Genomic DNA, 57,671 nt, shown 5'->3' with positions numbered 1-57,671 from the left:
CTGCAAGGCTGCGAAATTGCTAACACCTGCGACGAAATGGGTGTACCGGCGGTTACCTATTTTAGAGATTATAAGGCGATAAACCATTTCTGCGACTATCTGATAGAAGCCTATAATGATGGCCCGATAAATGATGAAATTGAACTGCTATATCAACCTTTTGCAGCTGATCCTGAACTGTTTGGTGGGATCTCGGACATGGTTTTGTTTCATCTTTATTTCCAGCATCATCCCGAAGGAAAAATAAAAATCGACCTCATAAATAACCAGATAGCTGTAGATGCCTGCATAAGCCGTGCAGATGGCTATGAGACAGATAAAAATGGGGTAAAGAGAATCTATTGGCAAAATCAATTGCCCTATTGTAAACATCTTGAAAGTGGTGTTTTAATAAGATTTGCCACACTACATTTCCAGGGTGATATGAAGAATGAAATGCGGAGAAACTACACCGGCGGCGGATATCATTTCGCCAAAATAGCAGATGAATTATCGCTTAAAAACAAGCAACTCAGAAAGGCGATGAAGACGATGTTTAAGAAGCCTTAATTACCAACTAATTTCTTTAAAGGAGAGTTGCTTATTAACAATACCATACCTAATGTTAATGAATATATAAATACAAAAATCGCCAGTTTAAACAATATAAACTGAAGTATTGAGAAGCTATATATATCATAATTAATGTGTATCAGGATCTGCGGCAGCAAAAACACCAGCAGGATATAATGGATCAGATATATACCGTAGGTGGTTTGCCTTGGTTTTAGATACTCAACAAATTTAAAGGTCTTTATCTTCAACAACAAAGCAAAAAATACCAGCGAAAAAAAGATGTTGCTTATACGCAAAGTATTAAAAGGATCTACGCTATGGCCGGTTAGTTTAGCTACCTCATAAATACATGATCCAAAAGTTAAAACCAGTAAAAATATCAATGTAGGGTATGCTATTTTAGTAACCCAGCCCTCAACATGATGCCAGTGCTTGCGCAACTGCGCGCCCAACCATAAAAAGAATACAAAACCCAATATCGCGCTTGTGTGCCTGGGCTCAATCCATTCATAATAAATGTTGAACGCGTAAAATATATAGAACAGCAATAGCACACCCCCTAAATAAAGTGAGTACAGATATCGCCTGAATATTAATAATACCGTTATGCTAACCAGGAAGTTAACAATGAACCAATAATTGGTATACAGGTAAACAATTTTTATTTCGTTTAAAATATGGGCAAGGTTTAACCTGTCGTCATGATACATCCGGGCTTGTACGGCAATGGTAATAATATCGGCCAAACAATAAATTAACGACCAGAATACCCATGGGCCAAACGTTGTTGAAATACGCCTTTTAAGATATTGCGAAGGTGTGTAGTCTGCAAATTTTTCGCCGATCAAAAATCCGGCAAGTAAGAAGAAGGTAACGGTGCCAAACTTATTAAACTGCATTAAGCATAGCTGGGTCCAATAATTGGCTGCGGTAACCGGGAAATTATAATCGCCAACGGCCGAACAATGCTCGCCTACAATGCTCATCATAGCAATGCCACGTATGGTATCAATAAAATCGTAATTTTTTTTAGCAGGAACCTCGTTAACTAAATTTTGCATAGCTGCGGCAAATATACTATTTGCGTTAATTAACGTCCGTCACAATTCTATAGTACTTAATAAGTACAGTAAAGAAAGAGAATCATGTAAGCAAAAAGGCCATCCGGTCTGGATGGTTTTTTTTGTTATAATTTGATGAGGTTATTATCAAAGCTAAATCCAAGCCCAATTTGCCAGGCCTGGCTGCGGTATGATGGAAGAACGCTGTTGCCATTAGTGCTTGTACCCAGCAAATCAAAAGCATAGCGTGCAAGTATGTTCATGTGTTTTGTAACATCAACCCCCACGCCAACCACACCCTGATAGCGAAACTTACTGCCGGTATATTGATAGTTTTCTCGGCCTGTGGTTGCAAAAGTTTCGCTGTATTTATTAGTTGTTGACACTAAATAAGATAGTTGAGGGCCTAAATAAAAATTGAATACGCTGCCAGAATGAAATTTAGCTAACACCGGAAGATCAATAGATTGAGAGCGTTGCGTAAATTCGCCGGCTGCGGTATTAGCAATATATCCTTTTTGAGCATACATTAATCCGGGTTGTAGTGATACCGGATAAACAATGGGTAGATCAAGATTAACACCTGCAGTAATACCTGTTACGGTACGCGTGCTAAAATCTGTACCGAGTGAAGCCTTTGAGATATTGCCTGCAATAATAAAACCAAATTTTGGTTGGTAGTAACCTTCATAATCAGCACGTTCTCCGTTAAAGTATTTTTGGGCGCTTACAGTTCCGGTAATTAATAGTATAGTTGTTAAAAGGATGATTTTTTTCACCGGATTATAAATTAGGTATTGTTTGGACCTATTAAAAGGTCATAAACTAATTTATTTACAACCACACAGCATGTAAACGGTTATATGTTGATAAAGGTTCCATTTTTTTACCATTTTAATTTACTTTTGATTTATGACCAGGATCAAACTTTTTGCCTTCAATGCCTTCGTTCTGTTAACCCTTGTATTTTCGGAAACTTTCGCCCAACGTAATAACTATATCCAATTATTGAGTCAGGAAAATAAATGGGTGGATTCTGTATACAATAAGCTGAGCCGCAGGCAAAAAATAGCCCAGCTTTTCTTTGTAAGGGCACACACTAATCTAAGCAGGCGCTATGAAGATTCTGTAGCAAAAGTAATTGAGAATGAGCAAGTCGGAGGTGTCGTTTTCTTTCAGGGAGGGCCGGGCAGGCAGGCAGCTTTAACAAACCAATACCAGCATCTGGCGCGGGTACCATTATTAATTGCCATGGATGGTGAGTGGGGGCTTGGGATGAGATTAGATTCGACACTTTCGTATCCCTACCAGATGACATTGGGTGCAATACAAGACAACGCGCTGATTTACAATATGGGGCAGCAGGTGGCTTATGATTTTAAACGCCTGGGTATGCAAATTAATTTTGGGCCGGATATGGATGTAAATAACAACCCTGATAACCCGGTTATTAACTACCGCAGCTTTGGCGACAATAAATATAATGTTGCCAAAAAAGGTATAGCCTATTTTAAAGGCATGCAGGATGCAGGCTTACTCACCACAGCTAAACACTTCCCCGGGCATGGCGATACCAACGTCGATTCGCACTTAGAGCTGCCTTTATTGCCATTTACCCGCCAGCGCCTTGATTCGTTAGAAGAATACCCGTTCAGGGAGGCCATAGCAGCCGGTATAAACGGTATAATGATAGCACACATGAGTATCCCCGCGTTAGATAGCACTAAAAACAGGCCATCGACACTATCAAAGAAAATTATAACCGGCATTTTAAAAGACTCATTAGGTTTTAAAGGACTGGTGGTGTCTGACGCGATGGAGATGAAAGCAGTAACGAAATATTATCCAGGCGGCGAAGCCGAATTACAAGCCTTTTTAGCCGGTAATGATATTATAGAACTTTCTATGAATCTGGATAAATCTATCCAGAAAATACGGAGGGCAGTACGCAAGGGGCAAATATCAATGGCAGATTTCGAAGCAAAAGTAAAAAAGGTATTGGCCGCCAAATATTGGGCCGGGTTAAATAGTCGGAAAGATGTTGATCCGGCAAACCTGTTTGCCGACCTTAACCGCCAACCGGCACAGCAATTAATACAGCAATTGAGTGATGCGGCTGTAACTTTATTAAAAGGGGATGAACAAACGGTAAGGTTAAACCCACTACAAAAAACGGCCATTGTTAGCATCGGGGTTGACGGGTATACCGTTTTTCAGACCGAGCTGTCAAAATGGACAACAAACAGCCACCTGTTTACCGTAAACAAAAGCACCCCGGTTGCCGATCTCAATCGCTTACTCAACATCCTTAATCAATATAATAAAGTTTATGTAAGCATACACGATACCCGCCTGCGCCCGGCAAGTAAACTGGATTATAGCGCCGGGGTAAAAGAGTTTATCGCCGCGCTGTCTGCCCATAGTAATGTAGTAACAACTGTGTTTGCCAACCCATACACCATAGCAGGTTTACCGGGTATTGAAAAAAGCAGCGCCCTGATAGCCTGTTACCAAATGAGCGCCGAACTACAGCGGTCGGCAGTAAAAGTTATTACGGGCCAGCTAAAGCCAACGGGTAAATTGCCGGTAAGTGTTAATGTGTTTTTCCCTAATGGGGCGGGAGTAGGGTTGTAATAATTACATCCTTAACCGCAACGATACCGAGCGGCCAAGCGCCTGCACCAAATCAGGGTCAATTGATTTGCTTTGATCTTTTTGCACCCAGGTTTTTCTTTCATCCATCACCAATTCCAGCTTTTCGCCGTTAAAAATCAGCTCTAACTGGGTGGTGTCTTTATTAATCAAATTTGTGTTAAGTATCTGGTAGATATAGTCTTTATCATCAAAAGTTATTCTCATCGGTAACGCCATAGTCTCAATCCTTGTGGGTAAAGATAACGATTGAGGGTACGATTAATTGTTAATTAATGGAAATGTTTTGACAAAGGGGCCACCGCAATCAGGTAATCCTTTGCTATCTTTACTAAACAATTATGCAATCCAATCCCAATAAATACAATCAAAAATTCCAGGAAGCGCTGAACGGTTTAAACCCCGAACAACTGGCTGCAGTAAATAAAATGGATGGCCCGGTGCTTGTTATCGCCGGCCCCGGTACCGGTAAAACACAGATCCTGGCAGCACGTATCGGCAAGATATTAACCGATACCGATGCCCTGCCCGGCGAGATACTTTGCCTGACCTATACCGATGCCGGCGCGGTAGCCATGCGCAAGCGTTTGTTTGAATTTATAGGCCCCGATGCTTATCGAATCCATATCTACACCTTCCACGCTTTTTGTAACGAGGTGATCCAGGAAAACCTGGAGTATTTTGGCAAGCTAAACCTGGAGTCGTTATCAGACCTGGAATCGGCTATGCTGTTTAGGGAGTTGGTGGATGATTTCCCGAACGACCATTTATTAAAGCGTTTCACGGGGGATATTTACTACGATGTTCCCCGGCTGAAAAGCCTGTTCTCAACCATGAAGCGCGAGAACTGGAACGAACAATTTATTGAAAAAGCTATCAACGAATATTTGGAGGATCTGCCAAATCGTGAAGCGTTTATTTACAAACGTGCAAATGCGGCCAAAGGCATAGCCATTGGCGACCCTAAACAAAAAGATATTGATGCGGCGCATGACCTTATGAAGAAGCTGCTGGCCGCTGTAGCCGAGTATCAACGGTACGATACCAAGATGAAAGCCGCCAACCGCTATGATTATGATGATATGATCATTTGGGTGCTTAAAGCTTTCCGCGAGAACGAGGAGATCCTGCGCCGGTACCAGGAGCGTTATCATTATATTTTAGTGGATGAGTTTCAGGATACCAGCGGATCGCAAAACGAGCTGCTTAAATTCCTTTTAAATTACTGGGAAACCCCTAACGTATTTGTGGTAGGTGATGATGATCAGTCTATTTTCAAGTTCCAGGGAGCCAATATGAAGAATATACTGGATTTTGCTAATGATTATGTGAGCACACTATCCACCGTGGTACTTAAGCATAATTATCGCTCAAACCAGCATATTCTGGATATATCAAAAGCGCTTATTAATAATAATAACGAGCGGTTAACCAAACAGCTGCGGCTGGATAAAAGCCTGCAGGCGTCGCATTCGCGGTTTGCCGAGCTGATAGTTAAACCTGTCATCCGCGAATACGAAAATCCCGACCAGGAAATGGTTGACGTGGCCACCGGCATTAAACACCTGGTTGAAAGCGGCACCCCGCCGGGCGAGATAGCGGTAATATACCGCAACCATAACCAGGTAGAGGACCTGATACATTTTTTGGATGCCCAGAAAATAGCGGTCAATACCCGTCGTAAGATCGACGTACTGACCATTCCGTTTGGCGAGAAGATCATTAACATACTGCGATACCTGGCAATGGAGCTGGATTCGCCGTATAGTGGCGATGAATTGCTGTTCGAGATCTTACATTATGATTTTTTTAACATCCCGCCGATAGAGATAGCTAAAGCAAGCATAGCGGTATCCAAAGAAAATTTTGTTACATCAGCCAATAACGTGCCTAAAACTTCATTGCGTCGGTATATCCATGAGATAAGAATACCCACGCAACCGGGCTTATTTGATGCATCGCCTAATACCGAAATGAAATACCTGCTCAATAATATTGATGAGTTGCTGCGCGATGCGGTGAGCATTACTATGCAGCAGCTTTTTCAGCAGGTTATTGGTAAGATAGGTATCCTGCGCTACATTATGCAGCAGGAAGACAAGGGCACGTATATGCAGGTACTTACCAATTTCTTTGACTTTTTAAAGGACGAAAGCCGAAAAAAACCGGAGATAAAGCTGGCCGATTTGTTAGCTACTATTGATACCATGAAAGAGCACCATATCCGTATGGATCTGAACCAGGTTATCTTTTCAGAAAACGGGGTTAACTTCTTTACCGCGCACGGCTCAAAAGGGCAGGAGTTTGAGCATGTGTTTTTCATTGGCTGCGATAAAAAGACCTGGGATAGCAAGGGCCGTAACAGTGGTTTTAGTTATCCGGATACCTTAACACAAGCGTCAAATGATGATATAGCCCAAAAAGAGGAATCGCGCAGGTTATTTTATGTGGCGCTAACGCGTGCCAAACAATGCCTGATGATATCGTATGCCAATAAGGATAAAAAGGGTAAAGACCAGGAATCGTCTCAGTTTATAGGCGAGATACTGGCCGAGACCGATATGGTGGTGGAGCACCCTAAAGTTGCCGAATCCGCCATGCTGGATTTTTACACTACCCAGTTTAGCGAGGCTGATAAACCTAAAGTAGAGTTGATAGATCATGGCTATATTAACCAATTATTGCAAAACTATACGCTGTCGGTTACACATTTAAGCAATTACCTGGACTGCCCGCTGCGATTTTATTTTCAGTGTTTGATCAGGGTGCCATCGGGTAAGAGCCCGTCAGCCACATTTGGGCAGGCGGTGCACTGGGCCTTGAATAAAGCATTTAGATGGTTGAAGGACGATGACGATAATTTCCCGTCGACCGAGCAGTTTATGAAGGAGTTTAAATGGTACATGTTCCGTAACCGCGACTCGTTCACCAAAGAGGAGTTTAAGCTGCGAATGGATTATGGCGATAAGATCTTGCCGCCTTACTACGAACAAAATATTACCCATTGGAATAAAGTAGCCGTTACCGAACGCGGCATCAAAAATATCGAGATAGCCGGCGTACCAATTAAAGGCAACCTGGATAAAATTGAGTTTGATGGCAAGCAGGCTACCATTGTCGATTATAAAACCGGTAAATTAAAAAACGCCAAAGACAAACTACTGCGCCCAACTAATGACAAGCCCGAAGGTGGCGATTACTGGCGCCAGGCGGTATTTTATAAGATATTGATAGATAACGACCGTACTAACGATTGGGAGGCCACAACAACGATATTTGATTTTGTAGAGCCGGTAAGCGAAGGCGAGTATCACAAAGAGAAAATAGTTATAAGTCCGGAGGATATTGAGATAGTAACTGATCAGATAAAAACCGTTTACCAAAAGATACTGGCGCACGATTTTAACACCGGCTGCGGTAAAAAAGAATGCGACTGGTGCCATTTTGTACGCAGCAATTTTAAGCAGGTTGATGATATGTTGACTATTGCTGCTGATGAGGAAGAGTAACAATATCCTGTAGAGATGTAATACTTTGCGCCTCTATTTGTATCTTTTGGGTGGAATTTAAATTATCACAAATGAAATATTGCAAACTGTTATTTGCGCTGTTGGCATTTACTACGCCGGTGCTTGCCCAAACAACCATCCGCCAGGACGCCGCTATTAAGCAAATGGTTGATGAAGTATCATCCAAAAACATTGAGGCTATTGTACGCAAGCTGGTGAGCTTTAAAAGCCGTAACACCATTAGCGATACCACCAGCAAAACCGAAGGCATAGGCGCCGCCCGTAACTGGATAAAGGCCGAAATGGAGAAGTATGCCGCCGCCTCAAACGGCCGGATGAAGGTAGAATTTGACACTTTTACGCAACCCGCCGGTGGGCGCATACCAAAACCCACCATACTTAAAAATGTGCTGGCCATATTAAAAGGAACCGACCCAATTGATACCCGCGTATATGTAGTATCGGGTCATTATGATTCACGCGTAACGGATGTGCTGAATGCCAACGCCGCTGAACCCGGCGCGGTTGATGATGCATCGGGTACCGCGGTATCTATGGAGATCTGCAGGGTGATGGCATCGCGCTCGTTCCCGGCTACTATTATTTTTATGGCGGTACCGGGCGAGGAGCAGGGCCTGAACGGATCGGCACACGTAGCTAAACGCGCTAAGGACGAGCATTGGAACATTGACGCCATGCTTAACAATGACATTGTAGGCAACACCCACGGCCAGGATAATGATCTGAAGGATAATACCCATGTGCGCGTATTCAGCGAAGGCATCCCATCTATCGACGCGGTGTTACGTACAGATACTACCCGCCGGGTGGCTGCCGCGATAAGCAGCCTGATAGGCAACGGCGGCGAAAACGACAGCCCCTCGCGCCAGCTGGCACGTTATATCAAGGAAACCGGCGAACGCTATGTAGACCAGTTAGATGTTAAACTCATTTACCGCCGCGATCGTTTTTTAAGGGGCGGCGACCAAACCTCGTTCCAATTGCAAGGCTTTACTGCTGTTAGGTTTACCGAAATGAACGAGGACTTTACCCACCAGCACCAGGATCTGCGTACCGAGAAAGGTGTTGTTTATGGCGACTTACCTGAGTTTGCAGATTTTAACTATACCCAAAAAGTAGCCCGTATGAATTTATCGGTGCTGGCTAACCTGGCATCGGCGCCGGCAGCACCTGAGAGTGTTGGGGTTACCACATCAGGCCTTACCAATAATACCACGTTAAAATGGCAAAGCCCCAAGATCGGTAAGAAACCTGCAGGCTATTACATCCTGATGCGCGAAACTACCAGTCCGGTTTGGGAGAAGAAGATCTTTGTGACCGGCAATGAAACCACTTTAGACTACTCGAAGGATAATTACTTCTTCGCGGTACAATCTGTCGATGCAGAGGGGCATGAGAGCTTGCCTATCTTCCCGAAACCGGTGCGTTAGCGGGTGTTGTTTTGTTTCACGAAAATGCAAAACAAATGAAACAGGTGAAACAAGATTTTGACTTAAGTATCTGATTGCTATTTGTTTACGAAAATTATGTGAAACAAAATGAAACAACTTTTACGTCAGGGTATTTTTGTGTGATAATTGCTTAAGTAACTTTAAATCAACATATTGCAAAATGGGCGATTTTTTGCCTTTTTTGTTTCATGAAACAAGCCGGGTGAAACAAAATAGCGATGAGTTTCAAACCCAGCGCTATTTGGTATATTGTGGACATATAATTACCAAATCTTAATCAATAAACTATGGCTTTTGGTTTCACTCCAAAATTTGAACAATCTGTAGAACTCAACGGATTTGATTGTAAACATTATCTCGCAATTTCCATTGCCGTGGCAAAGCAATTAAAATGGGATATCAACTACACCAGTAAAACCGGGTTTATAGCCTATATAGGGGGTGGTGTATTTTCTACGCTTGAAGAATTTAAATTAACCATAGCAGAAGACATAGTGCACTTAAAAAGCACGCTTTTAAGCAGCGGCATGTTTGATTGGGGAAAAAATAAAAAACATGTCGAAGCGTTTTTACAGACGTTTGATGAAATACAAACATCAGCTTCCGAAGAGCGATTAAAAGAAATGGTTGCCGAACTTGACCCTGTATTTGAGTCAGAGGAAGAAGATGCTTTAGCGCTGCCGCCACCAACCGCCAAAGATAATTTAAAAGGATTCCTGTCGTTGTTTGTTCCCCGTGAAGGATACTTTATTACCCCGATTCTTATTGATATCAATATCCTGATTTTTATCATAATGGTGATGTCAGGCGTAGGTATATTATTGCCAGATGGAGAAGATGTGTTAAAATGGGGCGCTAATTTTAGGGCATCAACACTTGGCGGCGAGTGGTGGCGTTTGTTAACCAATATTTTTTTGCATTTTGGTATACTGCACTTATTACTGAATATGTATGCGCTGATGTATATCGGCGTTTTATTAGAGCCGTATTTAGGTAAAGCTAAGTTTTTGACAGCCTATTTATTTGCCGGGATTATTGCAAGTTTAACCAGTATATATTGGCACCCGTTTACTATAAGTGCAGGAGCTTCGGGGGCTATCTTTGGCATGTATGGTGTATTTCTGGCTATGCTAACTACCAACTTTATTTCTCGCGAAGCACGAAAACCTTTATTAATAAGTATAGGTGTGTTTGTTGTATTTAACCTTGCTAACGGGGTAAAAGCAGGTATTGACAACGCGGCCCATATTGGCGGTTTGTTGAGCGGTTTTATTATTGGATATGCTTATTATCCGAGTTTAAAAAAACCTTTGCAGGCTGGCTTAAACTATTTGACCCTGGGAGTTCTTACATTGAGTTTCGTTATTGCATCAATTGTTGTTTATAAGCAAATACCAGATGATATTGTGAAATATGATAAAAAAATGGCTGCATTTTCCCGCTACGAAGAGAGCGCCCTTGAGGTTTTTAAATACCCTGAAAATACACCGAAAGAGGAGTTGCTGAAGATGGTGGATGCCGGTTTAAATGACTGGAATAAAAGTTTGGTTGTATTAAGTGAGGCAAGTAAACTTGATGTGCCTACAGAGGTCTTGGTGAGAAATAATCAACTGCAACAGTATTGCCAGCTACGGATAATGAGTTTCGGTTTTATAAGAAAGGGAATTAGTGAAAATACAGAAGCGTATGCTGATTCAGTAAAAGTGTATAATGAGAAAATTGAAACTTTATTAAACGATTTAAAAGGTATACAAAAATAGCGATGGGTTTCGAACCCATCGCTATTTAATATATTTTCACTACTCACTACTCACTACTCACTACTCACTACTCACTACTCACTATTTAACGCTTTTTCGCTGCACAATAAAAAATCCGGCAACAAATACTACCGCGCCTACTGCCAGGCTCACAAAAACATCATGCGTAAAAATATCTATTACTATTTGGGTTGGCGGTACGCCGGGTTTACGTACGCCCATCATGCTTTTTAGGGCAAGCATAGGGTGCGCATAAGGTATAACATAATTGTACTGCCAATTAACACCAACGCTTATTACGCCAGCTATAAAGCATATAAAACCTATGCCCATCGGCTTTAAAAAATCCGACCAGATCAAACTCAATAAAAACTGTATAGATAAAATGCCTAAAGCCGATAAGAATAGTTTAAAATAAACCTGTAACAATGGCCACTCCATGTGGTAGTCGGCAAATTTTAGTTCGGCGGGTTTTAGTATACCTAATAAATCGCCAAAACCTATAGTAAATAATGCAAAAAGCATTAAGGTTAAAAACACCAGGAAAAGCATATATACAAACTTGGCCGAATAAACCGACCATTTTGGTATAGGCAGGCTAAATAGCGTTTTCCAGGTATCGGCCTTATGCTCAATAGCGTTTACCGAATAGGCTATAAATATGCAAAACATAGGCAATAATAAAGCGCCCATAACATTTAACGGGATGCCTGCAAAGCGCATCCAGGTAAGCAAACCCGGCGCGCCGGCTAACTTAGCGCTGTTGGTATAGGTGCCAATAGCTGCCAATAACAATAATATAAACGGCAACAATATAGCCGCCCAAAAACCTAATGTTTTGCGGCTCTTATAAAATTCTGATTTTAGAGATAAGAAGAAGCCTTTCATTTTGCAGGGGTTTGGGTAATATCTAAGAATAATTTTTCCAGGTCCTTCTGTACTTTGTGTATGCTGTAAACGGTACAACCGTTTTTTACAAGTAAGGTGTTTATTTCGGCGGTTTTATCTTTTGATTGATATGTAACCGATAAATGATCATCATTAATCTCTACGACGTGATAGCCATTTTTCTTCAGCAGGTTAGCAGCGTCAACAGTATTAGCTACTTCAATATGCACCAATGGCTGGCTGATAGCATCCAGGTCGGTTATAGGCCCCTGGAATAATAATTCGCCATTATTAATAATACCAACGTGGCTTGCCATGCGCTCAATTTCGCCCAGCAGGTGGCTTGATATAAAAACTGTTTTGTTATGTTTGGTTACCAGCTCTTTTAACAGTTCGCGGATCTCGATGATACCGTTAGGGTCAAGGCCGTTGGTGGGCTCGTCAAGCATTAATAATTTAGGATCAGAAAGCAAAGCCAGGGCAATACCCAGGCGCTGCTTCATCCCCAGCGAATAATTGCTTGCTTTTTTGTTGCCGGCTTGCGATAGACGCACAAGCTTAAGCATTTCGTCAACACGTTTTTCAGAGACTTGTAGTAGGATCGCCCTGTTTCGCAGGTTTTCCCTGCCGGTTAGGTGGCCGTAGATAGCAGGCTGCTCAATTAATGAACCTACCTGCGCTAATATTTCTGTACGATTTGCCTCAAAATCAAGGCCGAATATTTTGATGCTGCCCTCCTGCGATTGCAAAAGGTTAAGCAGTAATTTAATTGTAGTGGTTTTCCCGGCGCCGTTAGGGCCAAGAAAACCATATATACTTCCTTCCGGAACTTGTAGTGATAGTGACTTGACAACCGTTTGGCTGCCAAAATTAAAGGTTAACCCATCGGTTTGGATTACCATACTGCCTGGTTGCTAACAGTGCAAACCGCCTTAATCAGGCTTATGCCTTTAACAAACAATGATGTTGCGTGCACGGTAGATGCAGCAGCATTATCAAGGTTTTGCTTTTTTTGTTCAAACTGGTAACTAATGCCCATAATTAATGCAAACATTACCGGAGCAAGTAACAGTATAAATGGATTGGTGTTGGTGAACAGCTTTTTCATTGTGAGTGATTTTTTTTGATGCAACAAAGGAACACCCTTTTTTTAACCTGCTAAAAACATTTATACCAACCCGCTTAATTTGTAGATAAACGCCCGTTTGTAGTAAATGTCCGTTGGTCGGATATAAATGCCCGTTCATCGATAAAATACCTAACTGTATATAAATAATATAGCGCTGAAAATCAAAATATTAAATTTGAACCAATGAAAAAGAACTGGCAAATTTTCTGGCATATATTTATTTGGGTATGCATTATAGCTTTTTTCCTGTTTATTGTGCACAGCAATACTAAAATGACTACCCAGCGTATGCTGGTAATATTTGTACTGTACGGCGCTATCAACATCAGCTTATTTTATCTTAACTACCTGTTATTTATACCGCAATTTTTAAATAAAAAGCGGTACGGGTTATACATAACAGCTGTTGTAATTACCATTATAGCCTACGGTGTGGCCAAGTATGGGGTAGGCCTTTTCTTTAAGGATGATATATTAATGCGCAGCATGGGCCCTAAGGAAACCAAGCATGTGCTTATCGGTTTTTGGTCGTACTTTATAAGTACTTTTATCACCAGCATCATATTTGTATTTTTAAGTGTAGTACTTAAATTTAGTATCGATTGGTTTTTGAATGAACGGATCCAGCGTGATTTGGAGAACCAACGCCTAAGCGCCGAGCTGGCTTTCCTTAAATCGCAGATCAACCCGCATTTCCTGTTTAATTCGTTAAACAGTATTTATTCGCTGGCCTACCAGCAGTCTGAAAACACGCCCGGCGCAATCCTTAAGCTATCAGAAATTATGCGGTATATGCTGTATGAGTGTAATGATAATAAGGTAGACCTAAGCAAAGAGCTGCAATACCTGCAAAACTATATCGACCTGCAAAAAATAAGGTTTGGTGACAAAGCTTATTTTGAGTTTAAGATTGATGGACAAGTAACCGACCAGCAGATAGTGCCGTTGTTATTAATTGCCTTTATTGAAAATGCCTTTAAGCATGGTATAGCCAACGATGCGCTTTCGCCCATCCGCATGTTAATAAGCGTGGATAAGGAGCACCTGCACTTCTTTGTCCAAAACAAAAAACATAACAATAACCGCGACGCTATCGGCGGCATTGGCCTGCATAATGTTAAGCGCCGGCTTGATCTTTTATACCCCGGTAAATATAATTTAGAGGTGCGCGACGAAATTGACACCTATACTTGCGAATTATCCTTAGTTTTATAGCCATGATAAGATGCCTTATAGTTGATGATGAGCCTTTGGCCCTGCATATACTGGAAGACTATATCTCCAAAGTGCCTTTTATGGAATTGGTTAAATCAACCACCAACCCTATTGAGGCGTTAACACTGGTTCAGGATGGCAATATAGACCTGGTGTTTTTGGACGTGCAAATGCCCGAGCTTACCGGCATACAATTTCTGCGCATAGCCAATGGCAAAACAAAAGTTATATTGACAACTGCTTACCCGCAATATGCTTTAGAGGGTTATGAGCTGGATGTGGTTGATTATCTGCTTAAGCCTATCGCCTTCGACCGGTTTTTTAAGGCAGCGCAAAAGGCGCAGGGTATTTTACAGCCATCAAAAGCCGTTGCGCCCGAGCCGGTACAGGTACAGCAGCAACAAAATGATTTTTTAAGCGATTTTATATTTGTTAAAAGCGAGCACAAGATCCAGAAGGTTTACCTGCACCAGATCCTGTTTATTGAGGGGCTGAAAGATTATATATCCATCTTTACCACTACCGAGCGGATTATCACCCTGCAAAACATGAAGAAGATGGAAGACACCCTGCCCGAGAAACATTTTGTACGGGTACATAAGTCATACATCGTAGCGCTAAACAAGATTGACAGCATTGAGCGTAGCCGTATCCGCATAGGCGATAAAATTATCCCGGTAGGTGATACTTACCGCGACGATTTCTTTAAGATAATTGACGGGAAGAACGTTTAGCCCCCCTATAATAATTTTGTCATTTCGAAACGAGGTACGAGTGAGAAATCTTAAACGAGCGACCGGATGTGGAACTATAACTTCTATGTTTATATAACAACTAATCCTGAGAAGACTGTTTTGTATGTCGGTGTAACCAACGATTTAAGACGAAGGCTTTACGAACACGCTGAGAATAAAGGAAATCCTAAAACGTTTGCGGGCAAATATTTCTGTTATAACTTGGTTTATTTCGAGCATTTTAGCCATATCAACTATGCGATAGATCGTGAAAAACAACTGAAGAAATTGCGAAGAGAAAAGAAAGATAACCTGATTGATTCTTTTAATCCCGGTTGGAAATTTTTAAACGCCGAAGTAAGCGAATGATTCCAAGGCGTATAAGATTTCTCACTCGTACCTCGTTTCGAAATGACAAGCTTGGTTGAAAGATTCTTATATCTTAACCGCCTTTACCGTATAACCCTTTAATCTTAACTGATTAATTAAACCATATTGCCCTACCAGGTGTGCGGCGCCAACAGCAATAAACGTTTGTTGCTCACTTATAATTGCCGGTATTTTAATTATCCATCTAAGGTTGCGGTCCTTAAGCATTTTATCGCTCAGCTCAGGTTTTTTTTCTTTGACAAGAGCGTCATTAATCATTTTATCTATGCCATCAAGATCTTGTTTTAGGTAAAGGGCGTACAGTTTTTCGCCATCTTTTTTCGCTTCGTCCTTTTTACGTATGCTTTCCAGTAAATTCTTTTTTTGTTCATTCATAGGCGTCCCAAATATCATGTCACCTTGTTCTTTCAAGGTTTCAAAGCCCATCACTTTATCACCAAGCCTTTTACCTTCCTGCTGAAAATAGACATCAATAGCCGGGTTGGTATCAGAAAATGTTTTGGGCATTGTAAACCCAAGCAGCATTAGCTGTACTGCGGCGGGTTTAAAATGCGTAAGCATCTCCATGGTCATAGGTGAAACCCCGGTTACATAATCGCTCACTATTTTGTATTCTTCGGGGGTGTATAGTTTATCAAGTGTTGTATCATCAGGAAGTGTCATAGCGGTAAATACATTTCCCATCGCTGTGGAATCCATTATTGCTTCGCCAGCCACCATTTTACAGGCATTGAAATACTTTTTAATATCGGATAAGCTGTCAACCAGTTTCTTGCTTGCAAAATGATAAGTGCCAAATAAATAAGACGGTGCTTTTAGCCCGTTTCCGGTAACTTCCCACAACAGGCTATTGTATTTTTTAGTTTGGGCGTTTACAGTGGTTAACCCCAACGCGGCCGTTAGTATTAGCAGAATTAATTTTCTCATGATGGTTTAGGTTGGATTATTTAGGCTTGGTTTAATGCTTTCTTTATCCGGTTTTCGGCTTCTTTAACAACTTCTTCAACTGTGCCGGTGCTTGGTTCAATAGGTTCTAATACCTCCCAGGTCATATTTATAAAAGTGTTAAGCGGAAATAAACCATACCGGATCATTTGCCACGAATTATTGATGGCGATGGGTACCAGCAAAGCCTCCGGACATTTTTTAAGGATAATAGCAATGCCACCTGCCTGGAAGGGTTTTACCTGCCCGGTTTTTGAACGGGTGCCTTCCGGAAAAATAACTGCCGACCATTTATTCTCTTTCATCCTTGTCCCCAGCTTACCCATTTCCATTAGCGACTGACGCGGATCGTTACGGTCAATATTAGCACCGCCGCCATATTTCAGGTTAAAGGATATGGATGGGATACCCTTAGTAAGCTCGATTTTGGATATAAACTTTGCGTGGTATTTACGCAGGTAATAAATAAGCGGGGGGATATCCAGCAAACTCTGGTGGTTTGACAAAAATATCATGGGGCGGCCAACCGGCAGGTTTTGGTTGTTGATAAATGTAACGGTGTTACCCAGCAGGTAAACGGTTTTGGTAAGTAACAGGTCTAAAAGATCAACCACGGCCTTGTGCGCTTTATAGCCTATAAACTTATAACTTATCCATTGTATAGGCTGAAAGATCACCAGCTCCAACAAAAATACCAGTATAGCAATGGGCGATAAAATATAACCGAGAAACTTTTTCATGCTTTAGTTGATGCTGCGAAATTAAAAATATTTTAACAATTAGCCTCACCCCAAATCCTCGTCTTAAGGGAAATCGTAAAAAATAAAAAACTATTAAGGAGGCACCTCTGGAGCCTTCCGCTGTAATTTTTCTTGCTATAAACAGGTTACTCCTCCGGAGTTTCAAAAGGACAGTTCCAGCGGAACTACCTGTTTATAGTAAATATCGAACAATTTTTAACGGCTCCAGCGGAGCCTCCTATTCTTTAGCGATTTCCGACTTTCCCTCCCAACGGACTCTTATGAAGGAGTGGGTGAGGCTATTAAAGCGACAAGGTGCCTTCAAGCAACAATAATTTAACTTTTAAAACGGCAGCCACGGTAACAGAATCAAGGATCTCGCCGGCACACACCATTCGGTAAACTTCATCAAACGGCACTTTGTTCACTATTAATTGTTCGGTATCTTCGGGTTCGGCTTCAAATTGTTCCAACCCGGTAGCTACATATATCATACACAACTCATCACTTACCGAATTGCTTAGGTGCATGCGCTGAATTGCTGTCCAGTTTTTGGCAACAAGGCCGGTTTCTTCTAACAGCTCTCGTTTGGCGGCAGCTAACGGATCATCAGCTAACGGCCCGCCGCCTTCGGGGATCTCCCAGCTGTACGCATTCAATACAAAACGATATTGCCCAACCAGGTAGGTATTCATATCCGCATCTAACGGTACTATACCAATGGCCCGGTTTTTAAAATGAATTTTGCCATAAATACCCGGGTTGCCCGATGGGTTTATCACCTGGTATTCGGTCAGGCTTATCCACGGGTTATCATAAACCCGTGTTTCTGATTTAACCTGCCATGGATTTTCCTCGGGATGCTGCATGTTTATTTTTTAATAGGATCTGCCGGCAGGATCTCTTTAACCGAACCGTCTTTTGACATTTTTTTATCAGCTGCCCCGTAATAAGGGTTCTTAACTGCGGGGCTATTGCTTAACCAATAGCTATCGTTACTTGCGCTATACAGTTTATACATCGGGAAGGGGTCCATCTTCATGTCTTTTAACGTACCGTATAAAGTATTTGATAATGCCGAGAAGTGCTTGCGTTGATAAGAGATGGAATTACTCTCGCTTATTTCGCGCGCTGCACGTTGTAAGCGTGCCAGGTAATCAAACCAGGCGGCATGTTGCTGGCTGTTCATGTCTTTGGTAGGTACCGTGTTAAGGTCCCACACCATCTTACCGGCTTTATTTTGGGCAAGGCCTGCATTGTTGGCTATCAGGCCGTTTTTAATTTCTAAATAATCTTTTATAACGGTGGTTACGGCAAAATTCAGGCCGCGTTGTTGTGCTTTGGCAGGATTAAATGCTATTAAAATTACGGTTAAAAATAAGATAGCTTTTAGCAGTTTCATTAATACTAATTTAGGGGGGAATAAAAAAAGAGCGATAGATTATCTATCGCTCTAAATTAAAAAAAAATAATTTGAAAGCTGTTATAAGCCAAATGCGGCTTTAACTTTATCTACGTAGTCCAACTTTTCCCAGGTAAACAGCTCAACTTCTTTTGTTATTGTACTGCCATCATAGTGGGTAAATGTTTTGGTTACAGTTTGGCTTGGCTTGCCAAAGTGGCCATAAGCAGCGGTCTCGCTGTATATAGGGTTACGCAGTTTAAAACGGGTTTCGATAGCGTATGGGGTCATATTAAAAATGGCCTCTACTTTTTTAGCTATCTCGCCATCGTTTAAGTTAACTTTTCCGGTTCCGTAAGTATTTATGTAAATACCCATTGGCTGTGCAACACCAATAGCGTATGATACCTGTACCAATACCTCGGTGCAAACCCCGGCCGCAACCAGGTTTTTGGCAACGTGGCGGGTAGCATAAGCAGCAGAACGGTCAACTTTTGACGGATCTTTACCAGAAAACGCGCCACCACCGTGTGCACCTTTACCACCATAAGTATCCACAATAATTTTACGGCCGGTTAAGCCGGTATCGCCATGCGGGCCGCCGATAACAAATTTACCGGTTGGGTTAATATGGTATTTAATATCGCTGTTAAAGAAGTGAGCGTATTTTGGGTATTTAGCTTTAACACGTGGTATTAATATACCAATAATGTCTTTGCTTATCTTAGCCAACATAGCTTTCTCTTCGTCAAAATCATCATGTTGGGTAGAAATTACAATGGCATCAATGCGCGTTGGCACGTTGTTGTCATCATACTCCAATGTAACCTGCGATTTTGCATCAGGACGCAAATATTTAATATCAGTGCTTTCGCGGCGGATAGCAGCAAGCTCAATTAATAAAGCGTGCGCAATATCTAAAGCTAACGGCATATAGTTATCAGTTTCGATGGTTGCATAACCAAACATCATACCCTGGTCGCCGGCGCCTTGCTCTTCTTTGCTCTGGCGGTCAACACCCTGATTGATATCCGGTGATTGCTCATGTATAGCTGATAATACGCTGCAAGAGCTTCCATCAAACATATACTCGCCTTTGGTATAACCAATTTTGTTGATTACTTCGCGGGCTATTTTTTGCACATCCAGGTATGCTTGTGATTTTACTTCGCCGGCCAAAAATACCTGGCCGGTTGTTACTAATGTTTCGCAGGCAACTTTTGATTCAGGATCATGAGCTAAAAAGTTATCTATTAATGCGTCCGATATCTGATCGGCAACTTTGTCCGGGTGTCCTTCTGATACGGACTCTGATGTAAATAAATATGGCATGTTTTGTATCTGTGTTTTATGTTAAATGTTTTATATCAAAACAGGAAAGAAAAGTTTAACTGAACTTTGTAAAGAAGCAGGGTTTTAGCACTTTTTTACGTGGTTGCAATCCGACCCCGATGTATTGGGATAACTAAATCAGTCCACTATTGTGCGCCAAAAATAAAACAATTTTTGCAAAGCCGAAAATACATTTACTTTTGGCTGCTAAAAATATTTTTTTGGAACGGAAAACGCTATTTATTATAAACCCTATATCGGGCGGGAAGAAAAAGGACGGTGTGCCCGAGCTAATTGGTAAATACTTTGATGGCGATAGTACCATAATATTTACCAAAGGGGTATCGCATGCAAGCGAGGTTGCCGCCGGGGCCATTGATAATTACGATATGATTGTAGCCGTGGGCGGCGATGGTACTGTAAATGAAATAGCATCGGCGCTGGTGGGCAGTAAGGCTGTGTTGGGTATTGTGCCTTGTGGATCTGGTAACGGGTTATCGCGTTTTTTAGGTATCCCAATGGATATTAAACAAGCTATAGAAAATTTAAATAATGGTACCGAGGCGTTAATTGATTCGGCACAGGTAAACGGGAAGGCGTTTTTTAACATGGCAGGTATGGGTTTTGATGCGCATATTGCCGAGGTATTTGCAACCGGGAAAAAGCGCGGCTTTATTACCTATATTAAATCTTCGTTACAGGAAGTGCTTAATTATAAGCCGCAAACTTATCATATTGAGGTAGACGACAGCATGTATGAGCGTAAAGCCTTTATGCTAAGCTTTGCCAATTCATCACAGTATGGTAATAATGCGCACATATCACCCAAAGCGTCGGTGCAGGATGGGTTGATAGATGTTTGTGTTATAAAACCATTTCCGCTATATCGTTTTATTGAGCTGGGTATCCGGATGTTTACAAAAACCACCAATGGGTCACGGTATGTTGAAATTATTCGTGGCAAACACATAGTAGTTAAACGCGACAGCGCAGGCCCGGTACACCTTGATGGCGAGCCTGAAACAGCCGGCAAAGCGATAGAAATTAATGTTTTACCAAACTCGTTAAAAGTAATAGTAGGTAAGGAGTTTTAATTATGTCAAAAAAGAATAAGAATTTTACCGGGGTGATGTATTCTACCGACCCGGGCTTTCAATACAATGAAAACAGTACCGGCAATACAGCAACCTTACCGCCACAACAACAAAACCTGCGGATTTTTTTAGACAGAAAAGGTGGCGGCAAACTGGTAACAGCCATAGCGGGCTTTGCAGGCACCACTGCCGACCTGGAAGCAATAGGCAAAACGCTAAAAAGCAAATGCGGTGTTGGCGGCACAGTAAAAGATGGTGAGATAAAAATTCAGGGCGATTTCAGGGACAAGATTTTAGCGCTGTTATTGGCTGATGGATACAAAGCCAAAAAAGCAGGCGGGTAAATACTCCAAGTTAAAATCATGCGTTAAGTAATACAATAATTTAAAAAATGATTAGTTAAGCACATTGACTAATTTTTTAGTTATTATTGTAATTATAAAAAAAATACAGCCAGGTGCTTGTATTAGCGTATAAACCTGCTAATATTGCGCCACCAATTATAAATTTATAATAATAGTTATTGCAATTACGTTGCATTTGTGTATATTAGATGCGCCTTTGTATTGCAGGTTATTTTTTTAATGAAGAGATAACTAATTTATACAGGCTGATTTACGGACGACAAGTGATTTTTATAACAAGATAATTACAGAAGTATAACAGTATAATTACATAACTTTTATAACTTATTGCTTGCTATTATAAAAAATAATAAGTTTTATTGTAAAAAATTGTTGTAACAAGTATTGATTTTAATTGGCGCAATAATTAAAAATGTATATGTTGCAACTGAATGTTAAATAATTATTAAAGAATAACAAAAAAGTTTTTTTATTTCATTTAAATTCTATTTTTGTTATCCGCTTAAAAAACACACAATTAACTAACTAAAAATAAACAAAAACTAAAAACTAAAATTTAAAGTAATGGCAAACGCACCAACAAAACCAACTACCGTTAAAAAAGAAAGCTCAAGTGCATCTGGCATGTTTGCGACCTTGACTATCCCACTTTGTATCTTAACAACAGTATTAATTTTCTTCTTCATATTAGCAGATCCAAGCCACTACAAAGGTGGTGACGTTAACGCCGGAGAGCCGGAAGATGTATTTGGTATAGTTCACAGAGGTGGATACCTTGTACCATTGGTTATGGCTTATGTATTAATGGTAATTGTATTCTCTATAGAACGTTTTATTGTTATTGGTAAAGCATCTGGTACTGCCAGCATTGACACTTTTGTTAGAAAAGTACAAGGCTTCTTAACTGCAGGTAACATTGACGCAGCTTCTGCTGAGTGCGACAAACAAAAAGGGTCTGTAGCTAACGTTATAAAATCAGGTTTGAAAAAATACCGCGAAATGGAAGTTGACACAACTTTAGATGTTGATCAAAAAACATTAGCTATCCAAAAAGACATCGAAGAAGCAACAGCTTTAGAGATGCCTATGTTAGAGCAAAACTTAACCATCATTGCTACCCTGGTATCAATCGGTACATTAACCGGTTTGTTAGGTACGGTAATCGGTATGATCAAGGCCTTCCACGAATTAGCAGGATCTGGCGCTAACACAGCAGCGTTATCATCAGCTATCTCTGAAGCATTGGTTAACACTGCGTTAGGTATCGGTACTTCTGCTATATCAATTGTAATGTACAACGTATTTACATCAAAAATTGATGGTTTGACTTACGCTATTGACGAAACAGGTTTCAGCATCGTATCTACATTTGCTGCAACCCATAAAAACAAATAAATTTTAGTGTTAATATTCAGGCCCTGATAAGGTTGGGGCCTGAAATTAATTATTTAATAACACTATATATTTAAACAAAGTATTATGGCTAGAGTAAAAGTTCCAAGAAAGAGTACTGCAATTGACATGACCGCCATGTGCGACGTTGCCTTCTTGCTGCTAACTTTCTTTATATTATCTGCAAAACCAAAAGTTCAGGATCCGGTACACGCCGATATCCCTGCTTCAACAACTATCCAGGCGTTACCAGAGAATGATTTTTCAAGCCTGTTGGTAGCCGAGGGCAAAGTTTTCTTTAGCGTGGAAGGTGCAGAAGTGCGTATGGAAACGTTAAGAGGTATGGCCGATCAGTATAAAATTGCATTTACACCAGAAGAGATCAAACAATTTGCTACTGTTGATGCCGTAGGTGTATCTGTAACGTATTTAAAAACGTATTTGGCTATGACACCTAAAGAAAGGTCAACTGTGGCCCAACCGGGTGTGCCGGTAGATACTACTGATAATAACGAATTGTTTTGGTGGGTTAAAAACGCCCGTAAAGCCGACAAGCTTGTTCACAACAAAGAGTTGAAGATAGCTATCAAAGGCGATGCGAAAGAGGAATACCCTACAATTGCAAAAATTATTAAAACACTGCAGAAGCAGAAAGTTAACAAATTTGGTTTAATCACATCGTTAAAAACGGTGTCAAAATAAAAAATTATGGCAGAATTAGATACCTCCGGCGGGGGTAAAAAAGGCGGCGGTAAGGTTAGAAGTAAAAAGGCATCAACGCGCGTGGATTTAACCGCGATGGTGGATTTGGCCTTCTTGCTCATCACCTTCTTTATCCTTACCACAACGCTGCAAAAACCAAAAGCAATGGATTTGACCATGCCTGATAAGGATGACAACCATAACCAATTGCCGGTACCCGAAACAAGAACAATGACTGTATTGTTAGGTAAAGATAATAAGGTTGAATGGTACATGGGCTTACCTCAAAAACCACTAACAGCACCATCTGTTACCGGTTTTGGTAAAAACGGTATCCGTGAAGCTTTATTTGAAAGAGGCAAAGAAGTTTTGGCAAGATCAGGTAAATCAATGATTGTTCTGATAAAGCCAAGCGATAAGTCGACTTATGCGGATATGGTTTCAATTATGGATGAGTTAAACATAGTTGGCAATGAATCGCGGGCTATTGTTGATATCAGCCAGTTAGAAATTGATCTGCTTAAAAGAGACAATTTATATTAATAATTAACGTAAAATTTAAAGCTTCAAATAATGCTGGGATCTAAATTAGATATATTAAAGCAGGAGTGGATCGATGTTGTTTTTAGCGACCGAAACAAAGCTTATGGTGCGTATGAGTTAAGAAAGAAAAACGGGGGTAGAACCAGCCGTGCTTTCCTATACGGTGCTGCATTCTTTATCTTTGTTATATCGTTACCAACAATCATCAATAAACTTGAGGGATTTATCCCTAAGGCGCCCGTAAAAGTAAAGATCACCGACGTGGTATTAACACCGCCGCCGGTTGATGCGAAGAAATTACCGCCGCCGCCGCCACCTGAACCGCCTAAACCAAAAGTGGATCAGGTTAAATTCCCTCCTCCGATTGTAAAACCGGATAATGAGGTGAAAGAAGAACCGCCTACTCAAAAAGATTTGAAAATGGCAGACCCTGGTCAGAAAGACCAGAAAGGCGACCCTACAGCCGACATCAGGATTGATGAGCCGGTAGGTAACTCTGATACTAAAGCGGTTACTGAGGATGAAAACAAGATTTTTAGCCAGGTAGAAAAACAACCAGGTTTCCCTGGTGGTTTGGAAGCATTTGGTAAATACTTGAGTAACAACATTAAATTTCCGGCTGTTGATAGGGAAAATGGTACAAGCGGCAGGGTTATCTGCTCGTTCGTAGTTGAAAAGGACGGCAGCTTAACTGATATTAAAGCTGTACGTAGCCCAAGTCAAACCATGTCAGACGAAGCCATCCGTGTTTTGAAAAAATCACCAAGATGGACGCCTGGTATCCAGAATAACCGACCGGTTCGTGTAAATTATACCGTACCAATTGCATTCCAATTAGGAGAAGAAAACTAATTGTATGCCATCTGGGTTTCATAATAAGCAGAAATCGCTCAAAAGGCGGTTTCTGTTTATTTTAGGAGCAGCAGCATTTGTCTGCTATTTGGCTTTTGGCCTTTTGGTTATATTCTGGGATGAAATATTACCCGATTATGGCTACAAAAAAGTATTGTTTGGCTGCCTGCTTATTATATATGGGATATATAGATTTGCACGATTATTTAAAAAAGAAGAGGGTGATGAAGAATAACGCCGGTTATTTACTGGCAGGCATTTTGCTATTGATAAGCTTTATAGCTTGTAAGCAAAAGCCAACAACGTTAGTACCGGAAGAAACGGTTAACTCAGGCACAGTAAAAATTGCCGTAGATGAATCACTTCAACCAATAGTTGATGAAGAGGCTTATGTATTTAAGCAATTAAATACCAACGCGAATGTGGGTATTACCTACGGGACAGAAAATAGGGTGTTGCGTTTATTACTCAATGATAGTGTACGGTTTGTCATATTATCGCGCGAGCTGAATGCAGAAGAAGTAAAAATATTAAAGGATAGAACACTACCGCCTGTTGTTGACAGGTTTGCAGTTGATGCCATCACATTTATAGTAAATAAAGCATCAACTGATACGTTAACATCGGTAAATGAAATAAAAAAAATGTTGAACGGGCAGACTAAAACGAGCACTGATATCGTTTTTGATAACCCGAACTCAAGTTTAATTCGTTACCTGAAAGCGTTTTCAGGAAATACAGAACTTAAACTAAAAAACATTTTTGCTGTCAAAAACAATAAGGAAGTTATAAAATATATAAGTACGCATCCGCAGGCCATAGGCATAACCGGTTTTAACTGGTTAAATGACCCGGATAAAGATTATGCTGACGCGGTAAAAAATGTTAAGATAGTTGCCGTAAAGGATGAGAATAGTAAAGAGGCCCCTGGTCAATACTTTAAGCCATCTCAAACTACACTGGCATTAAACCAATACCCCTTTGCAAGAGGGCTGTATATTATAAACAGCACCGGTAAAATGGGATTAGGTTCGGGGTTTGCACAGTTTTTGTTGAGTGAACGCGGGCAAAGGGTTATCCTTAGATCAGGCATATTACCAGATTCGATACCCCCGAGAGAGATAAGTATAAAACGTAAATTTTAAATATATATCTAACTACAAATTATAATTAAAGCGATGAAAATGATCAGTAAAATAGCTAAGGCGGCAATAGGGCTGGTATTTATAGGATCAGCAGTTTTTGGGCAAAGTCTTGCCGATGCTAAAAAAGCTATCGATGCCGAGCAATATCAAAAAGCAAAAGGAATGCTTAAAAACCTAACGGTTACACAGCCAACCAGTGACGAAAACTTTTTTTATCTGGGATGGGTATATCTTATTCAGGATTATGCCGATTCTGCAAAAACAACATTTACAAAAGGTATAGCTGTCGACCCTAAATCGGCTATAAACTATGTTGGATTAGGCGCGGTAGCGCTTCAAAGCAATGATGATGCCGGCGCCACATCTAATTTTAACCAGGCTATTACTTTAACACAAAAAAAAGATAGTAGACCATATTTATATATTGGCAAAGCATATTTGATTGATGCTAAAGACGGAAAGTTCCCGCCTGCAAAAGCAAATGCAGCTATTGATGCCTTAACAAAAGGAAAAACTGTTAATCCAAAAGACGCCGAGATAATGGTAGCTTTAGGTAACGCTTACCGATCTCAACTAAAAAGTAATGAAGCTTATGATGCTTATCAGGCAGCTTTAACACTTGATCCAAAATCGCCGTCAGCAAATGTGGCCGAAGGTGTATTATGGAAATATGCAGACAATTTTGAAAGTTCTGAGAAACAATTCGCAGCAGCTATAGCAATCGATCCTAATTTTGGTCCTGCTTATCGCGAGTTAGCAGAAACCAATCTTACACAAGCGCAATCAAACATTAAAGTTGCATCTGTTAAGGTAAAAGAAGGTGTTGAAAATTATAAAAAATACCTAAGCTTAACTGATGAGTCTGTAGAATCACTACTACGTTACGCCGACTTCCTGGTTAACGCCGGTGATTATGTTGCTTTACAGGAAGTTACTACCAAATTATCAAAATCAGGCACTGTTAATCCGCGTATCTATCGTTACTTAGGTTATGCAGCTTACGAGAATAAAGATTATTCTGCTGGTTTTACCGCGCTGAATAATTGGTTTGCTAAAGCACAGCCTAATCGTATTTTACCACGTGATTATTTGTACTTGGGCCACTTGCAAATTGCAAGCGGGAAAGATACCTTAGCCGGCATAGCGAGTTTAAAGAAGGCTGCCGAGCTGGATACCAATAAGACCCCGGAAATTTATGCAGAAATAGCCAATGTTTACAAAGCTAAAGGCAATTATCTGGAGTATGCAAATACCTACGAAGAACTAATTAATAAGGTGCATGGTAAGCCATTGCTAACTGAGCATGCTAATATGGGGATATTTAATTACCTGGCGTTCACTAATCAAGTTCGTGCTGCCAAGACCAATCCGGCAATTAAACCAGATTCGACTTTATTAACCAAAGCCGATTCTGCTTTGAGTTTTGTGCAGCAACACGCTACTGCGCCTATTTTACTGGTAGTTCAGTACCGCGCTTATATTGCTGATCAACGTGATGCAGTATATGCAACCCTAAAAGGGTTAGCTAAACCTTATTATGAACAAATAGTACAAATTCTTACCGCTAAACCATCTTTGACTGATAAAGAAAAATCTGCGTTAGCCGATGCTTATGCATCATTAGGAAATAACTATCAATATCATGATAAAGATGATGCTAAGGCGTTAGAAGCGTTTGAAAAAGCACGGGAGCTTGATCCGAATAATAGATTTGTAAAATTCTATTTTGATAATCACCCAACAACTCCGGCTACCCCTGCTACCCCGGCCACTCCAAAGAAAGCTGGTACAAAATAATATTTAATTGATACAAAATAATATTTAATAAAAAAGGCCTCGATTGAGGCCTTTTTTATTACCAACCCATTTGTATATTTGCACCCATGGAAGTACAAAGTTTACCGGTTAATTATTTACCTATCATTTTCCAAATGATAGTGGCTATAGGTTTTGTGGTAGGTACCATGTTTGTAACACACAAAATAGGCCCCAAGCGTGTAACAAAAGATAAGTTAACACCGTTCGAGTCGGGTATTGAAGTTATTGGTAATGCCCGTACACCTATTTCTATTAAATACTTCCTGGTTGCTATTCTTTTTGTTTTGTTTGATGTCGAGGTGATATTTATGTACCCCTGGGCAGTGAATTTTAGGGAGCTTGGCGCAAACGGAATGTATGAGATGTTTATTTTCATGGCTACCTTGTTAGCTGGTTTTATCTATATCATAAAAAAAGGCGCGTTAAACTGGGATTAAAGCCCCACCCAAACCCTCCCCGGTAGGGAGGGCTTTATAAAGTCTCCCCAACCGGGGGAGATTTAGAGGAGGCTGTTTAGAATTGTTCTAAATATATTTCCTGTCAGTAATAGTGTATCAAATACAAGGTTTTTTATCATAAATTTGCGCTTTCTATTCAAGTTTTTGGATAGGATTTTGTAGTAATAGATTTCATGAGTGATATTCAAATAGTTGGTGCTCCTGCCGGTGTAGAAGGATCAGGATTTTTTGCTACTTCGCTGGATAAAGCGGTAGGCTTAGCCCGTGCAAATTCTTTATGGCCATTACCCTTTGCAACATCATGCTGCGGTATTGAGTTTATGGCTACCATGGCTTCGCATTATGATCTGTCGCGTTTTGGTGCAGAGCGTTTAAGCTTCTCGCCACGCCAGGCCGACCTTTTGATGGTGATGGGTACCATTGCTAAAAAAATGGGTCCGGTATTGCGCCAGGTTTACCTGCAAATGGCCGAACCACGTTGGGTTATGGCTGTTGGGGCCTGCGCATCAAGCGGTGGTATTTTTGATACTTATTCGGTTTTGCAGGGCATAGATGAGATCATCCCGGTTGATGTGTATGTACCAGGATGCCCGCCCCGCCCCGAAGCTATTATTGACGGCTTTATGCACATACAGGAATTGGTTAAAACCGAGTCGGGCCGCAGGCGTAATGAGCCTCAATACCAACAACTATTAGCTTCATACGGTATACAGTAATGGGTAAGATAACTAACGAAGAGCTTTTAGCAAGCATCAATAGTAAATTTGAAGGACAAGTTACTGTAGTAGGCGACCCTTATGGATTGCTAACAGTAGAAACCAATACCGAAACTATCATTGCCTTATTAGGCTTTATAAAAAACGATCCCACCCTTCAATTTATTTATTTAACGGATATTACCGCCGTACACTATCCTGATCAGGAAAAGACTATCGGCGTTATTTATCATGTACATAGCCTGGTTAATAATGTACGTATCCGTATCAAAGTATTTATTGATGGCGAAAATTGCCATATCCCTACAGCCACAACGCTATGGGAAGGCGCTAACTGGATGGAGCGCGAAACATATGATTACTTCGGTGTTATATTTGACGGCCACCCTGATTTGCGCAGAATATTAAATGTTGACGACATGACGGCCTTCCCGATGAGAAAAGAGTTCCCATTGGAAGACCCTAACCGTGTTGATAAAAAAGATTATTTTTTCGGAAGATAAAAGATGCAGAACCATCCGGTATATACAGATAACGATCCGCAGAACGAACTATCAACCCTTAACTTAGGGCCAACGCACCCGGCTACGCATGGCGTGTTCCAAAACGTACTGCAGTTAGATGGCGAAAGAATTGTTAGCGGCGTATCAACTATTGGATACATCCATCGCGCTTTCGAAAAAATTGCCGAACACAGGCCGTTTTACCAGATAACCCCATTAACAGACCGCTTAAATTATTGCTCATCACCCATAAATAACATGGGCTGGCACATGACGGTTGAAAAACTGTTAGGCATCACCACTCCAAAACGTGTGGATTACCTGCGCGTAATTGTAATGGAGCTTGCCCGTATCAGCGACCATATTGTTTGTAACGGTGTGTTGGGTGTTGATACCGGTGCATTTACAGGTTTCCTGTACATGATGGAACATCGCGAAGCTATTTATGAAATTTACGAAGAAGTTTGCGGCTCGCGCTTAACCACCAACATAGGTCGTATCGGCGGTTTCGAGCGTAACTTTAATCCCATAGCTTTCGCCAAGTTGCGCAAGTTTTTGGTTGATTTCCCTAAGACATTAAAAGAGTTTGAATCGTTATTTAACCGTAACCGCATATTTGTTGACCGTACCAAAGGTGTAGCAGCTGTTACAGCCGAAGAAGCGTTAAACTATAGCTGGAGTGGCCCATTACTGCGTGCTGCCGGTGTTGATTATGATGTTAGGGCGATGAACCCTTATTCATCATACGAAGATTTTGAGTTTGAAGTACCGGTTGGCGACAACGGCGACGTTTACAACCGTTTCCTGGTACGTAATGAAGAGATGTGGCAAAGCCTGCGCATAATTGAGCAAGCTTTAGTAAAGCTGGAAAAAGAGCCAACTGATATTTTCCATGCTGATGTACCTGAGTTTTACCTGCCTCCAAAAGAGGAAGTTTATAATAACATGGAAGCGCTGATCTATCACTTTAAAATAGTGATGGGCGAAATACCTACACCAAATACCGAAGTGTATCATGCTGTTGAGGGAGCTAACGGCGAGTTAGGTTTCTATTTAGTGAATGATGGCGGACGTTCGCCTTACCGTTTGCACTTCCGCAGGCCAAGCTTTATTAATTACCAGATGTACGCACCCATGAGTAGGGGTATGTTACTATCTGACGCGATCATAAACATGAGTAGTTTAAACGTTATAGCCGGAGAATTAGATGCTTAGAGTTGAAGATACTGTACAAGGTCCGGTTGAATTTTCAGCCGAGCTGACAGCTCAGTTTGCTGATATTGTAAGCCGTTATCCCGAAGGGAAACAAAAATCGGCCCTATTACCTATACTGCATTTGGTACAGGCCGAGTTTGGGTGGACAAGCCCGCAGGCAATGGATAAAGTTGCCGAATATTTAAAAATACAACCTGTTGAGGTTTATGAGGTAGCATCGTTTTACAGCATGTACTTTTTGCGCCCACAGGGTAAATATGTTTTAGAGGTTTGCCGCACCGGGCCTTGCTGCCTGGTAGGTGCCGAAAAAATAATGGATCATATTGAGCAGCAATTGGGTGTTAAAGAAGGCGAAGTTACTGCCGACGGCCTATTTAGCTGGCGCGGAGTGGAATGTTTGGCAGCGTGCGGTTTTGCACCTGTTTTACAAATAGGGCCTGAATATACTTTCTATGAAAAGCTAACTAACGAGTCGGTTGACCAGCTGATAGCTGATTTGAAGGCAAAAGGAAAATAAGTACTAAATGGATGGACAATGCAAACGTGATAATAGGAGATTCATTATTTGCATTAGGTTTAATTTTAGTATTTGTAACAGGCGGATTAAAAGAAAATGGAATTATACTGGTACCGCTGCTTATTGTAGCATTTGCCAGCTGTGTAGTAAGACATATTAATTATTATAACGAAACCGGAAGGTATTTTTAAAAGCGAATGACGGCTAAAGGATGGATGATATTAAGGGATGTAACGTATGCAATATTGATTGTATTGTTGCTGCTGCCGGGCGATTATAATCCTTTTCCGGGAATTGAAATTACTTATAAGATTATCCTGGTAGTGCTTGCAGTTGGCGTACGCGTTTGGCAGCATATTAATTACTACAAGGAAACCGGCAAAATATATTAAGATGGGACGCAAATTACTTTTAGAACATATTAACGTACCCGGCATCAATACATTTGATGTGTATCGCCAAAAAGGTGGTTACAGATCAGTAGAGAAGGCTTTAAAACAGATGACATCCGATGAAGTGGTGGAAGAAGTTAAGAAGTCGGGCTTGCGCGGCCGTGGTGGGGCGGGTTTCCCTACCGGGATGAAATGGGGCTTTTTGGCTAAGCCGGAGGGAGTTGCCCGTTACCTGGTTTGTAATGCTGACGAATCTGAACCCGGCACTTTTAAGGACCGTTACCTAATGACCTATATCCCTCACTTATTAATTGAGGGTATGATAGTGGGTAGTTATGCCTTAGGTGCAAAAACATCATACATATACGTACGCGGCGAAATGATGCCGCAGATCCGTATCCTTGAAAAAGCCATTGCCGAAGCCAAAGCTGCCGGTTTCTTAGGAAAAAATATATTAGGTACGGGTTATGACCTGGAGCTGTATGTACAACCAGGCGGTGGTGCTTACATCTGCGGCGAAGAAACCGCGCTTTTAGAATCATTAGAAGGTAAACGTGGTAACCCGCGTATTAAACCACCGTTCCCGGCTATTGCAGGGTTGTATGGTTGCCCAACTGTAGTTAACAACGTTGAATCAATAGCTGCTGTAGTACCCATTATTAATGATGGTGGCGAAGAGTATGCTAAAATAGGTATCGGCCGTAGTACCGGTACTAAATTAATATCTGCAGGAGGTAATTTAAATAAACCGGGTGTTTATGAAATTGACCTTGGCCTGCCGGTTGAAGAATTTTTATACAGTGATGAATATTGCGGTGGCATAGCCAACGGCAAACGCTTAAAAGCGGTTGTTGCGGGTGGTTCATCAGTGCCGATTTTACCGGCTAACCTTTTCTTTAAAACAGCGGCCGGCGATGCGCGTCTAATGAGCTATGAGTCTTTATCAGAAGGTGGTTTTGTTAGCGGCAGTATGATGGGGTCGGGCGGTTTTATCGCTTTTGATGAAGACCAGTGTATTGTTAGAAATACCTGGAACTTTGCCCGTTTTTATCATCATGAAAGCTGCGGACAATGTTCGCCTTGCCGTGAAGGTACCGGCTGGATGGAGAAGGTATTGCACCGTTTAGAGAACGGCCATGGCAGTATGAGCGATATGGACCTGTTGGTTGATGTATCAAAAAAGATTGAAGGTAATACCATTTGCCCGTTGGGCGATGCAGCAGCCTGGCCGGTAGCCAGTGCTATACGACACTTCAGGGATGAGTTTGAATGGCACGTATCGCATGCAAGCGAAGCTACGACAAGGAATTACGGATTGGCTCATTACGCTGACCCTTTACCTAAGCCGGAGCCGGCGGCAAGTTAAGTCAAAATTAAAAAGTAAAAATTCAAAATAGATGCGTTGAGTGAAAGGCCTTTTGATATAAAACATAGATGTTACCAATTCTCGAAAGAGACTGTACTCTTTATATCAAACGCGAAATATGAAAGAATTTATTTTTCGATTTTTGATCAGTTATTAAGAAGCGCAACCTCGATAGGGGCAAACATAGTTGAAGCGAAAGCGGGTAGTTCGGTAAAAGACTTTAAAAACTTTTACGCGATTGCCTTAAAATCGTCAAACGAAACAAAATATTGGCTTTGTTTAATTAGGGATACAATCCTGACTAACCAGAAAGAAGCCATAAATAAATTGATAAACGAAGCGGATGAGTTGTCAAAAATCATCGCCTCAATAATAATTAATGTACAAAAATGATACTTTAAGATTCACCGGTTTTTGACTTTTGAATTTTTAATTTTGACTTTAATGAAAGTAACGATAGACGGAATATCAGTAGAAGTACCAGACGGAACATCCATCCTAAATGCCGCAAGGATAATAGGTGGTGATATTGTGCCGCCTGCTATGTGCTATTATTCTAAACTGGCCGGTAGTGGTGGTAAATGCCGTACTTGTTTGGTAAAGGTTAGCAAAGGATCAGAAAAGGACCCGCGCCCTATGCCTAAGCTGGTAGCATCATGCCGTACCAACGTAATGGACGGTATGGAAGTGCAAAACATTACCTCGCCTGAGGTTATTGAGGCACGTAAGGGTGTGGTAGAGATGTTATTGATCAACCACCCGCTGGATTGCCCGGTATGCGACCAGGCCGGCGAATGCCACCTGCAGGACTTAGGTTTTGAACACGGCGCCGCCAAAACCCGTTACGAGTTCGACCGCCGTACATTTAACCGCATTGATATTGGCGATAAGATCCAGCTGCATATGACGCGTTGCATTCTTTGCTACCGTTGTGTTTATGTTGCCGATCAGATAACAGATCACCGGATCCATGGTATCATGAACAGGGGAGACCACTCTGAGATCTCGACTTACATACAAGCAGCAGTTGATAATGATTTCTCTGGAAATGTTATTGATGTTTGCCCGGTAGGTGCGTTAACTGACAGGACCTTCCGCTTTAAAAACCGGGTTTGGTTTACCAAGCCGGTTGAGGCGCACCGCGATTGCGATCACGAAAAATGTAAAGGCGAAGTAACACTTTGGTACAAAGGCGAAGACGTTTTGCGTGTTACCGCACGTAAAGATGTATATGGCGAGGTTGAGGATTTTATTTGCAACACCTGCCGCTTTGATAAAAAGAAAACTGCCGATTGGGTAATTGAAGGCCCGCGCAAAGTATCACATAAATCAGTTATCAGTTCAAATCATTACGAAACTTTGAAACCGTTGCCGGTTGTTAAAACCAACCCTGTATTGCAGGAGGCTAATAAAGAACAATTTGAACGCGAAACACGCTTATAATGGAATTAGCAGACATCATAGTTAAATTTATATTAGTTGTTATCATTTTTGCGATAAGCCTGGTGATAGCAATGTACTCTACCTATGCCGAGCGTAAGCTGGCAGCATTTTTCCAGGATCGTATTGGACCTAACCGTGCGGGCCCATGGGGTATTTTACAACCTTTAGCCGATGGTGGTAAAATGTTTTTGAAAGAAGAGATCATCCCTACCAATGCCAGCGGCTTCTTGTTTATTGTAGGCCCTTCACTGGCGATCATGACAGCTTGTATCGGTTCGGCAGTTATTCCGTGGGGGCAACAATTAGTTATAGGTACCCATGTTATTGACCTACAGGTTGCCGATATTAACGTAGGCATCCTTTATATCTTCGGTGTGGTATCATTAGGAGTGTATGGTGTAATGATAGGCGGTTGGGCATCAAACAATAAATACTCTTTATTGGGTGCTATCCGTGCTGCATCACAAAATATCAGCTATGAAATTTCAATGGGTTTATCCATTATAGCTCTGTTATTAGTTACAGGCACTTTAAGCTTACGCGAAATTGCAGAGCAGCAACATGGCTGGCACTGGAACGTAATCTATCAGCCGGTTGGCTTTATACTGTTCCTGATTTGCGCTTTTGCCGAAACCAACCGTTCGCCGTTTGACTTGCCCGAGTGCGAAACCGAGCTGGTTGGTGGTTATCATACCGAGTATTCCTCAATGAAATTAGGTTTCTACCTTTTTGCAGAATACATTAACATGTTCATATCGTCGGCAGTAATGGTTACACTTTACTGGGGCGCTTATAATTATCCGTTTATGGATTGGATGGCGGCTCATGCGGGTCCGAACATAGCTGTAATATTGGGCGTTGTTTTAATGTTTGCCAAGATATTTTTATTCATATTCTTCTTCATGTGGGTACGCTGGACAATCCCGCGTTTCCGTTATGACCAGTTAATGGATTTGGGTTGGAAAACTTTAATCCCATTGGCTATAGCTAATATAGTTGTAACCGGTATTGTTATTACTTTAATAAACAGATAAGATGGAGCCGTTAAGTAATAAAAGAAAACAAGTAGATAACAAGCCGCTAAATTTTTTAGAGCGCGCTTACCTGCCTGCAATAATAAAAGGCCTGGGAATTACCATGAGCCACTTTTTTAAGAAGCCGGTAACCATTGCTTACCCGGAAGAGAAACGCGAGTTCTCTGAAAATTTCCGTGGTATGCACTCGCTTAAGCGTGATGAGAATGGCAAAGAGCGTTGCACAGCTTGCGGCTTGTGCGCATTATCATGCCCTGCCGAGGCCATAACCATGATAGCTGCAGAGCGCCAGCCTGGAGAAGAGAATTTATACCGCGAAGAAAAATACGCTGCCGTTTACGAGATAAACATGCTGCGTTGTATTTTTTGTGGCCTTTGCGAAGAAGCCTGCCCTAAGGAAGCTATCTATTTAGATGGTGATATAGTGCCTTCTGATTATTTAAGAAAAGATTTTATTTACGGCAAAGACAAATTAGTTGAGGCCCCGTTAAATCCATAAAGAAGTTTTATACCTTTGCCCAACTCTTTTTAGGGGGGCGAAATGTTTTGTAATAGTTAACCATGAATACATTTTACTTCATAGCGTTTTTGTCCGTATTCTTTTCCATTTTGGTAATTACTGCCAAAAATCCGGTGCATAGCATACTTTACCTGATATTAACGTTTTTTACGTTCACTATTCATTACATCCTGTTAAACGCGCAGTTTTTAGCTATTGTAAACTTTATAGTTTATATGGGTGCCATACTGGTGTTGTTCCTGTACACCCTGATGCTGATGAACCTGAATAAGGAAAGCGAGCAACCAAAATCAAACCTGGTAAAAATTGCAGCGGTAATTGGCGGCGGTTGTTTTTTGGTGACTATTATAGCATCAATACGCGCTTTAGGGATTTCAGATCCGGTTATACTTAAGGACCCTAACCTGGGCCTGGTAAAAAACTTAGGAAAGACATTATTTAACGAGTATTTATTGCCTTTCGAGGTATCATCTGTATTGCTTTTATCGGCGATGGTTGGTGCTGTTTTATTGGCTACTAAAGACCCAAAAACTACTGTATAATGCAAAATTTAACTAACGCAATGCACTTTGTACCGCTTAACCATTACATCATGTTAAGTGCTATTATATTTTCGATAGGTGTAATTGGTGTATTAGTGCGCCGTAATGCAATCGTAATATTTATGTCGGTCGAGTTGATGTTAAATGCAGTGAACCTGTTATTAACAGCTTTCTCGGTTTATTCAAACGATCCCAGCGGACAAGTATTTGTATTTTTTATAATGGCCCTGGCTGCTGCCGAAGTAGCAATAGGCCTGGCTATAATTGTAATGATCTATCGCAATACAAACTCGATAGACATTAATGTACTGAACAGATTGAAATGGTAGGGTAAATTTCGGATTTTCGATTTCGGATTTGAATTAATTAAATAATAAAGAAAAAAACGTATTACGTACAACGTCAAACGTACAACATAACACAATGGAGAAATACATCTGGCTTATTCCTTTATTACCGTTAGCCGGTTTCGTTATTAACGGCCTTGGCCGTAATATACTATCAAAAGCCGTTATTGGCTTTATTGGCAGCCTGTTGGTTTTACTATCGTTCGGGTTAAGTGTGGCTGCTTTCTGCCAGATCAAATCAACCGGACAAGCTATTAATGTTGATCTGTTTAACTGGTTCTCTGTAGGGTCGTTACAGGTTAATTTCTCGTTTTTGGTCGATCAGTTAAGTTCAATTATGTTGCTGATCATAACCGGGGTAGGCTTTTTGATTCACCTGTATTCGGTAGGCTATATGCATGATGATGACGGTTTTGGTAAATTCTTCGCTTATTTGAACCTGTTTGTTTTCTTTATGCTTTTATTAGTGATGGGATCAAATTATTTGATCATGTTTATCGGTTGGGAGGGAGTAGGTCTTTGCTCTTACCTGTTAATTGGTTTCTGGTATACTAATCCAAGCTACGCCGATGCTGCCAAAAAAGCATTTATTATGAACCGTATTGGCGATCTGGGTTTCCTGATCGGTATCTTTTTAATATTTAACACATTTGGTAGTATAGCTTATGCTGATGTTTTTGGCAAAGCATTAACCACGCCAGGCGCACCTTTTGTACTGATAACCTTATTATTGTTTGTCGGCGCGGTAGGTAAATCGGCACAGTTGCCATTGTTTACCTGGTTGCCTGATGCGATGGCCGGCCCAACTCCGGTATCAGCTTTGATCCACGCCGCTACCATGGTTACGGCAGGTGTTTACATGATAGCCCGCTCAAACATCCTCTTCACAATGGCTCCGCAAACAATGGAAGTTATTGCGATCATCGGATTGTTAACCGCAGCTTTCGCGGCCTTGATAGCCCTAACACAAACTGATATTAAGAAAGTACTGGCTTACTCAACCGTATCGCAACTGGGTTATATGTTTTTAGGTTTAGGCGTTGGTGCTTATACCGGGTCATTCTTCCACGTATTAACGCACGCATTTTTTAAAGCCTTATTATTCCTGGGTGCAGGTTCTGTAATCCACGCCATGGGCGGCGAGCAGGATATGCGCAAAATGGGTGGGTTAAGCGGTAAGATCAAAATTACTTTTGTAACCATGCTGGTGGGTACTATTGCTATTGCAGGTATCCCGCCATTCTCAGGTTTCTTCTCAAAAGACGAAATATTAGCAGCAGCTTATGCACATAGCGTTACGTTTTATGTAATAGGTGTTATTACCGCCATGCTAACCTCATTCTACATGTTCCGGATGATGTACCTTACTTTCTGGGGTAAATTCCGCGGAACACACGAGCAGGAGCATCATTTACATGAGTCGCCGCCAAGCATGACCATACCATTGATCGTATTAGCTATTTTATCTGCCGTTGGTGGTATGATAGGCGTGCCTGCGGTAATGGGCGGTCACCACGAATTAGGTGCATATTTGGCGCCGGTATTTGAGGAATCACATAAAATATTAGGCGAACACGAATTAAGTCACAATACCGAATGGGCATTAATGGGCACATCAGTACTTGGTGCTTTGATAGCTATGGCATATGCTTATATAAAATATGTTAAAGGCGCACATGTACCTGTTGAGGATACGCAAGAGCGTGGTTTACTGGCCAACTTGTCTTATAATAAATTTTATATTGATGAGATATACGATTTCCTGATCCGTAAACCGCTGGATGCATTGTCAGTATTCTTCTATAACGTTGTTGATAAATTAGGTATTGATGGTTTGGTTAACGGGATAGGCAAGAGTGCGGTTGAATCAGGCAAAGGCTTGCGTTTACTGCAAACAGGTAACGTAGGGTTCTACATATTTATGATGGTTGCTGGCATTGTTGCCATTTTACTATATAGTTTAAAATTGTTTACAATATAAAATGACGGTTAGTATATTAATATTTTTGCCGGTACTTGCGGCGCTTGCTGTTCTTCTGTTCAAGAACGAAACGGCTAAACACGCGGCATTATTTTTCTCTGTTATTGAGTTGGCAATTGCAGGCGTATTCCTGGCAAAGTTTGTACCCGATGCGAGTATACAATTTGAGGTTGAGGCTCCCTGGATCCCACAAATAGGTGCTTACTTTAATGCAGGTATTGATGGTATCAGCATGGTTATGGTATTGTTGACTACCGTACTTATTCCGTTAATAATTTTAACTACTTACAAGCATCAATATAAAAATGCCAATGTGTTTTACGCGTTGATATTGTTTATGCAGGCCGGTATGCTGGTTGTATTTACTGCGTTGGATGGTTTCTTATTCTACGTAGGTTGGGAAGCAGCGTTGATACCTATCTATTTTATCTGCTCGCTTTGGGGCGGCGAAAACAGGATCCGCATCACTATCAAATTTTTCATTTATACATTTGCCGGCTCGCTGTTTATGTTGCTGGCTATTATTTATATGTACTTTCAGTCAGCCGGTCAAACCTATGATCTGCACGAGTTTTATGCCAGTGCTGCATTAACTAAAGATCACCAGGGATTGGTATTCTGGGCATTCTTCCTGGCCTTTGCTATTAAGATGCCGTTGTTCCCGTTCCATACCTGGCAGCCCGATACTTATACAGAAGCACCATCAGCAGGTACCATGATGTTAGCAGGTATCATGCTTAAAATGGGTATCTACGGTGTTATCCGTTGGATGATCCCTATTGCGCCTGTAGGTTTTATAACATGGCAACATTTGATTATGGTATTAGCCGTAATTGGCGTTGTTTACGCATCAATAATCGCCTTTAAACAAACTGATGGTAAACGTTTGGTCGCTTACTCATCAATAGCACACGTTGGTTTAATTGCGGCCGGCATATTTGCCTGGAACAGCCAGGGCCTGCAAGGTGCCATGATACAAATGATAAGCCACGGTATTAATGTGGTGGGCATGTTCTTTATCTGGGATATCATCAGCACCCGTTTAGGTACGCGTAATATTGGCCAGCTTGGCGGTATAGCCAAGGTTGCGCCTCAATTTTCAATTGCCTTTTTAATAATTGTATTGGGCACGGTGGCTCTGCCATTAACTAACGGCTTTATAGGCGAGTTTTTATTATTAAACAGTGTTTATCAATTTAATATATGGTTTGCTGCTGTAGCGGGATTAACCATCATTTTTGGCGCGGTATATATGTTGCGTATGTACAAAAATGTAATGCAGGGTACAACCAATGAGTTAACTGCAACATTTGCAGACATTCATGGATCAGAGAAATTGGTTTTAGGCATTATCTGTATATTAATAATTGGTTTAGGCATATACCCGCAGCCTATACTGCATATATCAGCAGCCGCGGTCGAAAATTTAATACACACTGTAAAAATATCAGGTAAGTTTTAATCATGAATACTTTAATTGTCATATCTGTTTTACCTATAGTGCTGTTGTATTTAGGTTTATATAAAATGCAAAAAGCGTTGCTGCCCGTAACTATTATTGGGTTGCTTGTTGCATTGGGCTTAGCAGTAGCGCAATGGAACAACGGCGCCGTGCCTATCTATCATGGCATGATGTTATTCAATAATTTCTCTATTGCTTTTTCATCAGTTGCTATCCTGTCAACCATATTAATACTCTTACTTTCTAAAGGGTATTTCGAAAAGATAAGCAGCCATATAGCCGAATATTACGCTATTATTTTATTCTCCCTGGCGGGGATAATTGTAATGGTGTCTTATTATAATTTAACCATGCTGTTTATCGGTATCGAGATTATGTCGGTAAGCTTATACATATTGGCAGGTATCAAAAAGAACGATTTTGCATCAAACGAAGCAGCCTTGAAATACTTCCTTATGGGTGCATTTTCAACCGGTTTCTTATTGTTTGGTTTTACTTTGATCTATGGCGCAAGTGGGTCATTTGGTTTAGAAAACATCCAGAACTATGTAATAACGCATCAAGCAATTTCGCCATTGCTTTGTACAGGCGTTATATTGGTTATTGTAGGTTTATGCTTCAAAGTGGGCGTAGCTCCGTTCCACTTTTGGACACCTGACGTTTACGAAGGGTCGCCATCGTTGATAACCGCGTTCATGTCTACTGTTTCAAAAACAGCCAGCTTTGCCGCGTTCCTGCGCTTGTTCGCTACCTGCTTCCCGTTAATAACAAACATCTGGCAGCCGGGCTTAATTGCTATAGCAGTTATAACTTTATTTTTAGGAAATATTACTGCGCTATATCAGCAAAGCTTTAAGCGGATGCTGGCTTATTCAAGTATTTCGCACGCGGGATATTTATTGTTCGCTATTTTAGCATTAGGCGCAAATTCTGCAAATACCATATTGGTTTACGCTACTGCTTATTCTGTTGCATCTATTATAGCCTTTGGCGCGCTGATGCTGATCCAGCAGGAAACCAACAGCGATAGTTTTGATAGCTTTAACGGGTTGGGTAAAAAGAATCCGTTCCTGGCATTTGTTTTAACAATAGCTATGCTATCATTAGCTGGTATACCGCTTACTGCAGGCTTTATAGGCAAGTTTTTTGCCTTTAACATGGTAATGTCCCAGTATCATATTGTGTTGCTGATAATAGCTGTTATTAACGCAATTATAAGCATCTTCTATTACTTTAGGGTAATTGTAGCCATGTACTTCCGCAGTGCAGAACGCGAGCAGATTGCGGTACCGCCTTATTATGTTTTTGTACTGGGCTTTGCCGCATTGGCGACCATAGTAATTGGCGTTTACCCTCAATTAGTAAGCGGCCTCATTTAAATGAGCCATCAAAATCTCAACAAATTTTAATTTAATATTTGTAGTTTTACAAATATAGTGAATGGAAAATTTTTGGGAACACCTGCAAAATTTAACGGACGCTCAATCCATTTTAAGTAAGGGAGGGTTTTATTTCCTGCTTATTGTAGTTTTTGCTGAAACAGGTTTATTTTTCGGTTTCTTTTTGCCCGGTGATTATTTACTATTCATGGCCGGCTTGCTGTGTTCGTCCGGGATGATAGATGTATCATTAAGTACATTGATATTATCAGTAATATTAGCGGGTGTTTTGGGCAACTATACGGGCTATTGGTTTGGTTACCGAACCGGGCCTATGCTATTCAATAAAAACGATTCGTTGTTCTTTAAGAAGCGTTATGTTGTAATAGCCGAAGAGTTTTATGCCAAACATGGCGGTATGGCATTAGTTTTAGGCAGATTTTTCCCAATAATAAGAACTTTTGCCCCTATCTTTGCAGGCGTAGTAAAAGTAGATTTTAAAAAGTTTACCATTTACAACTTAGCAGGTAGCATAACCTGGGTAAATACATTTATTTTATCCGGGTACTTTTTAGGCAGGCGATATCCGCAATTAAAAGATTACCTTGAATACGTAGTAATAGGATTAATAATAATTACAACAATTCCGCTGGTTTTTGCTTTCTTAAAAAAGCGATTGGTGAAAAGCGAAAAATAAATACATAATAGATAAATGAGCACACAACATCCATGGCACCAGGTTTCGCCGGGCGATAACATTCCTGAATTTGTAAATGCTGTAATTGAGATCCCTAAGGGGTCAAAAGCTAAATATGAAATTGATAAAGAGTCGGGCTTATTAAAGTTGGACAGGGTATTGTTCTCATCAGTAATGTACCCGGCTAACTATGGCTTTATCCCGCAAACTTATTGTGATGATAAAGATCCGCTGGATATATTGGTATTATGCTCAATCGATGTTTTCCCTATGTCTATCATTGAAGCCAAGATAGTTGGTGTGATGCACATGGTTGATAATGGTGAGCAGGATGATAAAATCATCGCGGTAGCAAAAAATGATATGTCTGTAAACTATATTAACGATTTACAAGAGTTGCCGCCACATGCTATGAAAGAGATCGTACGTTTCTTTAAAGACTATAAAATACTGGAAGATAAAAACGTAACCATCGAGCATATGCTTGGTAAGAAATATGCCTGGAAAGTAATTAACGAAAGTATAGAGTTGTATAAATCTACTTTCCCTGTGTACCAATAATTGATAAATGGCGCCTGACCTCTACGTAAACGGATATTACATTGTTCTAACCATATTCCTGGTTTTTTTGAACGGCTTTTTTGTAGCCGCCGAATTTGCCTTAGTACGCGTTCGCGGTTCGCAAATAGAATTGAAAGTAAAAACCGGCAGCCGTGTAGCGCGGCTTACCCGCAGTATCATGGCCAACTTGTCGGGTTACCTGGCCGCAACTCAATTAGGCATAACTATAGCATCGTTAGGTTTAGGTGTGGTAGGCGAAGACGTGTTTACCCGCGTTATGCTAAATATGTTTAAAATGTTCGGGGTAGAGATAACCTCCACCTTTATAATAAACACCAGCCATGTGTTCGCGTTTATGGTAATTACTGTGCTAAGTATTGTTTTTGGCGAACTGGCTCCTAAAAGGCTGGCTATACAAAGTTCAGTGCGCACGGCATTGGCTATATCTGCACCACTACGCATATTCTTTGTTATGTTTAAGCCCATTATTTGGCTACTTAACAACTTCGCTAACTTTATTTTGAAGTTATTGGGCATTAACCCCGTACAAGGCGAGTCGCATCATAGTTCTGAAGAATTACAATACCTGCTTGAACAGGGTAAGGAAACCGGCGCGCTTGATTCCACTGAACATGAGTTAATACAAAACGTATTTGATTTTAATGAGCGTGTTGTTAAAAACATCATGGTGCCTCGTACTAAGATCTCGGGCATTGAGATACAAACATCAAAAGAAGAGTTATTAGAGATCCTGATAACCGAAGGCTATTCGCGCCTGCCGGTTTATGACGAAGTTATTGATAAGATAGTTGGTATTGTACATGCCAAAGATATTTTACCATTACTGGCACGAAATGAGGAAATAGTTTTAAAAGACATTATCCGTAAGCCTTACTTTATCCCCGAAACTAAAAAAATAAACGACCTGATGGCCGAGCTGCAACAAAAACGCATCCAGATAGCTATTGTGTCTGACGAGTTTGGCGGCACAGCAGGTATGGTTACCCTGGAGGATATTGTTGAAGAATTGGTAGGCGAGATACAGGATGAGTATGACGAGGAAAAGCCAATTGTTGAAGCATTAAACGATCGCGAGTTTATTGTAAACGCGCTGGCACCTATTTATGATGTAAATGGCCACCTTCCGCATGATCTGCCCGAAGATGGTGATTTTGATACCGTATCCGGTTGGTTAGGCGATATTTTTGGTAAGATCCCTGATGTGGGCGAACAAAAAGAAGCAAACGGATATAACATTACCGTACTGAAAAAATCCGATCAGAATATTGAATCGGTTAAACTGGAACTATTGCTAAATGAAGAAGATACAGTAGATTTACACTAATCTGCCTGCCAATGCATCTTTTTTACACCCCGGATATTGCCCCTTCTCATCCTCAATACTTTCTTAACGAAGAGGAAAGCAAGCATGCCGTACGCGTTTTACGTTTGGAAGTAGGAGCAGAAGTACAACTGATAGATGGCAAAGGCGGTTTATACACAGCCCAAATTAAAGATGCACATCCCAAAAGAACTATACTGCAAATTACAAATGTTGTAACAGAATACGGTAAGCGCAATCATTATCTGCACATCGCTATTGCCCCAACAAAAAACCTTGACCGTTTGGAGTGGTTCCTGGAAAAAGCTACCGAGATAGGTATTGATGAAATATCATTAATAATATGCCAGCGGTCTGAACGTAAGGAGGCAAAAACAGAGCGCCTTAATAAAATTATAACAGCGGCTATAAAACAATCCTTAAAAGCCTACCATCCTGTTTTAAACGAACCTATAGCTTTAAACAGGTTTTTAGCACAGCCTTTTGATGGCCAAAAGTTTATTGCCCATTGCGAAGACAGTGAGAAAACAAGCTTGAAAACAGAGCTTACTAAACAAGGAAAATATTTAATACTGATTGGCCCCGAAGGCGATTTTTCGCCTGCCGAAATTGATAGCGCTTTGCATAATGGATATAAAGCCATAACTTTAGGTGAAAGTAGGCTGCGCACAGAAACCGCCGCGCTTGAAGCCTGCTTCGAGGTGAATTTTTTAAACAGATAAATGAAGATATCCGCTTACATGGCCAGTGCTTTGATCCTGCTTTTTTTAAGCAGCTTTAACGCGCCCACCTATAAAATGGCTAAGCTTAAATACAGCGGCGGCGGCGATTGGTATGGAGATAGGACAGCGTTACCAAACCTGATAAAATTTTGCAACGAAAATTTGAAAACCAATTTCCAGGCCGAGGATGATATTGTTGAGCCGGGAAGCGCTCAGCTATTTAATTACCCGTTTGTTTTTTTGACCGGGCACGGTAATGTGATTTTCTCAGACCAGGAAGCCAGCAACCTGCGCAAATATCTAATGGGCGGCGGGTTTTTGCATATCGACGATAATTATGGGCTGGACAAATTTATTCGCCCGCAAATGAAAAAGGTTTTCCCTGAGCTTGATTTTGTGGAGCTGCCACCTAATTATCCTATTTATCATCAAAAATATCCGTTCCCTAACGGGCTGCCTAAAATACATGAGCATGACGGCAAACGCCCGCAAGGTTTTGGGTTGATATATAAAGGTAGGCTGGTTTGCTATTACACGTTTGAGTGCGATTTGGGCAATGGCTGGGAAGATTATGGAACCTACGCGGGCGATACCCAGGAAAGTCGTTTAAAAGCGCTTAAAATGGGTGCTAATCTTATTCAATACGCACTAACTCAATAACTGCATGTACCGGGTAAAAGTAAATGATAAGTTTGATTATGCTATTAAGCACACCGGCGATGAGTTGGTGATCAATAATAACAAGGTAAAGGCCGATATCAAAGAATTAAGCCCCTTAACCTGGCATGTTATTGAGCAATTGCAATCGTTTAATGTAGAAGTGGTGAGCTTTGACAAAGCGTTAAAGACTGCACAGATAAGGGTAAACAATAATATCTACAGCATTACAGCAAAAGATCAATTTGATGTCCTGCTTGATAAAATGGGACTAACCGGTTTGGCCAGCGCCAAAATAAGCGAGCTAAAGGCGCCCATGCCTGGCCTGGTGCTAAAAGTATTTGTTGAAGAAGGCGCTACCATACAAAAGGGCGACAGCTTATTAATCCTTGAAGCCATGAAAATGGAGAACATCATTAAATCGCCGGTTGATACGATTGTTAAGTCAATAAAAATAAGGCCCGGAGATAAAGTAGAGAAGGGGCAGATATTACTGCAGTTTGCATAAAAAAACCGGCCTGAATTTCAGGCCGGTTTTTTTTATGCTGTTTAAATTATTTTAACTTAGTTTTCTTAATACTAAAGTGTGGTTTGCCTCCCGGGTGTATCTCCGGGGCACCTACAAGGTCCATCGCGCAACGGAAGCCAACTTCGGCACTGGCATCATCTTCGTTCATAAACCTGCGGGTAGCAGGGTTTAACCAGTAAGCCAGGTCATTCCATGAACCGCCTTTGTAAACTTTAGAGTGGTTACTAACTAAAGTTGTTGTGCCATATAAGCTGGTATTAACTGTATCAGAAAAACCTCTCGCATCCGCATTATATGCTTTGCCTGCTAACGGATCTTTTGTAGGATTAGCGGCAGTAACAGTAACAGGAGCAGCACCGGCAGCACCAACAGGAGCACCTTGTTGTTGCGATGCAATTAGCTCGGCATAGCTCATTTTTTTAGCAGCCTTAGCCGGATCTTTTATAGGGCGGCCATATTTGTCTTTTGCATATTTACCTGTTGCTGGGTCAGCTAAACGCTTGTCGGCAAATTCATTACCACGGAATGGGTTAAAGTCATCCACATCCTCAAACGTCATCTGGCGATAAGTATCCTGTACCCATTCGTTAACGTTGCCTGCCATGTTATATAAACCAAAATCATTTGGTACATATTGCCTTACCGGCGCGGTGATCATGGCTTTATCATTTAAATATCCGCCAACACCGGCATTGTCACCAGCGCCGCGTTTAAAGTTAGCCATTATCAAGCCGCGTGTAGCTTTTTTAGCAGAGCGTACGCCTAAACCGTTCCATGGATATATTTTACCATCGGTAATGTTTTCAAATTGGGTATTGCCTGCTAAAGCTAAAGCAGCATATTCCCACTCGGCCTCTGTAGGCAAACGGTAAGCTGGTTTTAAAATACCGTCCTCAACAATAGCTGGTCTAACAGCTTTTTTCTGTCCGGCTGCCGGTTTGCCGTTAAGGTCGGCCGTCATCTTTTTGCCGTCAATACCAACACCTCTAAACTGGTTATTTAAATACATATCTGTATTAAACGGAATTTTTTGTGCATTTGCAGCAGTAGCGGGCGCACCCTTTTTAGCAGCGCGGGGGTTAATGATAATACCCTTTCCTTGTAAAATATACTCGTTGGTACGGTCTGTACGCCATTGGCAATAGTCCTGAACCTGATCCCAGGTGATACCAACTACAGGGTAATCCTGGAAAGCCGGGTGGCGTAAATAGTTATTTACATATGGCTCGTTGTATGATAGCGGTCTGCGCCATACCAAACTATCGGGCAATGCATTATAATACAATTCATGATCGGTTGGGAATGTAGCGCTTATCCAATGCAGGTAATCCAGCCAATCCTGGTTAGAAACTTCGGTCTCATCCATATAGAAAGCAGGAATGGTTACTCTTTTGCGTACATTGTTATACTCAAAATTAATATCCTGGTCTGCACTGCCGCCTAATACAAAAGTACCGCCCTCAATAGCTATCAAGCCCGGGCCCGGAGCCGGGTGAGTTTGTGCAAACTTAGAATAACCGAATTTTTTGTCGTTATAAGGTATCCCGGTTTTTTGCGATTTACCAGGTTTATGACATCCGCTAAGCAATGCTACCATGCCCACTGATACTAAAGCAGCATAAGTAAAAAGTATTTTCATATTTTTACAATATTATATATAGGGGTAAATTTATAAATTTTTTAAATAAAATAGTAAACTTAATTTGGCGTTAATGAAACAATTAATCCGCTTGGTGCTTTTAACGTAAAAAGTGGGAGTTGTGTTGCATTATAAGGCAACTTTAACGCAAAAAACTTTAACGGCTTATTAGTAAAATGCATAATTAGCCTATATTTATCAAATTAAAATTAAACAAGACTAAATGAAGTTTTTGTACGGTAAGGCCTCTATTATATATATAATACTATTATCACCCTTATTTGCAGCTGCCCAGGTTGGTGGAGTCAACGCCAACGGAAGTGCTTATAACTCTATACATTACGTAGTTCCTTTTTTAACTATATCGCCCGACTCACGTTCGGGTGCCATGGGTGATGCCGGGGTAGCGTTATCGCCTGATGTTAATGCAAATTACTGGAACCCGTCAAAACTTGCTTTTTTAGATACATCCAGCAATGCTATAGGATTGTCTTACAGCCCGTGGCTTCGCCATTTAGTGCCTGATGTTAGTATCTCCTACTTAAGCTTTGCACATAATATCGATAAACGAAATGCAATCGGTATGTCTATGCGGTACTTTAACCTGGGTTCTATCCAACTGGTTGATGCCAATCAAAACGACCAGGGAACCTACCGCCCCAGCGAATTTTCGATAGACGGATCATTTGCCCGTAAGTTTGGCAATAACTTTTCATTGGGGTTAACCTTACGTTATATTCACTCTAACTTATTTAGCCAATCGTTTGTATCGGGTTCAAGCCAGGCAGCTAAACCGGGTAATGCCGTTGCGGCTGATATTTCTATGTATCATACCAACAGCGTACAGCAGTTTGGTAAGGATGCAACGTTTAGCTACGGTATAGATATTTCAAACATTGGCTCAAAGATTAGCTATTCGGATGTTGGGCAATCGTACTTTTTACCAACCAATTTAAGGATGGGTGTTGCAAACACTATCAATATTGATGAGTTTAACCAGTTAACACTGGCATTTGATATTAATAAATTATTGGTGCCCACCTCGCCGATAAGAGATGCCAACGGTAATATAATTAAAGGACATGATGATAATGTATCGGTCCCGGCCGGTATTTTTGGATCTTTCTCTGACGCGCCCGGAGGGTTTAGCGAAGAGTTAAAAGAAATAACCTTTGCGCCGGGCTTTGAGTATGTATATGATCAGCAGTTTGCTTTAAGGGGCGGGTATTTTTATGAAAACGCTGCCAAAGGCGGCAGGCAATTCTTAACCCTGGGCCTTGGGCTCAAATACGATATTTATAGATTTGATTTCTCTTACCTGGCAGCCAGCCAGCAAAGCAGTCCTTTAGCTAATACACTTCGGTTTAGCCTGTCTGTAAACTTTGGCGCAGCAAAATAGTATGGGTAAAGTAAGGGTAGGTTTTGGTTTTGATGTACACCAGTTAAAGGAGCATCATCCATTTGTTTTGGGGGGAGTAAACCTGGAGCACCATGCCGGTGCCTACGGTCACTCGGATGCCGATGTATTGCTACACGCCATTTGCGATGCTATATTAGGCGCCGCTAACCTGCGCGATATTGGCTTCCATTTTTCAAATACCGACGACCGCTGGAAGGGCATTAGCAGCTTAAAGCTATTACAACACGTGATGGTACTACTGCGCGAAAAGGGTTGGGAGGTAGGCAACATAGATGCCATGATATGCCTTGAAGCACCCAAGATCAACCCGCATATCCCTGCAATGAAGATCCACATCGCTACTGCTGCCGGTATAAGCGAGGACGATATTTCCATTAAAGCTACCACCAACGAAAAGCTGGGCTTTATAGGCCGCGAAGAGGGCGTTGTTGCCTACGCGGTTTGCCTTATTGAGAAAGATTAGTGTCCAGATAGCTATCGGGACAAAATTAAAGATTGGGCCTGTCTACAGGAAACCGCTGTTAAATTATGATTTTGTTTTGTTTCACGAAATAGTGTAACAAATGAAACAAGTGAAACAGGATTTTTAATTAACTCATTAAATATAAGCGAATTACAAAAAGTTGATGAAACAAAATGAAACAACTTTTACGTCAGTAAATTTTAACAGGAAAGCAGGTTAAATAATTGGGAAACAGTCATATATAATATCGCCTGTTTTTGCCCGGTGAAACACGATTTTGTTTCAGGGGTGAAACAAACTATTGATCTCGAAATTAGCTGCTATCAACTAATCAAGAGCCATCGGCTCGCTGCATTTTGTAGCAACGGGTTTTAACCCATTGAATATTGATGAAGCTGAGAAAAGAGTGCCGTAGGCAAGGCGCATATTATATCGGCCGAGCCTGCGGCTCTTAAGAATGTGTCTTTTTTAAACCAACGGGTTTAACCCGTTGCTACAATATAAGTCGAGGCTATGCCTCTGGAAGGGTTGTCACTTGAGGAAACAGTTTATACCTCCTCGCTGGCGCAAGTATGCAGCGGTGGCAAGCATGGCGGATACCTCATTACGATCTATAAATACCTTGTTTTATATTTATTAGAGATATATTTTCTTTTTTATTACAATTATTTCTATTTAGTATAGTTATTTAACTACTGTGTTCTTTTTAATAGACGGAATTATTTAATTTGACGGTTATATTATTGCGATAGTGGCAAAAAATTAACGCCATAGTTAAGGATATGGCAAAAATAAAGAGTTAATAAATATATATAGTAATACTCTTCATCTTATTGCACGCCGCATGAATATTGCAGGCGTTGCTGCATGAAAAACACATTTATAATTTATTTTTTGCCCGCTGTTATTTGCGTGGCCGGGTTAGCAGGTTGTCAAACAAAAGTTATTGAGCCGACAACAAAAACTATAGAGGATACATCGATTTACCACGAAACCTTTGTCGTTAATGATCAAACAGTTATAACTTCTGTTACAAATTCGACGCTTACAATGGTTTACAACGAAGACATCAGTCTTATTTTCGGAGCTGTTGGATATGATCAATCTTACGCAGTGCACCTGTACGAGGATTTTGGCAGATCAGCGCTTCAGGAGTTCGACTATACAACTATCAGTGAAAGTGGTGATGTAACTTTTAGGTGGGCAGATGACAACCTAAACAACGTAAAGTTGAAAACAGTTACTCACACCACCATGAATGGTAAAGCGGTGGTTATAATAAAGGTACAACGGCCATTTACATTTGTAAAGACCTATGCTAATGCGGCAGCTGCACTTAACGAACAGAGGATTCTTTTGGCTACGACCGGTGATAAGGTCAACTTTTCATCGAATATATATTTCGGTGTCGACTTCCAGACGTATAAAACCAGCGCCCGGGTTGTTTATAAATCCGAAATAAAAAGATAGCTCATTAGGGAAGAATCAAGAGGAAACGGGTTTTAAACCCATTGTATAATTTATAAAGTAAAAACGAGAGCCGTAGGCACGACGCATAATATATGGGCCGAGCCTACGGCTCTTAAGAATGGCGTCTTTTTTAAACCAACGGGTTAAAACCCGTTGCTACAAAATCAGTCGAGGCTACGCCTCTGGAAGGTTTGTCACTTGAGGAAACAGTTTATACCCCAATATTTTATTATACTCTGTTTTTAATCTTTCTATAAACCTGTCTTTAATCTTTATTTGTGTCAATAATTCTATTTGCTTTTCAAAAGCATCAATTCGTTGTTCTTTATTTTTACCAAATTCCGCTGCATATTGAAATGATACACTAAACGTGATACTTTCAAATATCCAAAAATAGAGCTCATCTATTTCAGTTGTTATTTTTTCAAAGAGTAAGTTGCCTCTTTCATAAGCCAAATATCTATCGTTGATTACATTGTCCAGCACTAATGGCTGGCTATCTCTGGCATCTCTTTCATCATCACTAAATGTTGGAAGCATGTAATCAGGAGCGTTGATTGAACCCATTACATTCCGGACCTTTTTTTCTAATTCAACAATCTCGATTCTCATGCTTCTGATTTTTGTAATTCCTGGCTATCATATTATGCAACTTACTTCTGCACTCCCGCCTTAACATTCCCCGTCCTCTTCAATACCCCCCAGGTGCTTAGCTCGCCTTTAAGCGCTTTACGTAATGATTTAAACAGGATATAATACATCAGCTGGCGCCATACAAAACGTTGGGGGATAATGTAGACCAGTTTCCTGTAATCCTCTTTTTCCATCCAGAAGGCTATGGTGCCCACAATAAAATCAACCAGTACAAAAATGACGTAGTAGATGACGATGCGCATCGGCTTATCACCAAACAGGCCTATTACCATAAACAGATCCGCCAAAGGCGAGAACAGCGGCAGCACGATTTGGAAGATGAGGATATTAGGCATCCCCACCATACCAAAGAACTTATACTTTTTATTGAACAAGGCGCTGCGGTTCTTCCAAAAACTTTGGATCACCCCAAAGCTCCAGCGGAAGCGTTGTTTTAACAGGGCGCTTAATGTTTCGGGTACTTCGGTATAAGCTATGGCCTCGGCGCAGTTTTTTATGATATAGCCTTTTTTAAGGATGCGCATCGTTAAATCGCAATCCTCGGCCAAAGTATCGGTAGTAAAGCCCCCGGCCTGGAACACTGCCGACTTACGGAACGCCCCTATAGCGCCCGGCACAACAGTTATACTATTGATCAGGTCGAACGCGCGGCGGTCCATATTTTGCGAGGTGATATACTCGATCGACTGCCAGCGGGTAATGATGTTACCCTCATTACCCACCTTAACCGTACCGGCAACCGCGCCAATTTCGTCATCGGTAAAATAGGTCATCAGGTGATAGATAGCATCGTCTTTAAGCTGTGTATCGGCATCAATACAAACCACAAAATCATGACTGGCATGGGTAATACCAAAGTTTAATGCCGATGCTTTGCCGCCATTAGGTTTGGTTAGCACCATTACCCGCGGGTTATCGCCGTAGGCCGCGTAAACCATGTCATAGGTTTTATCTTTCGATCCATCGTCAACAAATATGATCTCGAAATTTTTATACTCGGTTTTAAGCAGACTTTGTATGGTTTTTATCACCGTAACCTCCTCGTTATAAGCGGGTACAATAATGCTTACCGGCTGCAGCTGCCTTTTGGTTAGGCGCGAGCGGTATTTTGTAAAGGTGCGGTTTTCGGTGTATTGGCGTACTGCTAAAATACCTATCAACACAATACGGCCAATAGCCAGAAAAATAGCCGATAGGAACACATACAGCAAGAACCAGTTGATATAATAAAAGGTTACAATAAATACATCGGTTAACGAAGTGCTTAACCACAGTCCGTTTTTTACCGGCGGCATCAGCTCATCCTTATTTTTATCAAGGATATCGGCAATGGTGGTAAACTTGTAGCCGTGGGTTTTAAAATAATGGATAATTCCGGGCAGCGCCTTTACGGTTTCCTCGCGCGTATCGCCCCCGGCATCATGCAATAACAACATCGAGCCGTTGTTGGCTTGCTTAATGGTTCGGGCAAGTATACTATCGGCAGTTACGCCCGGCTGCCAGTCCCACGGGTCGATAGATTCGCCAATGTTGATATAGCTTTGCTTGCGGCTTTCGGCAACCGGTATAACCTCGGCAAGCGTTTGCGGCTCGGCATCGGCATTAAAAGGCGGGCGAAACAATATGGTGCTGTGCCCGGTAACCGACTCGATAAGTTTACGGGTTGAATTTAACTCCAGGTTTACCCGTTCTAAACCTACAGTTGATATATCGGGGTGGAAAAAGGTATGGTTACCAATTTCAAATCCTTCGTCATAAATGCGCTTTAGTAACTGGATGTTTTTTTCGCCCATAGACCCAACTACAAAAAATGCCGCCGGTACTTTTTCGCGTTTCAATATGTCTAATATCCTTGGGGTAAAATCAGGGTCGGGGCCGTCATCAAACGTTAAAACTATTTTGCCCGGCTTGTAGCCATACTTACGGATAACATATTTGGTAGGCAGCTTAATATAGGTTTGGTTGGTAATAATATAGTTTACTGTATCCAGCTTAACGTCAATCTCGCCTTTAACGGGGGTGGTTATCAGGTCAAGCACCTCGCCGTCGCCTTCGTAATTTATTTTATTATTTAAACCAACAGTAGTAAGGCGTTTTACATCGATACCGGTTTTTCTTAACGAGTCGATAGCCAAATTTTTCTGGAAAAAGCTCCACATGCGAGGGTCCTCGCTACCCAGGCGCCATAGCGCCACACCGCCCGTATCCCAATCATCAGCCATGCGGATGATATTAAAGTTGGTAGCGGCATCAGTAAAATAAACGGTATGCAGCAAGCTATCGGTACCGGTATAGTTATAATGCAGGTTGGCCGATACCGGGTCGTACACTATCTTGCTTTTATTTTCGTGGGCGGTACTAATGGCGGTTTGGTAACCAATGCCTTTGCCGACGCTATTCTCGGGCCAGTCAACCCCGCCGCCAAATACAGTTAAGATAACCCTTTCGCTGGGGATACGCGCGCAAACCTTGTCCAATATTTCCTCCACCCAATGCTGGTTTGATATATCGCCGGCATTACTGTCCTCTGTATGCTGGTTAATAGCCATTACAAACAAATAGTCGTTATAATGCTGTAAACGCTCTAAGTTGTATTGCTCATCATCAGGTATTACGTTTTGCGTTACCAGTAAACCTAATGGGTGCAGGGTATTATAAAGCTCTTGCTCAAACCGCACATATTCGGGCGCGTTACGGTCCTTAATATCATCAAAATCAAGGTTTACCCCCTGGAATTTGTATTTGTTTAACTGTTTAACAATGCTGCCTATAAATGTAGCGCGCAGCTTTTTGCTTTTTATAATGCGATAAATATCCTTACTGTCAAAACCACCGGTGGTATTGTTGTAATTAACGTAGTTGGATAAGGTTACCAATACCGGCTTTTTGTATTTTTTATTGAGGTTGATCAAACCCGTATCAATTTTTGCCAGTATGGAATCAGCGCCGGGGTTAATTACAAAACCTTCGGTAACTACCATGTCCAGGCGGACTATATGTTCTACTAACGAGTTGTAAGCCTGTGCTTCCCAGGGGCGGTAGAAGCCGGCGTTAATACGGTCTTTATTATTGGGGTGTTTTGCGCGGTATAAGCTGCGGGTATGTTCCAGTTTTTGGATCTGGACTTTATCAATTTTAAAATCTTTAAATTGCTTTGATGCCTTTAATTGTTCAAGCTCTTCTTTAGTTAGCTTTTTAGCGGCAGGATTTAAATTGGGCAGATTAGGGTATTGTTGCGAGGTTATGGTAATTACCGACCCTAACACACTACCCGCTAAAACAATTAATATAACACGGCTAAGCCATTTAAAACGGTTCCATCTACCGGGGGTATCAGTTTGAAAAACCTGCTTATCAGCCATTAATTAATAAAGATTTAGTATTGAAACAGCCTATTTAAAGGTTTTGTCAGGGTTGATGTTTGAAAAATCCACACCGCACTTACAGTTTTCGCCACAACCTTTTTTTGCAAATAAATTCCTGTACATCAGCTTGCCTACGTAAAACACAGCGGCAGCGAATATGATTAAAATTATAATTGCCTGGATATTCATGATCACAAAATTAATACATTTTATTAAGAAACGTGTATATATGTTATAGTGCATTTGATATCAGGATCACCTTCTAAATCGAAAGTATATCAGGAGGCACCTCCGGAGCCGCTATCTCATGGGTGGCTTTTTGCAATAAACAGGCGACTCCTCCGGAGTCACAGACGGGAAATGGTTACAGTTCCGGAGGAACTACCTGTTTATAGCATAAAATTTATGGTTTTAATGGCTCCAGGGGAGCCTCCTAACTTTAAAACGATTTTTCTGCATTTGTAATCTGGCAGTTAAATTTGCATTACCTTCTCATATAATAAATCCATTCCCTTTAAAAATCCATATATTAACCTTACCTTTGCGCCAAATTTTAAAGGCATTTCATGCAAAAAATAAGAAACATTGCGATCATCGCACACGTTGACCACGGCAAGACTACTTTGGTTGATAAAATTTTACACAGTTGCGCAATCTTCCGCGAAGGGCAAGAAACTGGTGAGCTGATATTGGATAATAATGACCTGGAACGTGAACGTGGTATCACCATCGTATCAAAAAACGTTTCGGTAATGTATAAAGATGTTAAGATCAACATTATTGATACTCCTGGTCACGCCGACTTTGGCGGCGAGGTTGAGCGTGTATTGAAAATGGCCGATGGCGTTTTATTACTTTGCGATGCTTTTGAAGGTGCTATGCCTCAAACCCGCTTTGTAACCCAAAAAGCTTTGGCTTTAGGCTTAAAACCTATTGTGGTTGTAAATAAGGTTGATAAAGAAAACTGCCGCCCTGAAGAAGTTTATGAGCAAATTTTTGAGTTGTTCTTTAACCTGGAGGCTACAGAAGATCAGTTGGATTTTCCGGTAATTTACGGTTCATCAAAACAAGGATGGATGAGTACCGATTGGAAAAAACCAACCGAAGATATATTCCCGTTGATGGACGCTATTTTAGCAAACATCCAGCCACCGCCAATTAGCGAGGGTACTTTGCAAATGCAAATCACATCGTTAGATTATTCTTCTTTCGTGGGTCGTATTGCTATTGGCCGTGTTGCACGTGGTGTTATCAAAGAAAACCAGGCGGTATCATTGGTAAAACGCGATGGTACTATCCAAAAAACAAGAATAAAAGAATTATATACTTTTGAAGGCTTAGGTAAGGTTAAAGCTACCGAAGTTAGCGCGGGCGATATTTGTGCCGTAGTAGGTATTGATGGTTTTGATATTGGCGATACCATTGCCGATTTTGACAAGCCGGAGCAATTGGAAGTTATCCATATTGACGAGCCTACCATGAACATGTTGTTCACCATCAACACTTCACCTTTCTTTGGTAAAGAAGGTAAATTTGTAACATCACGCCACTTGCGCGATCGTTTGTACAAAGAGATGGAGAAAAACCTGGCGTTGAAAGTTATTGAAACTGAATCGCCTGACTCTTACTTAGTTTATGGCCGTGGTATTCTTCACTTATCAGTATTGATCGAGACCATGCGTCGCGAAGGATATGAATTGCAAGTAGGCCAGCCGCAGGTAATTGTTAAAGAAATTGACGGTGTTAAATGCGAACCGGTTGAGACACTTATAGTTGATGTACCGGGCGAGGTTTCAGGTAAGGTTATTGAGCTGGTAACCCAGCGCAAAGGCGACCTGTTGGTAATGGAGCCAAAAGGCGATTTACAACACTTAGAGTTTGAAATACCTGCACGTGGGATCATAGGTTTACGTAACAACGTATTAACCGCTACCGGTGGCGAGGCCATTATGGCTCACCGTTTCAAAGCTTACGAGCCCTGGAAAGGTACTATCCCAGGCCGCTCAAACGGCGTATTGGTATCAATGGATACCGGTAAAACTACCGCTTTCGCTATTGATAAATTACAGGATCGTGGTCGTTTCCACATTGATCCGGGAGTTGATGTTTACGAAGGACAAGTATTAGGCGAGCATATCCGCGATAACGATTTGGTTATTAACTTAACCAAAGGCAAGCAGTTAACCAACATGCGTGCATCTGGTAGCGATACTAACGTACGTATTGCGCCCGCTATTAAATTCTCGTTAGAAGAATCAATGGAATACATACAGGCTGATGAATACATTGAGGTTACGCCGCAAAGTATCCGCATGCGTAAAATATATCTGAATGAAAACGAGCGTAGAATTAACGCTAAGAAGTTTCAATCATAATATTTGATAAACACTATTGTTAAAAAGAGCCACAATTTTGTGGCTCTTTTTTTGTTTATGTATTTACCAGTATATTTACCGCTGCGCAATGATGAAAAAGTACGTTTTCCCCTATTTAATCTTGCTGGCAATGGTTGGGCTGAGTTCTTGTAAAAAAGAAATAAAGTCGACAGATATTTGCCTGCACGCTTCGTCCATTGACTATTT

Annotated in this window: 58 protein-coding genes (2 of these 58 running past the window's edge); 43 read left to right on the top strand and 15 right to left on the bottom strand. The window is 41.1% G+C overall.

The window, feature by feature from the left end; genetic code table 11:
• Positions 1 to 549: the 3' portion of a hypothetical protein gene (locus tag ABIB50_RS23480; RefSeq protein ID WP_429383794.1), read on the top strand. It extends 351 nt beyond the left edge of the window; only the last 549 of its 900 coding nucleotides appear in the window; the start codon falls outside the window, past its left edge; the stop codon is at positions 547 to 549.
• Here ABIB50_RS23480 and ABIB50_RS23475 read toward each other — a convergent pair.
• Both ABIB50_RS23475 and ABIB50_RS23470 read right to left on the bottom strand, forming a co-directional pair.
• A complete protein-coding gene (locus tag ABIB50_RS23475; RefSeq protein WP_429383792.1) occupies positions 546 to 1,616 on the bottom strand; it encodes an acyltransferase family protein in 1,071 nt (356 codons plus the stop codon). The genes ABIB50_RS23480 and ABIB50_RS23475 overlap by 4 nt on opposite strands.
• 125 nt (positions 1,617 to 1,741) lie before the next feature.
• Positions 1,742 to 2,395, bottom strand: a complete 654-nt coding sequence (locus ABIB50_RS23470; protein ID WP_429383790.1) for an outer membrane beta-barrel protein — start codon at positions 2,393 to 2,395, stop codon at positions 1,742 to 1,744.
• Positions 2,396 to 2,528: 133 nt separating this feature from the next.
• Here ABIB50_RS23470 and ABIB50_RS23465 point away from each other — a divergent pair, with 133 nt between their 5' ends.
• On the top strand, positions 2,529 to 4,250 hold the full coding sequence (locus tag ABIB50_RS23465; protein ID WP_429383788.1) for a glycoside hydrolase family 3 protein: 1,722 nt from the start codon (positions 2,529 to 2,531) through the stop codon (positions 4,248 to 4,250).
• Positions 4,251 to 4,253: 3 nt separating this feature from the next.
• Here the strand turns inward: ABIB50_RS23465 and ABIB50_RS23460 are convergent, their stop codons facing one another.
• The gene (locus ABIB50_RS23460; protein WP_429383786.1) at positions 4,254 to 4,475 is read right to left on the bottom strand and encodes a hypothetical protein; all 222 of its coding nucleotides are present in this window, start codon (positions 4,473 to 4,475) and stop codon (positions 4,254 to 4,256) included.
• Positions 4,476 to 4,609: 134 nt separating this feature from the next.
• Here ABIB50_RS23460 and ABIB50_RS23455 point away from each other — a divergent pair, with 134 nt between their 5' ends.
• The 3 genes from ABIB50_RS23455 to ABIB50_RS23445 all read left to right on the top strand — a co-directional run bounded on the left by ABIB50_RS23455 (position 4,610) and on the right by ABIB50_RS23445 (position 11,009).
• Positions 4,610 to 7,777, top strand: a complete 3,168-nt coding sequence (locus tag ABIB50_RS23455; RefSeq protein WP_429383784.1) for an ATP-dependent DNA helicase — start codon at positions 4,610 to 4,612, stop codon at positions 7,775 to 7,777.
• Positions 7,778 to 7,848: 71 nt separating this feature from the next.
• On the top strand, positions 7,849 to 9,228 hold the full coding sequence (locus ABIB50_RS23450; protein WP_429383783.1) for a M28 family metallopeptidase: 1,380 nt from the start codon (positions 7,849 to 7,851) through the stop codon (positions 9,226 to 9,228).
• A gap of 548 nt (positions 9,229 to 9,776) precedes the next feature.
• The gene (locus tag ABIB50_RS23445; protein WP_429383781.1) at positions 9,777 to 11,009 is read left to right on the top strand and encodes a rhomboid family intramembrane serine protease; all 1,233 of its coding nucleotides are present in this window, start codon (positions 9,777 to 9,779) and stop codon (positions 11,007 to 11,009) included.
• Positions 11,010 to 11,090: 81 nt separating this feature from the next.
• Here the strand turns inward: ABIB50_RS23445 and ABIB50_RS23440 are convergent, their stop codons facing one another.
• The 3 genes from ABIB50_RS23440 to ABIB50_RS23430 are packed head-to-tail and all read right to left on the bottom strand — an operon-like array spanning position 11,091 to position 13,005.
• Positions 11,091 to 11,897 (bottom strand): ABC transporter permease, encoded by an 807-nt coding sequence (locus tag ABIB50_RS23440; protein WP_429383779.1) that lies wholly within the window; start codon positions 11,895 to 11,897, stop codon positions 11,091 to 11,093.
• Positions 11,894 to 12,799, bottom strand: a complete 906-nt coding sequence (locus ABIB50_RS23435) for an ABC transporter ATP-binding protein (protein WP_429383777.1) — start codon at positions 12,797 to 12,799, stop codon at positions 11,894 to 11,896. The genes ABIB50_RS23440 and ABIB50_RS23435 overlap by 4 nt, the downstream gene beginning before the upstream one ends.
• Positions 12,793 to 13,005: a hypothetical protein gene (locus ABIB50_RS23430; RefSeq protein ID WP_429383776.1), complete on the bottom strand. Its 213-nt coding sequence runs from the start codon at positions 13,003 to 13,005 to the stop codon at positions 12,793 to 12,795. The genes ABIB50_RS23435 and ABIB50_RS23430 overlap by 7 nt, the downstream gene beginning before the upstream one ends.
• Positions 13,006 to 13,209: 204 nt before the next feature.
• On the opposite strand from ABIB50_RS23430, the gene ABIB50_RS23425 reads away from it, so the two are divergent.
• The 3 genes from ABIB50_RS23425 (at position 13,210) to ABIB50_RS23415 (ending at position 15,344) form a co-directional block, all read left to right on the top strand.
• Positions 13,210 to 14,241, top strand: coding sequence for a sensor histidine kinase (locus ABIB50_RS23425; RefSeq protein WP_429383775.1), 1,032 nt, complete (start codon positions 13,210 to 13,212; stop codon positions 14,239 to 14,241).
• Between the two features lie 2 nt (positions 14,242 to 14,243).
• Complete coding sequence (locus tag ABIB50_RS23420) at positions 14,244 to 14,975, top strand: LytR/AlgR family response regulator transcription factor (protein WP_429383773.1); 732 nt, start codon at positions 14,244 to 14,246, stop codon at positions 14,973 to 14,975.
• Positions 14,976 to 15,041: 66 nt separating this feature from the next.
• Positions 15,042 to 15,344, top strand: coding sequence for a GIY-YIG nuclease family protein (locus tag ABIB50_RS23415; RefSeq protein WP_429383771.1), 303 nt, complete (start codon positions 15,042 to 15,044; stop codon positions 15,342 to 15,344).
• Between the two features lie 66 nt (positions 15,345 to 15,410).
• Here ABIB50_RS23415 and ABIB50_RS23410 read toward each other — a convergent pair whose 3' ends face one another.
• The 5 genes from ABIB50_RS23410 to metK form a co-directional block, all read right to left on the bottom strand.
• Positions 15,411 to 16,292, bottom strand: a complete 882-nt coding sequence (locus ABIB50_RS23410) for a TraB/GumN family protein (RefSeq protein ID WP_429383770.1) — start codon at positions 16,290 to 16,292, stop codon at positions 15,411 to 15,413.
• A 20-nt stretch (positions 16,293 to 16,312) separates the two neighbouring features.
• Entirely contained in the window at positions 16,313 to 17,050 is a 738-nt protein-coding gene (locus ABIB50_RS23405; protein ID WP_429383768.1) for a lysophospholipid acyltransferase family protein, read from the bottom strand.
• A 302-nt stretch (positions 17,051 to 17,352) separates the two neighbouring features.
• Entirely contained in the window at positions 17,353 to 17,919 is a 567-nt protein-coding gene (locus ABIB50_RS23400) for an NUDIX domain-containing protein (RefSeq protein ID WP_429383766.1), read from the bottom strand.
• Between the two features lie 2 nt (positions 17,920 to 17,921).
• Positions 17,922 to 18,452, bottom strand: a complete 531-nt coding sequence (locus ABIB50_RS23395; RefSeq protein WP_429383764.1) for a DUF3347 domain-containing protein — start codon at positions 18,450 to 18,452, stop codon at positions 17,922 to 17,924.
• An 81-nt stretch (positions 18,453 to 18,533) separates the two neighbouring features.
• Positions 18,534 to 19,784: a methionine adenosyltransferase gene (gene metK, locus ABIB50_RS23390; RefSeq protein ID WP_429383762.1), complete on the bottom strand. Its 1,251-nt coding sequence runs from the start codon at positions 19,782 to 19,784 to the stop codon at positions 18,534 to 18,536.
• A gap of 221 nt (positions 19,785 to 20,005) precedes the next feature.
• On the opposite strand from metK, the gene ABIB50_RS23385 reads away from it, so the two are divergent.
• From ABIB50_RS23385 to ABIB50_RS23240, 30 genes are all read left to right on the top strand, one after another.
• Entirely contained in the window at positions 20,006 to 20,878 is an 873-nt protein-coding gene (locus ABIB50_RS23385; protein ID WP_429383760.1) for a diacylglycerol/lipid kinase family protein, read from the top strand.
• Between the two features lie 2 nt (positions 20,879 to 20,880).
• On the top strand, positions 20,881 to 21,222 hold the full coding sequence (locus ABIB50_RS23380; RefSeq protein WP_429383759.1) for a translation initiation factor: 342 nt from the start codon (positions 20,881 to 20,883) through the stop codon (positions 21,220 to 21,222).
• A gap of 585 nt (positions 21,223 to 21,807) precedes the next feature.
• The gene (locus ABIB50_RS23375; protein ID WP_429383757.1) at positions 21,808 to 22,638 is read left to right on the top strand and encodes a MotA/TolQ/ExbB proton channel family protein; all 831 of its coding nucleotides are present in this window, start codon (positions 21,808 to 21,810) and stop codon (positions 22,636 to 22,638) included.
• An 84-nt stretch (positions 22,639 to 22,722) separates the two neighbouring features.
• Positions 22,723 to 23,337: an ExbD/TolR family protein gene (locus ABIB50_RS23370; protein ID WP_429383755.1), complete on the top strand. Its 615-nt coding sequence runs from the start codon at positions 22,723 to 22,725 to the stop codon at positions 23,335 to 23,337.
• Positions 23,338 to 23,343: 6 nt separating this feature from the next.
• Positions 23,344 to 23,880, top strand: a complete 537-nt coding sequence (locus ABIB50_RS23365; RefSeq protein WP_429383753.1) for an ExbD/TolR family protein — start codon at positions 23,344 to 23,346, stop codon at positions 23,878 to 23,880.
• A gap of 30 nt (positions 23,881 to 23,910) precedes the next feature.
• Positions 23,911 to 24,732 carry an energy transducer TonB gene (locus ABIB50_RS23360; protein ID WP_429383752.1) on the top strand — a complete coding sequence of 274 codons (822 nt, stop codon included), beginning with the start codon at positions 23,911 to 23,913 and terminating at the stop codon, positions 24,730 to 24,732.
• A gap of 137 nt (positions 24,733 to 24,869) precedes the next feature.
• Positions 24,870 to 25,877 (top strand): PstS family phosphate ABC transporter substrate-binding protein, encoded by a 1,008-nt coding sequence (locus ABIB50_RS23355; RefSeq protein WP_429383750.1) that lies wholly within the window; start codon positions 24,870 to 24,872, stop codon positions 25,875 to 25,877.
• Positions 25,878 to 25,916: 39 nt separating this feature from the next.
• Complete coding sequence (locus ABIB50_RS23350) at positions 25,917 to 27,674, top strand: tetratricopeptide repeat protein (RefSeq protein ID WP_429383748.1); 1,758 nt, start codon at positions 25,917 to 25,919, stop codon at positions 27,672 to 27,674.
• Positions 27,675 to 27,760: 86 nt separating this feature from the next.
• Complete coding sequence (locus ABIB50_RS23345) at positions 27,761 to 28,132, top strand: NADH-quinone oxidoreductase subunit A (RefSeq protein WP_429383746.1); 372 nt, start codon at positions 27,761 to 27,763, stop codon at positions 28,130 to 28,132.
• A 194-nt stretch (positions 28,133 to 28,326) separates the two neighbouring features.
• Positions 28,327 to 28,869 (top strand): NADH-quinone oxidoreductase subunit B, encoded by a 543-nt coding sequence (locus ABIB50_RS23340; RefSeq protein WP_429383745.1) that lies wholly within the window; start codon positions 28,327 to 28,329, stop codon positions 28,867 to 28,869.
• On the top strand, positions 28,869 to 29,372 hold the full coding sequence (locus ABIB50_RS23335) for an NADH-quinone oxidoreductase subunit C (RefSeq protein ID WP_429383743.1): 504 nt from the start codon (positions 28,869 to 28,871) through the stop codon (positions 29,370 to 29,372). The genes ABIB50_RS23340 and ABIB50_RS23335 overlap by 1 nt, the downstream gene beginning before the upstream one ends.
• A 3-nt stretch (positions 29,373 to 29,375) precedes the next feature.
• Positions 29,376 to 30,587: an NADH-quinone oxidoreductase subunit D gene (locus ABIB50_RS23330; protein ID WP_429383741.1), complete on the top strand. Its 1,212-nt coding sequence runs from the start codon at positions 29,376 to 29,378 to the stop codon at positions 30,585 to 30,587.
• Entirely contained in the window at positions 30,580 to 31,104 is a 525-nt protein-coding gene (gene nuoE / locus ABIB50_RS23325) for an NADH-quinone oxidoreductase subunit NuoE (protein WP_429383739.1), read from the top strand. Before ABIB50_RS23330 ends, nuoE begins: the two co-directional genes overlap by 8 nt.
• Positions 31,105 to 31,301: 197 nt before the next feature.
• Positions 31,302 to 31,496: a hypothetical protein gene (locus tag ABIB50_RS23320; RefSeq protein WP_429383737.1), complete on the top strand. Its 195-nt coding sequence runs from the start codon at positions 31,302 to 31,304 to the stop codon at positions 31,494 to 31,496.
• 1 nt (position 31,497) lies between these two features.
• Entirely contained in the window at positions 31,498 to 32,862 is a 1,365-nt protein-coding gene (nuoF, locus tag ABIB50_RS23315) for an NADH-quinone oxidoreductase subunit NuoF (RefSeq protein ID WP_429383736.1), read from the top strand.
• A 36-nt stretch (positions 32,863 to 32,898) separates the two neighbouring features.
• Complete coding sequence (locus ABIB50_RS23310) at positions 32,899 to 33,255, top strand: four helix bundle protein (RefSeq protein ID WP_429383734.1); 357 nt, start codon at positions 32,899 to 32,901, stop codon at positions 33,253 to 33,255.
• Positions 33,256 to 33,306: 51 nt separating this feature from the next.
• Positions 33,307 to 34,305 (top strand): 2Fe-2S iron-sulfur cluster-binding protein, encoded by a 999-nt coding sequence (locus ABIB50_RS23305; protein ID WP_429383732.1) that lies wholly within the window; start codon positions 33,307 to 33,309, stop codon positions 34,303 to 34,305.
• Positions 34,305 to 35,339, top strand: a complete 1,035-nt coding sequence (gene nuoH / locus ABIB50_RS23300) for an NADH-quinone oxidoreductase subunit NuoH (RefSeq protein WP_429383730.1) — start codon at positions 34,305 to 34,307, stop codon at positions 35,337 to 35,339. Before ABIB50_RS23305 ends, nuoH begins: the two co-directional genes overlap by 1 nt.
• A 1-nt stretch (position 35,340) precedes the next feature.
• Positions 35,341 to 35,838, top strand: coding sequence for a NuoI/complex I 23 kDa subunit family protein (locus tag ABIB50_RS23295; RefSeq protein ID WP_429383728.1), 498 nt, complete (start codon positions 35,341 to 35,343; stop codon positions 35,836 to 35,838).
• A 62-nt stretch (positions 35,839 to 35,900) separates the two neighbouring features.
• Positions 35,901 to 36,401 (top strand): NADH-quinone oxidoreductase subunit J family protein, encoded by a 501-nt coding sequence (locus ABIB50_RS23290; RefSeq protein WP_429383726.1) that lies wholly within the window; start codon positions 35,901 to 35,903, stop codon positions 36,399 to 36,401.
• Positions 36,401 to 36,730 carry an NADH-quinone oxidoreductase subunit NuoK gene (gene nuoK / locus ABIB50_RS23285; protein ID WP_429383725.1) on the top strand — a complete coding sequence of 110 codons (330 nt, stop codon included), beginning with the start codon at positions 36,401 to 36,403 and terminating at the stop codon, positions 36,728 to 36,730. The genes ABIB50_RS23290 and nuoK overlap by 1 nt, the downstream gene beginning before the upstream one ends.
• 94 nt (positions 36,731 to 36,824) lie before the next feature.
• A complete protein-coding gene (nuoL, locus tag ABIB50_RS23280) occupies positions 36,825 to 38,729 on the top strand; it encodes an NADH-quinone oxidoreductase subunit L (protein WP_429383723.1) in 1,905 nt (634 codons plus the stop codon).
• Position 38,730: 1 nt separating this feature from the next.
• On the top strand, positions 38,731 to 40,191 hold the full coding sequence (locus ABIB50_RS23275) for a complex I subunit 4 family protein (RefSeq protein WP_429383721.1): 1,461 nt from the start codon (positions 38,731 to 38,733) through the stop codon (positions 40,189 to 40,191).
• Positions 40,192 to 40,193: 2 nt separating this feature from the next.
• Positions 40,194 to 41,570: an NADH-quinone oxidoreductase subunit N gene (locus ABIB50_RS23270; protein ID WP_429383719.1), complete on the top strand. Its 1,377-nt coding sequence runs from the start codon at positions 40,194 to 40,196 to the stop codon at positions 41,568 to 41,570.
• A 61-nt stretch (positions 41,571 to 41,631) separates the two neighbouring features.
• Positions 41,632 to 42,267 (top strand): DedA family protein, encoded by a 636-nt coding sequence (locus ABIB50_RS23265; protein WP_429383717.1) that lies wholly within the window; start codon positions 41,632 to 41,634, stop codon positions 42,265 to 42,267.
• 15 nt (positions 42,268 to 42,282) lie between these two features.
• Positions 42,283 to 42,828, top strand: a complete 546-nt coding sequence (locus ABIB50_RS23260; RefSeq protein ID WP_429383716.1) for an inorganic diphosphatase — start codon at positions 42,283 to 42,285, stop codon at positions 42,826 to 42,828.
• 7 nt (positions 42,829 to 42,835) lie between these two features.
• Positions 42,836 to 44,173: a hemolysin family protein gene (locus ABIB50_RS23255; RefSeq protein WP_429383715.1), complete on the top strand. Its 1,338-nt coding sequence runs from the start codon at positions 42,836 to 42,838 to the stop codon at positions 44,171 to 44,173.
• Between the two features lie 11 nt (positions 44,174 to 44,184).
• Positions 44,185 to 44,892, top strand: coding sequence for a 16S rRNA (uracil(1498)-N(3))-methyltransferase (locus ABIB50_RS23250; RefSeq protein ID WP_429383713.1), 708 nt, complete (start codon positions 44,185 to 44,187; stop codon positions 44,890 to 44,892).
• Positions 44,893 to 45,552 (top strand): DUF4159 domain-containing protein, encoded by a 660-nt coding sequence (locus ABIB50_RS23245; protein WP_429383711.1) that lies wholly within the window; start codon positions 44,893 to 44,895, stop codon positions 45,550 to 45,552. It abuts the gene before it with no gap.
• A gap of 4 nt (positions 45,553 to 45,556) precedes the next feature.
• The gene (locus ABIB50_RS23240; RefSeq protein ID WP_429383710.1) at positions 45,557 to 46,057 is read left to right on the top strand and encodes an acetyl-CoA carboxylase biotin carboxyl carrier protein subunit; all 501 of its coding nucleotides are present in this window, start codon (positions 45,557 to 45,559) and stop codon (positions 46,055 to 46,057) included.
• A gap of 46 nt (positions 46,058 to 46,103) precedes the next feature.
• Here ABIB50_RS23240 and ABIB50_RS23235 read toward each other — a convergent pair whose 3' ends face one another.
• The gene (locus tag ABIB50_RS23235; protein ID WP_429383708.1) at positions 46,104 to 47,717 is read right to left on the bottom strand and encodes an SUMF1/EgtB/PvdO family nonheme iron enzyme; all 1,614 of its coding nucleotides are present in this window, start codon (positions 47,715 to 47,717) and stop codon (positions 46,104 to 46,106) included.
• Positions 47,718 to 47,940: 223 nt separating this feature from the next.
• On the opposite strand from ABIB50_RS23235, the gene porV reads away from it, so the two are divergent.
• The 3 genes from porV (at position 47,941) to ABIB50_RS23220 (ending at position 51,070) form a co-directional block, all read left to right on the top strand.
• A complete protein-coding gene (gene porV / locus ABIB50_RS23230) occupies positions 47,941 to 49,116 on the top strand; it encodes a type IX secretion system outer membrane channel protein PorV (RefSeq protein ID WP_429383706.1) in 1,176 nt (391 codons plus the stop codon).
• 1 nt (position 49,117) lies between these two features.
• A complete protein-coding gene (gene ispF, locus ABIB50_RS23225) occupies positions 49,118 to 49,600 on the top strand; it encodes a 2-C-methyl-D-erythritol 2,4-cyclodiphosphate synthase (RefSeq protein ID WP_429383704.1) in 483 nt (160 codons plus the stop codon).
• An 867-nt stretch (positions 49,601 to 50,467) separates the two neighbouring features.
• Positions 50,468 to 51,070, top strand: a complete 603-nt coding sequence (locus ABIB50_RS23220; RefSeq protein WP_429383702.1) for a hypothetical protein — start codon at positions 50,468 to 50,470, stop codon at positions 51,068 to 51,070.
• 174 nt (positions 51,071 to 51,244) lie between these two features.
• Here the strand turns inward: ABIB50_RS23220 and ABIB50_RS23215 are convergent, their stop codons facing one another.
• The 3 genes from ABIB50_RS23215 to ABIB50_RS23205 are packed head-to-tail and all read right to left on the bottom strand — an operon-like array spanning position 51,245 to position 55,278.
• Positions 51,245 to 51,682 carry an Imm63 family immunity protein gene (locus ABIB50_RS23215; RefSeq protein ID WP_429383700.1) on the bottom strand — a complete coding sequence of 146 codons (438 nt, stop codon included), beginning with the start codon at positions 51,680 to 51,682 and terminating at the stop codon, positions 51,245 to 51,247.
• Positions 51,683 to 51,723: 41 nt separating this feature from the next.
• Complete coding sequence (locus tag ABIB50_RS23210; protein ID WP_429383698.1) at positions 51,724 to 55,086, bottom strand: glycosyltransferase; 3,363 nt, start codon at positions 55,084 to 55,086, stop codon at positions 51,724 to 51,726.
• A 30-nt stretch (positions 55,087 to 55,116) separates the two neighbouring features.
• A complete protein-coding gene (locus ABIB50_RS23205) occupies positions 55,117 to 55,278 on the bottom strand; it encodes a FeoB-associated Cys-rich membrane protein (protein WP_429383696.1) in 162 nt (53 codons plus the stop codon).
• A 377-nt stretch (positions 55,279 to 55,655) separates the two neighbouring features.
• Between ABIB50_RS23205 and typA the strand changes: the two genes are divergently transcribed.
• Positions 55,656 to 57,464 (top strand): translational GTPase TypA, encoded by a 1,809-nt coding sequence (gene typA / locus ABIB50_RS23200; RefSeq protein ID WP_429383694.1) that lies wholly within the window; start codon positions 55,656 to 55,658, stop codon positions 57,462 to 57,464.
• A gap of 88 nt (positions 57,465 to 57,552) precedes the next feature.
• Positions 57,553 to 57,671, top strand: partial view of a hypothetical protein gene (locus tag ABIB50_RS23195; protein ID WP_429383692.1) — the start only. Its footprint extends 661 nt past the window's final position; 119 of the gene's 780 nt are visible here — the first part of the coding sequence; it begins with the start codon at positions 57,553 to 57,555; the stop codon falls past the right edge of the window.

The sequence above is a fragment of the Mucilaginibacter sp. UYCu711 genome, from assembly GCF_050433825.1.
Taxonomy (GTDB): domain Bacteria; phylum Bacteroidota; class Bacteroidia; order Sphingobacteriales; family Sphingobacteriaceae; genus Mucilaginibacter.
The sequence above is the reverse complement of the archived record's forward strand: the minus strand, read 5'-3'. Positions and strand labels throughout refer to the sequence as shown.

Bases quoted from the DNA above. Each gene is read 5' to 3' on its own strand.
- ABIB50_RS23475 (WP_429383792.1), bottom strand. From the start codon at position 1,616: ATGCAAAATTTAGTTAACGAGGTTCCTGCTAAAAAAAATTACGATTTT.
- ABIB50_RS23465 (WP_429383788.1), top strand. From the start codon at position 2,529: ATGACCAGGATCAAACTTTTTGCCTTCAATGCCTTCGTTCTGTTAACC.
- ABIB50_RS23460 (WP_429383786.1), bottom strand. From the start codon at position 4,475: ATGAGAATAACTTTTGATGATAAAGACTATATCTACCAGATACTTAAC.
- ABIB50_RS23455 (WP_429383784.1), top strand. From the start codon at position 4,610: ATGCAATCCAATCCCAATAAATACAATCAAAAATTCCAGGAAGCGCTG.
- ABIB50_RS23450 (WP_429383783.1), top strand. From the start codon at position 7,849: ATGAAATATTGCAAACTGTTATTTGCGCTGTTGGCATTTACTACGCCG.
- ABIB50_RS23445 (WP_429383781.1), top strand. From the start codon at position 9,777: ATGTTTGATTGGGGAAAAAATAAAAAACATGTCGAAGCGTTTTTACAG.
- ABIB50_RS23440 (WP_429383779.1), bottom strand. From the start codon at position 11,897: ATGAAAGGCTTCTTCTTATCTCTAAAATCAGAATTTTATAAGAGCCGC.
- ABIB50_RS23435 (WP_429383777.1), bottom strand. From the start codon at position 12,799: ATGGTAATCCAAACCGATGGGTTAACCTTTAATTTTGGCAGCCAAACG.
- ABIB50_RS23430 (WP_429383776.1), bottom strand. From the start codon at position 13,005: ATGAAAAAGCTGTTCACCAACACCAATCCATTTATACTGTTACTTGCT.
- ABIB50_RS23425 (WP_429383775.1), top strand. From the start codon at position 13,210: ATGAAAAAGAACTGGCAAATTTTCTGGCATATATTTATTTGGGTATGC.
- ABIB50_RS23420 (WP_429383773.1), top strand. From the start codon at position 14,244: ATGATAAGATGCCTTATAGTTGATGATGAGCCTTTGGCCCTGCATATA.
- ABIB50_RS23415 (WP_429383771.1), top strand. From the start codon at position 15,042: ATGTGGAACTATAACTTCTATGTTTATATAACAACTAATCCTGAGAAG.
- ABIB50_RS23410 (WP_429383770.1), bottom strand. From the start codon at position 16,292: ATGAGAAAATTAATTCTGCTAATACTAACGGCCGCGTTGGGGTTAACC.
- ABIB50_RS23405 (WP_429383768.1), bottom strand. From the start codon at position 17,050: ATGAAAAAGTTTCTCGGTTATATTTTATCGCCCATTGCTATACTGGTA.
- ABIB50_RS23400 (WP_429383766.1), bottom strand. From the start codon at position 17,919: ATGCAGCATCCCGAGGAAAATCCATGGCAGGTTAAATCAGAAACACGG.
- ABIB50_RS23395 (WP_429383764.1), bottom strand. From the start codon at position 18,452: ATGAAACTGCTAAAAGCTATCTTATTTTTAACCGTAATTTTAATAGCA.
- metK (WP_429383762.1), bottom strand. From the start codon at position 19,784: ATGCCATATTTATTTACATCAGAGTCCGTATCAGAAGGACACCCGGAC.
- ABIB50_RS23380 (WP_429383759.1), top strand. From the start codon at position 20,881: ATGTCAAAAAAGAATAAGAATTTTACCGGGGTGATGTATTCTACCGAC.
- ABIB50_RS23375 (WP_429383757.1), top strand. From the start codon at position 21,808: ATGGCAAACGCACCAACAAAACCAACTACCGTTAAAAAAGAAAGCTCA.
- ABIB50_RS23370 (WP_429383755.1), top strand. From the start codon at position 22,723: ATGGCTAGAGTAAAAGTTCCAAGAAAGAGTACTGCAATTGACATGACC.
- ABIB50_RS23365 (WP_429383753.1), top strand. From the start codon at position 23,344: ATGGCAGAATTAGATACCTCCGGCGGGGGTAAAAAAGGCGGCGGTAAG.
- ABIB50_RS23360 (WP_429383752.1), top strand. From the start codon at position 23,911: ATGCTGGGATCTAAATTAGATATATTAAAGCAGGAGTGGATCGATGTT.
- ABIB50_RS23355 (WP_429383750.1), top strand. From the start codon at position 24,870: ATGGCTACAAAAAAGTATTGTTTGGCTGCCTGCTTATTATATATGGGA.
- ABIB50_RS23350 (WP_429383748.1), top strand. From the start codon at position 25,917: ATGATCAGTAAAATAGCTAAGGCGGCAATAGGGCTGGTATTTATAGGA.
- ABIB50_RS23345 (WP_429383746.1), top strand. From the start codon at position 27,761: ATGGAAGTACAAAGTTTACCGGTTAATTATTTACCTATCATTTTCCAA.
- ABIB50_RS23340 (WP_429383745.1), top strand. From the start codon at position 28,327: ATGAGTGATATTCAAATAGTTGGTGCTCCTGCCGGTGTAGAAGGATCA.
- ABIB50_RS23335 (WP_429383743.1), top strand. From the start codon at position 28,869: ATGGGTAAGATAACTAACGAAGAGCTTTTAGCAAGCATCAATAGTAAA.
- ABIB50_RS23330 (WP_429383741.1), top strand. From the start codon at position 29,376: ATGCAGAACCATCCGGTATATACAGATAACGATCCGCAGAACGAACTA.
- nuoE (WP_429383739.1), top strand. From the start codon at position 30,580: ATGCTTAGAGTTGAAGATACTGTACAAGGTCCGGTTGAATTTTCAGCC.
- ABIB50_RS23320 (WP_429383737.1), top strand. From the start codon at position 31,302: ATGACGGCTAAAGGATGGATGATATTAAGGGATGTAACGTATGCAATA.
- nuoF (WP_429383736.1), top strand. From the start codon at position 31,498: ATGGGACGCAAATTACTTTTAGAACATATTAACGTACCCGGCATCAAT.
- ABIB50_RS23305 (WP_429383732.1), top strand. From the start codon at position 33,307: ATGAAAGTAACGATAGACGGAATATCAGTAGAAGTACCAGACGGAACA.
- nuoH (WP_429383730.1), top strand. From the start codon at position 34,305: ATGGAATTAGCAGACATCATAGTTAAATTTATATTAGTTGTTATCATT.
- ABIB50_RS23295 (WP_429383728.1), top strand. From the start codon at position 35,341: ATGGAGCCGTTAAGTAATAAAAGAAAACAAGTAGATAACAAGCCGCTA.
- ABIB50_RS23290 (WP_429383726.1), top strand. From the start codon at position 35,901: ATGAATACATTTTACTTCATAGCGTTTTTGTCCGTATTCTTTTCCATT.
- nuoK (WP_429383725.1), top strand. From the start codon at position 36,401: ATGCAAAATTTAACTAACGCAATGCACTTTGTACCGCTTAACCATTAC.
- nuoL (WP_429383723.1), top strand. From the start codon at position 36,825: ATGGAGAAATACATCTGGCTTATTCCTTTATTACCGTTAGCCGGTTTC.
- ABIB50_RS23275 (WP_429383721.1), top strand. From the start codon at position 38,731: ATGACGGTTAGTATATTAATATTTTTGCCGGTACTTGCGGCGCTTGCT.
- ABIB50_RS23270 (WP_429383719.1), top strand. From the start codon at position 40,194: ATGAATACTTTAATTGTCATATCTGTTTTACCTATAGTGCTGTTGTAT.
- ABIB50_RS23265 (WP_429383717.1), top strand. From the start codon at position 41,632: ATGGAAAATTTTTGGGAACACCTGCAAAATTTAACGGACGCTCAATCC.
- ABIB50_RS23260 (WP_429383716.1), top strand. From the start codon at position 42,283: ATGAGCACACAACATCCATGGCACCAGGTTTCGCCGGGCGATAACATT.
- ABIB50_RS23255 (WP_429383715.1), top strand. From the start codon at position 42,836: ATGGCGCCTGACCTCTACGTAAACGGATATTACATTGTTCTAACCATA.
- ABIB50_RS23250 (WP_429383713.1), top strand. From the start codon at position 44,185: ATGCATCTTTTTTACACCCCGGATATTGCCCCTTCTCATCCTCAATAC.
- ABIB50_RS23245 (WP_429383711.1), top strand. From the start codon at position 44,893: ATGAAGATATCCGCTTACATGGCCAGTGCTTTGATCCTGCTTTTTTTA.
- ABIB50_RS23240 (WP_429383710.1), top strand. From the start codon at position 45,557: ATGTACCGGGTAAAAGTAAATGATAAGTTTGATTATGCTATTAAGCAC.
- ABIB50_RS23235 (WP_429383708.1), bottom strand. From the start codon at position 47,717: ATGAAAATACTTTTTACTTATGCTGCTTTAGTATCAGTGGGCATGGTA.
- porV (WP_429383706.1), top strand. From the start codon at position 47,941: ATGAAGTTTTTGTACGGTAAGGCCTCTATTATATATATAATACTATTA.
- ispF (WP_429383704.1), top strand. From the start codon at position 49,118: ATGGGTAAAGTAAGGGTAGGTTTTGGTTTTGATGTACACCAGTTAAAG.
- ABIB50_RS23220 (WP_429383702.1), top strand. From the start codon at position 50,468: ATGAAAAACACATTTATAATTTATTTTTTGCCCGCTGTTATTTGCGTG.
- ABIB50_RS23215 (WP_429383700.1), bottom strand. From the start codon at position 51,682: ATGAGAATCGAGATTGTTGAATTAGAAAAAAAGGTCCGGAATGTAATG.
- ABIB50_RS23210 (WP_429383698.1), bottom strand. From the start codon at position 55,086: ATGGCTGATAAGCAGGTTTTTCAAACTGATACCCCCGGTAGATGGAAC.
- ABIB50_RS23205 (WP_429383696.1), bottom strand. From the start codon at position 55,278: ATGAATATCCAGGCAATTATAATTTTAATCATATTCGCTGCCGCTGTG.
- typA (WP_429383694.1), top strand. From the start codon at position 55,656: ATGCAAAAAATAAGAAACATTGCGATCATCGCACACGTTGACCACGGC.